Raw genomic sequence first — 55,609 nt, forward strand, 5'->3', positions numbered from 1 at the left:
CTGACCTCGCTGATCGCAAACTGGATTCGCGTTGGCTACTGCCAGGGCAACTTTAACAGCGACAACTGCGCCGCTGGCGGCTACACCCTGGATTACGGCCCCTTTGGGTTCTGCGAAATGTTTGACCCCCACTATCAGCCGTGGACTGGTGGCGGACAACACTTCGCCTTTCTGAATCAGCCGGTGGCGGCGGAGAAAAACTTTGGCAGTTTCATTTCAGCCCTGCAGCCGTTGCTGGCTGATCACCCGAACGAGCTGGCCCGGCTGGAAGAAATTCGAAGAGACTTCCCGAAAGTCATGCACGCGGAAATGGAAAAAATGTGGGCCGCCAAACTGGGGCTTGAGGCCTTTGACGCTGAGCTCTTCAAAGAGCTCATAGCCTTGATGACCCAGACTCCCGTGGATTACACCCTGTTTTTCCGGGCGCTTTCAGACATTCCGGATGACATCGCGCCACTGACAAACAGCTTCTACAGGCCGCTGGCGGAAGCTGGCACCGCTGAATCAGACGGGTTGCTCAAGCGCTGGAAGGAATGGCTGAGCGCCTGGAAGTCACGCATCGGGCCATCAACGGAGGAGGTTTCCCGGCAGATGAAACGGGTCAATCCCAAATACATCATGCGGGAGTGGTTGGTGGTGCCTGCCTATCGGCAAGCGGCTGAGGGTAATTACCGGCCGGTCAGAGAGCTACAGGGCGTACTCAGCCAGCCGTACTCGGAACAGTCTGCAGAGGTTGAGGCGCATTACTACCGGCTGAAGCCGTTGGAACTGTTCAATCTCGGCGGGGTCTCCCACTACAGCTGTTCGTCATAACCCGTCGACCGGGCCCGGGCAGAGGGTGCGCGCTCTGGCTCGGTCCTGCGTTTGCGTTTGTCATCGTAAAGCCGCTGGTCGGCGGCGCGAAGCAGCTTCTCCGGCGAATGTAAGCCTTCCTCGGAACTGGCGGCACCCCAGCTGAAGGTGGCCTGAAGTTGCTTGCCCTTCCAGTCAAAACGCAGATCCTGAAAATGCGCGGTGAAACGCTGGCCGATCCGATGTGCCGATGCCAGATCCTGGTTCGGCAGCAGCACCACAAACTCATCACCGGCAAAGCGGAAGACCGAATCATCCTCCCGCAGTAAAGACTGAAGCTGCTCACCGATAAAGCACAGATAGGCATCGCCGCAATCGTGGCCGTAGGTGTCGTTCACCTGCTTGAAGTCGTCGCAGTCGATAAACAGGATAGACAGCGGAAAGGTGTAACGGCGGGAACGGCTCAACTCCTGGCCCATGGTGTCATCCAGATCCCGGCGGTTGCGCAGACCGGTCAGCGGGTCCCGGGTTGCCAGCTGCCGCAGCTGCTCCCGGGCCCAGACACTGGTCAGCCCGATGGAGGCTTTCACCGCCAGCTGTTCCAGAAAGAAGGATTCCATGCCCGGCTGGTAGCGCTGATCATCCTGGCTACCAAGGCACAGCCCGCCAACCACCCGGTCATCCATAATCAGGGGCAGGGCCGCCATGGAACCGATGTGCTGTCGAATTCCGGGGGGAATCAGCTGGCTGAAGCGCTGGGGCTGGTCAATCAGGGCAGGCATGCGGGTGTTGCCAACCAGCCGCAGAAAATCCACCGTGGGCACCCGGTGAATCATCACCTGTGCGCCCTGTTGGGAAAGCGATGCGCACAGGCGCTGGTTGTTCTCGATGTCCGTCAGCACCAGCCATACACGATCAAGGCCAAAGCGCGTCAGCACCAGGTCCGTCAAATGGTCCAGAAAGGCCGTGCTGTCGCTGAGGTTCATCACCTCAACCTCAATTTCAAACAGGGTACGTGCAATCCGCTCGCTACGGCGGGCGTGATCCATCAGTTCCTGCAGGTCGAGCGAGCGATTGGGCGATGCGGGCATTGGCAACCTTTCGTTTAACGTGCCATCAGGATATCGTCAGTGCGTGCACTATCGTGATTCAATTCAACCACCATTTAATAACGGGAGCTCACGCATGGCCGACGAAGACACTCTCCAGGCGCTGAAAATTGCGTTCACCTTTATGCCGCACCCAATGGAAATCAACCGCTTCGAATACGGTGACGACGCCGATAAGGTCCAGGCCCAGGTGAAATTCGTGCGTGAAATACTGGAACACCACGGCATCGACCCCGAGGAAGTCAGTGGCGATATCAACCCGGATTCCGAGCCTAATTCCTGCTACTGACGTCCGCTCTACGCTGCAATCTGTTCATTAGTAGAGTAGCCAGTCTTCCAGTTTTAGCCAGACGTTACGCAAAACATATCGGGTTCTGAATTACTGCGAACAGGGGCTTCGGCCCCATCGCAACCAATTTCCTGCTATACCTGAACCAGGTTCGACACCCCGAACGGAATATGAACCATCGGAATATCCCCCGCATCCGATTCCAGATGCGACCGCTGGTCATCAAAGAACATGTGCGGCTTGAGCACGTTCAGAATCCGATCCTTCTTCATGCCGCCCAGAAAGAAAACCTCATTCGCGTTCACGCCCCAGTGTTCCAGGGTTGTGATCACCCGCTCATGGGAAGGCGCATTCCGCGCCGTCACGATGGCCGTGCGTAGCACCCGCCGGTAATCCGGATCCTCCGCCAGGGCCTGATCTTCCAGCTTCTGCAGGTGAGACAGCTTCTGGAAAAGATCCGCCAGCGGCCCCGGGCTGTGGGGGATGTGGGAGCGCGATATTTCATGCTCCTGAAAGTCCTTCAGGGACCCGCCCTTGTAAACCTGCTCGGACGCATCGTCCGCAATCACACCGTCAAAATCGAAAGCAATCCGAAGCTCCGGATCGTTCTGATTGTCGATCACCTGGCTGGGTAAAACCGTCCCCGCCGGATGGCCATAGTCGATGGCCTGGGACACATCGGACTCATTGGCAGACAGAAACAGCGACGCATTGAACGCGGGGATATAGGCGTAAGGCGATTTGCCCTCCAGAAACGCCGCACGGGAAATGTCCAGACCGTGGTGGTGGATAGAGTGGAATACCCGCTTGCCGGTGATAGCCGAATTTCTGGAGAGCAGTACCACCTCGACCGGGCACTTCTCCGGGAATTTCTGGTTGATGCTCAGGAAACGGCGCACGAAGGGGAAGGCAACGCCTTTGCCCAGAGGGTTGTGCAGGTTTGCTTCCTGGTATTCCCGGTAGGCCTTCTCTCCCTGCTGGCGGAAAATGCTGTCTGATTCGTCCAGATCGAACAGGGCGCTGGAGGCGACGGCGATGACGAGTTTTTGTTGTATGGGGTAGGGCATGGGGTGGTTGTCACCAGATTGAGCGAACGTGTTTGTACGCCCGAATTCTTTCGTCTGCCGTTACCAGCGGCACGTTGTAGTGCCTGGCCAGAGCGGTAATCATTCGGTCGGCTGGATCTTTGTGGAAGTCGCCTGGCAAACGTGTTGACTCAACGCCTACCATCGCATCAACAGGCACAAACCGGACCCCTTCAATTTCACTGACGGTTTCAAGCCAGTCATCAAGGTTCATTCCGAGAGTGAGTCGGTCACGCCCGACAAGCAGGGCGATCTCCCACGCTGAAATCGCGGATACCAGAATGATTCCGTCCTCATCCTGCTGCTCGTGGTCTATTGCTGTCTTGGCATTCAGAGAAAGTTGACTGTCACCATTCACCCACCAAATGAGGGTGTGCGTATCAAGAACGATCAAGCCAGCGCCTCCCAGTCATCTTCGGCAACCGGCTCGGTCGGATTCTTGAATTCCAGAACGCTCCCACGCAAGCGCTCAAGAGGTGTCCGCTTATCACTCCGGTAGCGTCGAATTTCTACTGTTGGCTGACCGCGATCCGTAACCACCACCGACTCTCCAGAGGTCTCAACCTTTCGGAAATACTCAAGTGCTTTCGCCTTGAATTGGGATTTTGTTATCTGCTGCTGGTTCATACGTACACCATAGTCATTGGGCATAGTCATAACTGTAAACCATTGAAATGACTATCGCAAGTGGTCATTTGTCCTGAGGGGCGTCGAGCCGCGCTTGCTTGGCGCCGCGCCGTCTGCCTGGTAGCCTGACAAATCACCTATCCAATAAGAAGTAGCCGTAGGGAAACAATAAATGAAGGATACGCTGGCCTACTACGACAGCAATGCTAATGCATTTGTAGATTCAACGTTTGAGGTCAGCATGGATGAGTTATATCAGGAGTTCCTTCCGCAAGTTATCGACGGCGGGCACATTCTGGATGCCGGCTGTGGTTCTGGTCGGGACGCCTTGTTTTTTGCGCAGTGCGGCTACCGAGTTTCCGCTTTCGATGGCTCAAAAGCCGTTGCCAATCTCGCCCGCCAAAAGACCGGTTTGAAAGTTCAGCACCGGTCTTTCGAAGATATCAATGAATCCAACACCTACGATGCAGTATGGGCCTGCGCCAGTCTTCTGCATCTGCCTGCAGCCGATGTGCCTGGGGCCATCAGCCGGTTGTGGAAGGCTTTGAAACCGGACGGTCTTCTCTACGTGAGCTTTAAGGTCGGATCAGGTGAGCGAGTGGATAAGGGGCGTCATTTTACAGATGCGAATGAATTGATTGCCAAGGAATGGGTTGAAGGCCTTCCCGAAACTGAAGCATGTCGAATGTGGCGCACGGATGACCAGCGGCCGGAGAGGAAAGAGCAGTGGTTGAATATCCTTCTGAGCAAGTCCTCGGTTGCACATGAAAAGTTGACTACAGGCGGTAAAGAGCATCACTTTCTGCCAAAACTATGTAAGGCGATTAAGGCCGCCGATCACGTGGACATGGCGGTTGCCTTTGTAAAAACTACTGGCCTGAACCTTCTCTTCCCGGATCTGGTGAACGCCCTGCAAAGAGAGCCAGATCCGGCCCGCATTCGCATTCTCACCAGTGATTACCTGGACATCACCGACCCAGAAGCACTTCGAAAGCTTGTCCTGCTGCACGATCATGGCGCCCGAGTAAAAATCTATCAGAGCAAAAGCAGCAGCTTTCACCTGAAGGCCTATCTTTTTGCCGGGTACGCCGAAAATCATCAAATGTGGGGTAGAGCGTTCATTGGCTCCAGCAATATCAGCCGGCAGGCGCTTCAGGATGGTCTGGAATGGAATTACCAGGTGGATTATCCGCCAGATTCTGGCTATCTGGAGGCTGCAGGTCGGTTTGAAGAACTTTTCCAGCATAAAAATGTTGTGGATCTCAATGATCAATGGATTGATGATTACGAGAAACGCCGAAAGCCGCCGGAACAGGCGATAGAACCGGGGAGTGAGGAAAAAGAGGAAGTCCCGACTGCTAATGATGTTCAGGCGGAAGCGCTGGAGGCTTTGGCTCGAACTCGTCAGGATGGTTACCGCAGAGGGCTGGTTGTGCTTGCGACGGGGCTTGGTAAGACTTGGCTGTCAGCCTTTGATGCAGTGCAAATGGGTGCAAGGCGAATACTTTTCGTTGCTCATCGGGAGGAAATTCTCTACCAGGCCGCTGAGACTTACTTGCGAATCAAGCCCAATAGTCGCGTTGGTTTTTATATGGGAAAACAGCGGGACCGAACCGTCGATATCCTCTGCGCCTCCGTTCAGACGCTGGGCAAAGAAACACACCTGGAACGTTTTAGCCCGCAGCATTTCGACTATATTGTGGTTGATGAATTCCATCACGCTGCAGCGCCGGTTTATCATCGGCTTTTAAGTTATTTTGCGCCGCAATTCCTGCTGGGGCTAACTGCTACGCCCGACCGCACAGATCGATCCGATATTCTCTCTTTGTGTGACGACAACCTGGTCTTCGAGTACCCATTATTTGATGGCGTTAAGGGCGACTTTCTGGTGCCGTTTCATTACTACGGCATCTACGATGAGAGTGTTGATTATTCCGAAATCCCCTGGCGCAACGGAAAGTTTGATCCCAACTTACTGGCGAACAAGCTGGCGACCTTTGGGCGAGCCAGGCACGCACTTAAAATTTGGGGCCAGCATAAGCAAAGCCGAACCCTGGCATTCTGTGTGTCACGGCTGCACGCGGACTTCATGGCGGACCAGTTTGCAAAACAAGGAGTCAGTGCTGCCGCTGTGCACGGTGAGTCTGAGATGTCTCGCGGCGAGGCACTGGAACGTTTGCAAAATGGACAGCTGGAAGTGGTTTTTTCTGTCGATCTCTTCAACGAGGGTGTCGACTTACCTGCTATCGATACAGTTCTCTTGTTGCGCCCCACGGAATCAAAGATTTTGTTTCTTCAGCAAATCGGTCGGGGTCTCCGGAAGAGCCCAGTAACTGAAAAGAACAAACTGGTTATTCTGGATTTCGTGGGTAACCACCATAGCTTTCTGCACAAACCCCAGGCGCTGATAGGCCAGGCGATGAACCATCGACAACTGGCTGAATTTGGCCGTAAAGCTGAGAAAAACCAACTGAACTTGCCTGATGGCTGCTTCATCAATTACGACCTGGAAGTCATCGAATTTCTTAAAGGCCTGGACCAAAAAGGCGCTGAAAAAGACTATCAAGCCCTAAAAGATACCTTGGGCCGCCGTCCTACACTGACAGAGTACTTTCACTTTGGTGCAAGTATTAGCAAAACCCGAAAGCAGCACGGTGGCTGGTTCGGACTCGTTCGTGACATGGATGATCTCACTGAACTTGAGGCCGAACTCCTAGCCAGTCAGGACAATTTTTTAATGGAAGTAGAGACCACTTCCATGACCAAGTCATTCAAGATGATTTTGCTGGATGCTTTCCAGCAGTTGGATGGCTGGCGGGAACCTCCCACACTTGCAGAATTAGCACAAACGTCCTGGCAGACATTGAAGCGCAGGCCGAAGCTCTATCAGGAAGTTGCCGATTCGGTAAAGAAGGTTGATGGCTTATCACCCCAGTGGCAGCAATACTGGAAAAAGAACCCCGTCGATCACTGGACCAACAAGTCGCCCGCTGTTTTTCAGATTGAGAATGACAAGTTTAAGCCGACCCTTTCATTGAGATCTGATCAGGTCGAGACGTTTGAGGAGATGGTGCGGGAACTGATTGATTATCGTCTGGCTTCTTATGAGGCCCGCCAGTCTGCCAAAGAACTCTCGGTGCCGTCTGGAGAAAACGTCGCTCCAATCATTCCCTCCGGAACAGAATTACCCTATTTCCCGACCCTGAAAATTGCCTGCGGCCATTTCAGAAACAGCCAGGCGGAGGAGCCGGAATATCGGTCGATCGGGATGGGGCATGGGCGAATCAAGCCGAACCGTCATTTTATTGCTCGAGCTTCTGGTGACTCCATGAACGGTGGCAAAAACCCGGTTCTTGACGGCGACTATCTGTTGCTTGAACAGATCAGCCCTGAACAGGCGGGTTCCATCACAGGCAAAACGCTTGCGATTGAAAGGTTAGACGAGGCTGGTGACACTCAGTATCTTCTCAGGACGGTGCGCAAGTCCGGTGGCGGTGAATACATACTCGAAGCCGCGAATCCTAACTACGACGATATTGTGGTTACTCCGGAACTAAGCGATCAGTTTCGAACGTTTGCTCGTTTGGATGGAATTGTAGATCCATTGGAAATGGCGCTGGGCAAGGATATCCCGAGAGAAGAGATCCCTGAATTATTCGGCGCAACTTTCAATCCCGGCAACTGGCAAAGTGGCCACGTATTTCTGAAGGATGCAGCCGCTCATATTCTTTTGGTAACACTGAACAAACAAGGGAAAAGCGCCGACCATCGTTACGTAGACCATTGGATCGACGACCATACGTTTCATTGGCAGAGTCAGAACTCCACAACACCCCAGAGTAAGCGAGGGAGAGAATTAATTAACCACAAAAACCTTGGGCTCACCGTCCACCTATTTGTGCGTGAGAACAAACTTCGCAACGGTAAGGCTGCTCCATTCACTTACTTCGGCCCGGTTGATTATCAAAGCCACGATGGGAGTGAGCCAATGAGCGTGGTATTCAAGTTAAGTTCAAAGGAATCGGCATTGTAAATGACGCATCTCACCCGCCTGCGGCTGGAAGTTGTTAAGGCGACTGAGTCGTCGGCGGGTGCAAAGTTCCCGATGGCAGTCAAGCTTACCTCGGATGATTTCCGCAAGGTCGGATTCACCCTGGAAAAGTTTGTTCGTGTGGTTTCCTGGTTTATGCCTAGAAGACTCGCCAAGTCTGCTCCCTATGTTTGGAGAAGAGTTCGCGAGCAAATGAATGCATAGTTCTCAACCCTAATGGCGACCTTTATTTTAAAAGCGCTCGTTGCACAGAGTGGGGCATGAACCGTGTAACAAACGCGGCCATGTAAGTCTGTGGCGTGACCAGATACCGTGGCTTGGGCCGCGCCGCTTCGGCAGCCCGGTAGATCTTTTTGGCGACGTCCGATGCACTGGCTGTAAACGGCTTTATTCTGGCGCCAGGCGCCATTGCCGCTTCCATGGCTTTGTATTTTTCCTGATGGGCCGCGCTTCCCCGGTTAATGACGGGCTGCAAAGCGGCCAGGGCATGTTCCCTGAACTTTGTTGCTACCGGCCCCGGCAGCACCAGCGAGACACTTTCCAGGCTTCGGCTGCCCTGCTCATCAAACCAGAAGCTGTCATGAGCCGCGTTCATTGCGGACTTTGTGGCACAGTAAGCGCCTTTCATTGCCTGCGGCACCATGGATAACACCGAGCTTACCGCAATGATTCGCAACGGCACGCCCTTTTCTTCGCATAGCTGCAAACAGACCGAGGCCAGCTTGATGGGGCCGAATACGTGGGTACTGAACTGCGTTTGCCACATGGGTTCGGACAGGTCCCGTAGTGCCCCGAACTGGCCGTAACCGGAGTTGTTGACCAGCACCACCCGTTCAGCCCCGGCGAACTCGGCTTCCAGTTTGCTCGCAAGCCCTTCGATCTGTTCAAACGATTCCAGATCCAGGGCCAGTTCAAGCACGGCGGAGTCAATCCCGCTGGGTTGCCGGGAAAGGGCGATTACCCGGTAGCCTTCACGGGCAAACAGGGCGCAGGTTTCCAGGCCAATGCCAGCGCTGGCGCCGGTGATCAGGGCGAGTTTTGTCATGCTTAGCTGGCCTCAGAGTTGAATAACGGCGCCGTCCGATTCCGCCGATTCGAAAAGCGCTGACATCACACGATGACACGCCAGGCTGCGCTTCGGCCATTGGGCGTCCAGCTTGCCGGTGAGGATGATGTTTGAGAATTTTTCCACCAGCTTTACCACGTGGTCACAGGGCTCGACTTCCTGTTCTGTGTCTTTGCCGTCGGCATCCCCCAGTATGTAGCGGGAGCTGCCGGTGAAGCGTTCGCCGTAGGCGGCGAAGTTGCCGCTTCGCCCCTGGCCACCCACCAGGTCGTCAATCTTGATAAGGCCGGCGTCGCCAACCGTTTCTACCTGCGAGCGGTGGGCCAGTTCGCAGCCGGCATCAAAGGTCGCCATGCGGCCGCCGGAGAACCAGAGGGTGCCCCCGCAGGCGGTGATGGTATCGATGGAGTTTTTGGAGACGGACGTCATCTGGACTTTTTCGGGCAGTTCGTAGCCGAAGCTCCAGAGGATGGCGTTGATGGGGTACCAGCCCTGATCACCAAAGCAGCCCATGGGTTCCCGGGATTTGTCGGTACGGCCGTTGCCGCCTTCGTACCACTCTTTGGAAGGCGCCTTGAAGGTAAATGCGCTGGTGACGCGCCTGACCTGGCCAATATCACCGTTGGCGATGCGCTTTTCAATGTCTTGGGTGCGCGTGCTGTGTACCCACATGGTGCCATCCATAAACTGGACGCCGTTTTCGTTGCAGACTTCAACGGCCTCTTCAATGCCGTCGGCCAGAGGTTTCTCGGCGTAGACATGCTTGCCTGCGCGGGCCGCCTTCTTGATCCATTCGTTACGCAACGCGGTGGGCACGGGCAGGTAGACTGCATCGATGCTGTCATCCGCCAGAAGTTCCTCGTAAGAGCCAAACGCCTGGGGCACCCTGTGTTCTTTTGCCCAGGCCTCGGCCTTGTCGAGGGAGCGGCTGGCGACGGCGGCGGCTTCTGCGTTTTCCGCATCGTGCATTCCGGCCACAACCTTGGTGGCGATTTCCGCGGTGCCGATAATGCCCCAGCGAACTTTGCGATTTTCCATGGTGGCTGTCCTCTCGTTCAATGAGCGTTTGATAGCGATCCGATAATGTAGATTGCCTGAACCTACCATTGAAAGTGTTAGAATTGGTGCATGACACAAAGAGTCGCCGTCTATGGCACCCTCAAACAAGGCCAGTCCAACCACCATATCCTGGCCGACTCGCCCCTGGTTGGCCGCTGCCAGTTAAAGCAGATAACCCTTTACGATATCGGCCCTTATCCGGGTGCGAAGCTGCGTTCCAGCGGCGGCATTGATATCGAAGTCTATGACGTGACAGATGAAATCTTCGCCGCTCTGGATGAGCTTGAGGGCTATATTCCCCACGCGCCGAAGACCGGTCATTATGATCGTTGTCGGCTTGAAACGCCTTTCGGGCTGGTCTGGGTGTATGTGTACAACTTGGATGTGTCCGGGCTTCGGGAGATTCGTTGTGGTGGATGGGTGGCTCGCTAAGCCGGGAGGCGGAAGGCGGGTGCCATGATCGTTTGTTCACTGCGGCTGATTCCCAGTTCGCGTGCCAGTTCTTCCCACCCCGCAATGCTCTCCCGAACTTCGCCCAGAATGGCCTCGGCTTCAGTTTGCTCTAATTGGAAAAAATCTATTACGGAAAGGGCTAGGTCAAAGTCGAGACTGTTGTCATCATCCGTTATGTTCAGGTGTAGCCCCTGAGCCGGTGTTACCGGATTGATGTCGTAGGCGGGGGACAGAACCCAGCCTCCATCCTGGAACAGGAACCCGTGATTGCGCAGGTGGTCGTCAGTATTCGATACGGCAATGTTGAACACTAGCCTACGCCAGAGCTGTGCCAGATCACTCTTGGTGTTGGCACCATGATCCGTCAGGAACTGGGCGAGCTCAAGGTAACTGGCATCGTAGTCGCCATCGTAATAGCCCAGTTGCGTTAATGCGGAGGTGAAATGCAGGCGACGCTGTGTTGCCCGATCAAAACGCTTGGTCAGAAAGGTATGATGATGGCCATTGAATCGTTCCACCCGGCATTGGGCCATCTCGATGCCAGCATTCCGGGCCAGCTGATAAGCCAGGTATTCCCAGGCTGCGATGTTGTAATCATCGTAGCGGCTCGGGAACTTGGCGATCCAAAGCTCGTTATTGTCGTCGACAACGCTGGCCTTGGGCCGAGCGCCACCTAATGACGACCCTGGCGACATCAACATCGTCAGCCATTTCAGGTAATCCGGGTCTTCACTTTGGTTGGCCTCTATCTGCTGGGCTGCAAATTCGAGCTCTCTCAATGATGCCATGGGTGGGGCAGCGAGGCGGTCGTCATTGTCCAGAAACTCACCGTCTTGGGATTCTTTGAAACGCAGAGCTCCCTGGCGATATAAATCGTGGACACCGAGTAAATAATCGATCTCATTCAATACTCTCGGGCGCCTGTCTTCCTGGCGAGCCACAACCGCCTCACGACGCTTCATCAGAAGCCTGCCCCAGCGGTCCGGACATGAGTCGAGGAAGATGCGGAAGTTCCGGGAATCGGCATTGTGTTGTTCACCGGAAAATAGCTCCAGGTCAGGATCTATCTTTTGAGCGTAGGGCGATTGCAGCCAGTCGTTATCGTAGGTGAAACTGAAGTGTTCCCGGTTTTTTGCCATGGCGGAGCGTAGGACACCGACAAGCGTCGGTTGTTCGAGTGGTGGCCAATCTGCATAAACGTAGATTTCTTTGTTCATCCCTGTTTGCTCATCAGTTTGATGTCCTGAAGTTTCCTGCCGAGTTGATCGTCATTGGCTACTTTTGTGAGATCATCGACTAATCCCAGAACGCTCAGAACGGCAACGTAATGACCAATAGAGACAGTGCCGTCACCCCGTTCAATTTTGCGGATGGTCAGCCGGCTTAAACCTGTGCGCTCTGATATCAGAGTCTGGGTGTAATTGCGGCGTTTGCGCGCAAGTTTGATGTTTTCGCCGAGCTGGGTGAGCGCTTTCTGGTTCTTCGGAAAGATCACCGGGCTTCGTTTGGATTTCTGAGCTGAATTGGTCACTATGGTTGCCATAATTTATCTAATTGGTAAATATAGTGATCAATAAATGGCAGTAACGCAACCCAAAAATCAACAACCATCAGGATAACCCCATGCCCCAATCGCCCCTGGCTCAATCCCTGAAACTCCCCTGTGGTGCCGTTTTGCCAAACCGGATTGCCAAGGCCGCCATGACGGAAGGACTTTCTGATGATCATCTGCATGCGACGAAGCGGCACGGAACGCTTTACGGGCGCTGGTCCGATGGCGGGGCGGGGCTGCTGATTACGGGCAATGTGATGATCGATCACCGGGTGCTAGAGCGGCCGGGAAATGTGGCTATTGATCCTGCCCCGGCTGAGGGCGAGCCGGAGGCGATGGACCGGTTGCGGGAATGGGCTGAAGCGGGCACCCGCAACGGCAACCATTTGTGGATGCAGATTTCCCATGCTGGCCGCCAGTCGCCGCGTTATGTGACGACGCGGCCGATGGGGCCGTCAGCGGTTCAGCTGTCGTTGATGGGTAACTATGCCCGCCCGCGTGCGCTGACGGAGCCAGAGATTCTGGATTTCATCCAACGATTTGCCAATGTGGCCCGGATTGCGAAGGATGCAGGCTTTACCGGCGTTCAGGTGCACGGCGCTCATGGTTATCTGCTGTCATCGTTTCTGTCGCCGGTGACCAACCAGCGCACGGATCGCTGGGGCGGGTCCCTGGAGAATCGCGCCCGCTTCTTGCTGGAAGTAGTCAAGGCGACCCGGGCAGCCGTGGGGCCGGAGTTTCCGGTGGCGGTGAAGCTCAATTCCGACGATTTTCGCAAAGGCGGGTTCACTCTGGACGAGTCTGTGCAGGTGGTGTCCTGGCTGAATCAGGAGGGGATTGATCTGCTGGAAGTGTCTGGCGGCACCTACGAACAGCCCCGGCTGCTTGGGTATAGCGGGGATGCAGACACAGCCAGCGACGGGCCGGCGATGCGGGAAAGCACCCGCAAGCGGGAGGCCTATTTCCTGGATTATGCCCAGAAGATTCGCGAAGTCTGCGAATGCCCGTTGATGGTCACAGGCGGGTTTCGCACCCGGGCGTTTATGGAAGAGGTGATCTCCAGTGGAGAAACCGATGTGATCGGCCTGGGCCGTCCGCTTTGCACGGATCCGGATACGCCAAGGGATCTGATCGAGGGGCGAATCGAGGAAACCGTTTGCCATGAAGATCACATCAAGCTTGCCCAGCGCGGATTTTTCTCCCCGGCGAGCCCACTAGTGCCGATGAAAGTGCTCAATGTGCTGGGTGGCCAGGCCTGGTATTACCAGCAGATTTTTCGGTTGGCGGATGATGAGCCGGTAGATCCGGAGCTGGGTCTGCTGAAAGCTGTGGGTGCGTTTGTGAAGGATGAGCTTACGCGGGCGCGGCGGGTGAAAAAGTCGGTTTCAAGGACGGGTGTTTAGTTATATCTCGCAGAGTCCATGATCCGCTGGCGGACCCAGGAGCGAGCCTGGTCGGCCGGTAATGATTCCATGGCAAAGCTCAAAGCGGCCCAGACCAATGCCAGCAGCAACGTCTGAAGTTGAACGCTGCCGTCTGCCGGCACGATCTTGTCATCGGCCAGGATAGAGCTCACTTCCTGGATAAGCGCCTGCGACGGTTGGTGATTGTCGAGTGGTCCCGAATCGGGGCAGTCATCTGGAAACGCGGATTCAATGAAGAAGGTGTTGGCCGCGCGAGCACACTCTTTGCGCAGGGCCTCGTTTTCAGCGGTGTCGATGATTTCGCAGACGGTGTCGCACAGCACCCGCATAACGGCGAAACCGGAGCAGTGATTCGCAGAGTCCCTTCGCTGGGTACTTCGTTGGCGAAACTGTTCTATGCGTTTGGAGATTGACGTGCCGTATCGGGCAATGTCATCAACCATCTCTACGCCGCTGTCATCAAAGGGTTTCGATATCAGGCTCATGGGTCGGTGCTCGTCACTCTGTATCGAGATCTTACGAGCAAAAAGACATCTGGTTCTCACCAGGTGCTTTCGTTGGTAACGCAGCAGCTTGCTAGCGTTTATGAATTTCCGCAGCCCGCTCAGAGGGCGCTTTGGATTCAGCGGCAGCAGATCCGGACGGATCGGGATTCAGGGACACCATCACAATCGTCAGAATAGCCAGCAGCAGAGGCACAATAAGCCCGGCCAGTTCAACGGCGTCAAAGTATTTTGGCTCCCGCTCAACGGCGCTGATGTCTGTTACGTGTTCCATTGATAGCGCCTTTTAATGCCGGGATTGCTGATTGAAATTCACCGAGTGTCTCGGTAGATGAATGAGTCCGGGAATGTTATTGGCTGGCGGGGGCGCTGGCAATCAAATAAAACGTAATACCTAGGGCTATAGCGGTATTTCCCTACCCAATTAGATGCATTCGTAACATTCTGTTTTTGAATAATTTATCCTGTAACTGAAAATGCCCAGCCAGGCTGTTTTAGAACAGAACCCAGTTCTGCATTCTGAGGTGGAAGTCGCCCGCCTGACGCCCGGAAACAAACAGGCTCACACTGGCCAGGTTCTGGACATTGAGTGGTTCGGCATCGGTCACGGTTTTGCCGCGCCAGGTGGGGATGAAGTCGCTGAATGGCAGTTGCACCCGGCTCCAGTCTTCGGTGTCTGGGGTAAAGCTGTGCTGATAGACAATGCTGCGACGGTCGATGCTGGTTCTAAGCCCGACCTTGTAGGTTTTACCATCGCCGCGGGCCAGCAGCTTAATTCCGGTCATGCCGGATGCGTCCAGAGGTTGGGGCAGGTCGGCCTTGACCGAGGCAAAGCCGCCGCCGTTATCGAGCCTTACCGTGCCGGCAAACAGCCCATGCCCGTCTTCGGTAGTGACCACCGTGCCGTCGGATTGCCCACCCATTACGCTGTCGCCAAGGGGTTGCCATTGAAGCGCCTCGTCCGGGTTATCGAATGCGATCAGTATCGGTGGCATGTTCTCTCTGTTATTCGCGGACTCAGGCGGAATGGTGCTGAGTCGATGACGGGGCTTTTGGGCGTGGCATCTCCGCAGGGTGTATTTGCGAGAACTGCTCGCGAACCATTTCCCCCAGTTTCTGGAAGTTATAGGCCTCCAGGTCACAGCGGATAATGCGAATGCTGGAGGTTTCCTCATCCATCGCGATAACGGTCTGCTGGCCATCCTCACAGACGGGCCCACCAATTTTCAGTTGGATTGTCCGGTCCCGGAAGAAAAACCGGCCGTTGAACTGTCGAATGCTCATTCTGGTGCCTCAATCGTTTCCAATCATCTGGTTATCGAATTCAGTTTCGATATGCCATTAAGTACGTGGCGGAAACCGAATCGGTGCACTTCACAGAACCGTCACATCCCATTCATCCCACTGAAGTATTTCTGTCTCATTCTCACCCTATCCACACAAGAACAGAAAGGGTGAGAGCATGGCGAAGCTTGGTTTTCTGAAAGCATCGACACGATGGATTCGCAAACCGGCACAGAACACGGGGCCGGAGCTGCAAGCGCGCTGGCTGACCAGTCGGCGGGATATCCTGAGGGCGCAGCGGCTTCGGTGCCGCACCTTTTCCGAGGAGTTTGGTATTCGCATCAGCCCCTTCGGGCTTGACCGGGACCGTTTTGATCGGCACTGCCTGCACCTGGGGGTTGAGGACAAAAGCACCGGTGCCTTGATTGGCTATACCCGCCTGTTGCCCGGCGAGGCGGCCCGCAAACTCGGTGGCTTCTATTCCCGCAATGAGTTTGACCTGGATAACCTGGCGGGTCTGCCCGGGCATGTTGTGGAAGTGGGACGCACCTGTGTGCACCCGGATTACCGCAGCGGCGGCACGATCGCGGTGCTCTGGGCGGCTTTGGCCCAGTACCTGTTTACCGCCCGGGTGGATTTCCTGATTGGTTGCGCCAGTATTTCCATGGCGGACGGCGGTGCCGGAGTTGCCGGCATTATGCCCGGCCTGCGCGAGCGCTTCCTGACTGATGAAAACCTGCGGGTGACCCCGCGGCTGGCGGTGCCAGCCGTTACGCCCAGTGACAAGGGTGGCGCCATGCCGCCGCTGCTGAAAGCCTACACACGGATGGGCGCGAAGATTGCCGGTGAGCCCTGCTGGGACCCAGATTTCAACTGCGCCGATGTGTTTATTCTGCTGGAAGTCAGCAAGATGTCCCGCCGGTATCGGGACCATTTCATGGCCAAGGCAGGCTAGGTTGACGGAACTTACCGACCTGACCCACGTTGCCGCTATTCGCCAGGAAAAGAAGGCCCGCAGCAGCGCAGACCAATCGCGGATTCGCCGCGACCTTCCAGAGCTGGAAAACCTCGAGCGCATCGTTGCTGAGGCACCGACTGGCGTCACCGCCCAGGTGATTAGCCAGGTCTCCGCCAGCGATCTGACCCTGCCGGTATACCGGGTAGACGTTGGCAAGGCGCCGGCGGACGCACCCGCGCTTCTGCTGGTTGGCGGCGTGCACGGGCTTGAGCGTATCGGCACACAGGTCCTGCTGGCCTGGCTGGACAGCCTGCTTCAGCGGCTGCACTGGGATCAGCACCTGGCCGAACTTGTGAACCGCGTTCGCCTGGTGTTTGTGCCTTTGCTTAACCCCGGTGGAATGCTGCTGAACCGGCGCAGCAATCCCGGCGGTGTGGACCTGATGCGCAATGCGCCTTTAATGGCCCAGTCCCGAAGTACCTGGTTGTTGGGCGGGCAGCGCCTGTCACCGCGTTTGCCCTGGTATGTGGGCCAGCCAGAAGAGGGCATGGAAGCGGAAAGCTTGGCCCTGGAAGCCGTGGTTCATGAGCTGGTCACCGGCCGCCCGTTCAGTATTTCCCTGGATTGCCATTCCGGTTTTGGTTTACGGGATCAGATCTGGTTTCCCTATGCCTATCGACGTCGACCGATGCGGCGGATTGCCGATGTTATGGCCCTGAAGCTGTTGTGGGAGCAGGCCTATCCCCACCACGATTATGTGTTTGAGCCACAGTCCACCAATTATCTGACCCACGGGGACCTGTGGGATTATTTCTACAAACAGGTGAACCGCGAGAGCGACGGGCGATTCCTGCCGCTGACCCTGGAGATGGGGTCCTGGCGCTGGGTGCGCAAGCGCCCCCGTCAGCTTCTGCGCCTGGATGGTCTGTTCAATCCGCTGATGCCCCATCGCCACCAGCGGGTTCTGCGCAGCCATCTGGTCTGGCTGGACTTTCTGTTGAGTTCTACCGCCCATTATCACCAGTGGTTGCCGGATGCGGCTCAGGAGCGAACCCTGCGCCAGGCGGCCCTGCAACACTGGTACCGGTGACCGGATGAACTGGCTGCTATTGCGGGGGTTGGCCCGCCAGAGTGAACACTGGGGGGATTTCCCGGCATTATTGGCGGATGCGATCCCCGGTGACCGGGTCCACTTGCTGGACCTTCCCGGTACCGGTGCCCGCAGCCATGAGGCGAGCCCCGATACCATTCCGGCCATCCGCGAATGCGTTCAGGCTTATGCCAGGGATTTGCCAACGCCGATGATACTGGTAGGGCTCTCGCTGGGCGGTATGGTTGCCCTGGATTGGGCCTGTCGCGAGCCCCAGGATATTGCCGGAGTCGTTGCCATCAATAGCAGCAGCGGCTGGAGCCCATTCTGGCATCGTCTGAAGCCGGACCGGTGGGCGACTGTTTTGGGGCTTCTGGCCGATTCAAGCGTTGACCGGCGTGAGGCTGCCATACTGTCACTGACCAGCAACTCAGAGCACCCGCCCCAGCTCCTGGAACATTGGTGTGAACTGCACCATCGATTACCGGTTACGCGCCAGACCGCCATTCGCCAGATTCGTGCAGCTGCTCGCTACCGGCCACCTCCACAACCACCGAACATGCCCGCACTCATAATGGCCAGCCGGGCGGACCGCCTGGTCAACAGCCGTTGTTCCGAAAAACTGGCAACACTCTGGGGATGCGAACTGGCCGACCATTCATGGGCAGGCCATGACCTGCCGCTGGATGATCCGCAGTGGGTTGTGGCCAGGCTGGCGGAGTTCCGGCATCGGATGGCTAGGACCTGACGGCGGTTAGTCGCTTCAGAATCACCTCTTCCAAGGCCTGCGCGGAAGGCGACAATGACCGATTGGCCAGCTTGATAATGCCAATCTGCCGCACCAGTTTGGGCTCGCTCAGAGGCACAAAACACAGTTTCCGGTTATCCACCGGAAAGGCCAGCCGGGGCAGGGTGGTAATGCCGCTGCCGGCTTCGAGCATGGCGATCAGTGAAATCATGTTGGAAATGTAGAAGTCGTTGTTGTCGACCAGGCTGGCAGCGGCGGTTTTTTCCAGCAGCCTGGACGTGCCGTTGGCAATGAAGCGTTCCTCTTTCAACTCCTGCCACTGCAGGCTTTTGCGGTTGGCCAGCGGATGGTCCCGGTGCAGCACTACGCCTATGTTGTCTTCGAACAGGTGGGTGTAGCTCAGGCGCTCGTCCTGGGCCCAGACGCTGCTGATGCCCAGGTCCACCTCGCCGTTGGCGACCATGCGGCAGACGAATTTGGCATTTTCGTCGTGCAGGTTGATATTGATATGAGGGTACTCGGCGATGAACGCCGCCAGGAATTCCGGCATCAGCCGGCTGGCGACCGATGGAACGGTGGCCAGGGTGACGCGGCCCTGTTGGCCCAGGGCAACGTGCTGCAGGTCCGCGGCAAGCCGGTCATGTTGCTTGATGAGTTCCCGGAAACGCGGCAGGCAATATTCACCGTAAGGCGTCAGCTGGCCTTTCTGGCTTTTCTCGAACAGCGGTTGCCCCAGGCGTTCCTCCAGATCCCGTATGGCCATGGAAAGCGCCGGCTGGCTGCGATGCAGCTGTTTCGCCGCACCGTGGAAGCTGCCTTCCTCAACCACTGCCAGCACGTAGCGTAACGGCTGAATTTTCAGTTCCAGTGTCATGCTTTATTCGTCCCGATCTGTCTCTGATCTATTTTCGATTTCAACATAAGCATAGCTTATCAAAACTGCGATATTTTTGATTATCCTTATTGGTGCCTGGCGTCTAGGCTTAGGGGAATCTTTATAGGAGGAACCCATGTCACAGTCGCACGCACTTTATATCGGTGGGGAGTGGGTCAAGGGCGAACAGCCTGCCCAGCCTAACCAGAACCCGTCAGACCTGAGCGATATCATCGGCCACTATGATCAGGCCAGCGCCGGGCAGGTAAGGCATGCGATTGATGCAGCACGGGCAGGCCAGAAGGTCTGGGCGGACACCGGGCTTGAGGCCCGTTATGGCGTGCTGATGGCCATTGGCAACGAGCTGATTGCGCGCAAGGACGAGTTGGGTGAACTGTTGGCGCGGGAAGAAGGCAAGCCGTTGGCGGAGGGCAAGGGCGAAGTCTATCGCTCCGGCCAGTTTTTCCATTACTACGCCGCCGAAGTGCTGCGCCAGATTGATGACCGGGTGGCGTCTGTGCGCCCCGGTGTTGAGATTGAAACCCGCCGGGAGCCTTTGGGGGTGATCGGCGTGATCAGCCCCTGGAATTTCCCCATGGCCACCGCCGTCTGGAAAATCGCGCCAGCGCTGGCATTTGGCAATGCGGTGGTGTTCAAACCCGCCAACCTGGTGCCGGCCAGTGCCTGGGCATTGACTGAAATCATCAGCCGCCAGGACCTACCTGCGGGCACCTTCAATCTGGTGACCGGCAGCGGCCGTGAGGCCGGTGAAGCCCTGATTACCAGCCCCCACGTTCAGGCCATCACCTTTACCGGTTCGCTGGAAGTGGGTCGCCGGGTGGCCGCTGCAACGGCGGCCAACCTGGTGAAGTGCCAGCTGGAGATGGGGTCAAAGAACGCTTTGATTGTGCTGGACGATGCCGATCTGGATCTGGCGGTTGATGCGGCCTTCGCCGGCGCCTATTCCGGTTCCGGCCAGAAATGTACCGCGTCTTCCCGGCTGATTGTGACGGATGCGGTGCACGATGAATTTGTGGCAAAACTGACGGCGAAAATGGCCAGCGCAAAGGTCGGTCCGGCACTGGCAGACGGTACCATGATCGGCCCCATTGCCAGCGAAAGCCAGCTTGCAGCCAATCAGCGCTGGGTGGATGTGGCTCTGAAAGACGGCGCCACACTGGCCTTTGGCGGTGAGGATGTCAGTGCAGGCAGCGATGGCTACTACATGCAGCCGGTGCTGTTCACGGACACCACCAACGATATGGCCATCAACCGTGATGAAGTCTTTGGCCCTGTCGCGTGTGTAATTCGCGTGCCGGATTACGAAACGGCGTTGGCCACCCTGAACGACACCAACTACGGCCTGACCGCCGGCCTGATTACCCGGTCTCTGCACTGGGCCAGCGATTTCAAGGCCCGCGCCGAGACCGGCTGTGTGATGGTGAACCTGGCCACCGCCGGTACTGATTACCATGTGCCTTTTGGCGGCCGCAAGGAATCCAGTTTCGGCCCGCGGGAGCAGGGCCAATACGCCCGGGAGTTCTATACCGTGGTGAAAACCTGCTACATCAAGGCCTGAGGACGCAGAGATGTCACAGTCTGTACTGACAATCGATGGCCTGCAGTACTCGAACTGGTCCCGGGCCATTTTCGAGGAAATGCGCGAGGGCGGTGTGGACGCGGTTCACGCCACCCTGGTGTATCACGAGAATTGCCGCGAGACCCTGCTGCGCTTCGGCGAATGGCAGCGCCGGTTTGAAGAGCATGCGGACCTGATCATGCCGGTGTATCACCCGGATGATATTGAACGGGCCCGGGAAACCAACCGGGTGGGCATCTTTTTCGGCGCCCAGAATTGCTCACCCATTGAAGATGATGTGGACCTGGTGGCGATCATGCGGCGGCTGGGGCTGATGATCATGCAGCTGACCTACAACAACCAGAGCCTGCTGGCCTGCGGCTGCTATGAATCTGAAGACAGCGGCGTTACCCGTTTTGGCAAGCAGGTGATCCGCGAAATGAACCGGGTGGGCATGTTGATTGACATGTCCCACAGCTCCGAGCGCTCCACTCTGGACGCCATTGAGCTATCGGAAAGGCCGGTGATTATTTCACACGCCAATCCGGCCAGCTTTCATGCGGCCAAACGCAACAAATCCGATAAGGTTCTGCGGGCAATCGCCGAGAGTGGCGGCATCCTGGGTTTTTCGGTTTACCCCTTTCATCTGAAAAACGGGCCCGACTGCACCCTTGATGAGTTTTGCGGGATGGTCGCCGACACGGCGGAGCTGATGGGTATCGATCATATCGGAATGGGCACGGACCTGTGCCAGGGCCAGCCGGAATCCGTGCTGACCTGGATGCGCAACGGCCGCTGGACCAAGGCCATGGACTATGGCGAGGGCAGCCAGTCGAACGCGGGCTGGCCGTCGCCGCTGGCCTGGTTCAGCGATAACCGGCATTTCGGCAATATCGCCGAGGGGTTGCGCCAGAGAGGATTCAACCAAGAAGAAGTCGAGAAAATCATGGGGCGCAACTGGCTCCGGCAATTAACCGAAGGCACTCAGCCCCAGCCGGGCGCTGTGTTCTGAGCATTCAACCAAGCACCAACAACAAAAACAGGTAAACGCCATGACAACATCAGCCAGTTCCACGGCGGCTTCTAACGCGACCAGGGAAACGGGAGCAAGGCGCTTCGGCGACCCCATCGTGCTGGGCCTTAGCATCGGTTTCATTCTGCTGTTTCTTGGCCTGTCACTCTATGATATTGAGTGGACGGCCGGGTTGATTTCCAGCGGTTTTGCCTGGACGGCATCAACCCTGGGCTCTTTCTTTCAGTTGCTACTCCTGCTGACTTTCCTGATCGGCATGGGGGTTGCCATTTCCCCGGCCGGCAGTGCCAAGGTGGGCAATCTGAACACGCCGGAGCTCAGCACGTTTAAATGGCTGTCTATCATCATGTGTACGCTTCTGGCGGGCGGCGGCGTTTTCTTTGCGGCCGGCGAGCCGGTGTATCACTTTGTGGTGACGCCGCCGGTGTTCAGTACCGAAGCCGGCACAGCGGAAGCGGTTGCACCGGCGCTGGCGCAGTCGTTCATGCACTGGGGCTTTCTGGCCTGGGCCATTCTGGGTACGCTTTCTGCCATTGTTCTGGCCCACGCCCACTATGTCAAAGGCCAGCCGCTGCAGCCCCGTACCCTGCTGTATCCGGTGTTTGGTGAGCGGATCATGCAAGGCTGGTTTGGTGGCGTTGTGGATGCGGCCTGTGTGATTGCGGTGGTGGCCGGTACCGTCGGTCCTATCGGGTTCCTGGCCACCCAGGTCAGCTTTGGCCTGCATGAATTGTTCGGCTTTCCCGAAGGCTATGGCACCCAGCTGGTGATACTGGCGGTGCTGGCGGGGGTTTACGTCACATCGGCGATGACCGGCATTCACCGGGGCATCCAGATACTGAGCCGCTTCAATGTGTTTCTGGCTCTGGCGATTGCGGCCGTTATTTTCATCTTCGGCCCCACGCTGTTCTTGACCAACGCCTACACCCAGGGCTTTGGTGAATACATCAACTCATTCTTTGCCATGGCAACGGTGACCTCGGTGACGGCGGAAGGCTGGTGGATGCAGTGGTGGACCATTTTCTTCTTCGCCTGGTTCCTTGGCTACGGCCCGCTGATGGCGCTTTTCGTGGCGCGCATTTCCCGGGGCCGCACCATTCGCCAGATGATTCTTGCGGTGGGTGTGATGGCGCCGGTAGCCACCACCGTCTGGTTTACCCTGCTGGGCGGTTCCGGCATTTTCTATCAGCTGACGGGGGTGATCGACCTGTCTGAAGCGCTGAACAATTTCCAGTTTGACGTCGCCACCCTGACCATTGCCCAGGCGCTGCCCGGGGGCTCCCTGATGGCACTGGCGATACTGATGCTGACCACGATTTTTGTGGCCACCACCGGCGACTCAATGAGCTATGCCATTGCCGTGGTCAGTGCCGGTCACGACGACCCTGAGCCGATTGTTCGCGCCTTCTGGGGGGTGGCCATGGCGTTGATGGCAGCAGTGCTGCTATACATGGGGGCAGGGCAGATTAGCGCACTTCAGCAGTTCATTGTCATCACCGCCATACCCGTGTCGCTTGTGTTGCTTCCGTCACTCTACATGGGCCCGAAGTCGGCCTATGCCATGGCCCGGGAACAGGGCATTGTGCCGCCCAAGGGTGAAGTGGCCCTGGTGGGTGAAACCACAGGTTCGCCTCAATCCTTGTCGGGGAAATGAGAAATGGCTACCCAGCTGGATGTTCAGACACCACTGAAACTGCGCCCTGCCGACCGGGTGATGAACCTGGTGCGGCTGGGTAGCCTGCACGCCAGCCGCCTGAGTTTTGCCCGCAGCCTGGTGCGCCAGATGGCGCGGGAAGACTGGACCGTGACCAATGTCCGTAATGACCTGGATGATCAGGGGCACGGTGTGGTTGTCTATCGGCTGCAGACGCCCCACCACGTCTACCATGGCGTGGTGTTTTCCCAGCATCTGGAGCCGGAGCGCCGGTCTGACCGGGTGATTGCCGAAGCCTGGGACGTCACCTTTGCTCTGGTAGAAGGCGCGGTGGAAGACAGCCTGCTGGAGCAGATGGCCGCCAACGTGCCGCTGCAGGAAGCCGGGAGGCAGCACCCCAGATTGCTGGTGTTATCCCGTGCTAACAAAAGCCTGCGTAACTTTGATCACTTTGTGACGGCGCTTGCCACAGGTCATCAGCCGGACCCCGCCTGGCTTACCCGGGTGGGCTATCTCTATCGCACAACCGCCGTGTATGGGAACGGTAAATTTGGCATCGCAGACTACGCCCGTCTGCAGAAAAATCCTGACTTTTACCGGCCCTTTTCCGCGCAGATGTTTGCTGTTTATCTTCTGCGCCATTTTTCTATTCAGCAGGTCGAACACCTGGCCCGATGCCGTGCGCCGGGCCGGGCGGTTGGGCTTGCACCGGCTTTGCAGCGTTACCTGGGTATCGGCAATTCCACCGGCCTGGGCATGGCGCCTTTCCTGATTAACCATCCGCAGTTGATTCAGCAGTGGGTGTATTGTCGCGAACGGGCTCTGGCCTGGGCGCGGGAGCAACCACCGACAGAAAGCTCGCGGGTGCATCTGATGACCCTGCTGCGCCGGGCGCACCAGCATTTTGTCGAGACCGTCACCGAGGATAACGAGCAGACACGGCGCAACCAGGCGACTGTGGCCTCCATCGACGCCATCATCCGTTGGCTGGATGGCATGCAGGCCACGCCGGACCTGTGGGATGAACTGCTGGACTGGGCCGACGACAACTGCTCGCTGGAAGGCCAGGAACTGATCAACACGCTGTTGATTGAGCTCTACCCGGACCTGATTGATGCCGCCGAAGACGAGCTTGGCTGCGAGGAGATACTGGAGCTGCAGCCGGAAATGCGGGCAGTCGCGCTCAAGCAGTTGATCGAAACCCGATTTGCCTGGGCACTGGAATACGACCCCAAGAATCCCGACCACAAGTACTGGTTCTGGTATCGCTCGGTTGAAAAAGAGGAGCCCCGGCTGGGTGTACGTGCCGAGGAACCGGGGGCAGAGAAAGAATTGCCGCTGGGCATAGGGCCGCGAATTCATCGCACTTACCAACTGCTGGATGCCTTTCTGGATCGCAGCCCCCGGGGTTCGGTGGTGGAATTCCTGATGGCGCACCCCGGGCAGAAGGAATGCGTGCGACGCATCCAGACCATGGGTGCGACGTCTTATGGTGAGATTCAGGCCAACCTCTGGCACCGGGACATGAAACCCATGCACCTGTTGCGCACCAAGCTGTCGTTTTTTGGCGCCAGCCGGTTTGACCCCAAGTCAGACCGCTGGGTGCGGGTGACTCTGTTTCAGGGGGCACCCCTGTTCTGCGAGCTGTTCAGCGACCACGGCACTGACAAGGCGCGGCTGGCGGAACTGGATGACTGGAGCTTCCCGGTGGAGCCGGATGCGGGCTCTCTGACTTCAGGCGTCCTATGAAAGTATCGTTCAATGAACTGCAGGGCATGGGCCGCAAGGCCTTTATCGGGATTGGCTTTGCCGAGGGTGATGCCATTGATGCCGCGGAAATGGTCGCCTGGATGGAAGCTCATGGCCTGGGGGGTGTGGCGGCCCTGAAAAAAGGCCTGGACTACCTGCTGACCGAAGACCCGTCTGAAACCCCGACTCTGGTATACCAGGATGCTGATTTCAGCGTGCTGGACGCCCACAACCACAGCATTCTGGGCAACGCCAGCCTGGCAGTGGAACTGGGCTATGCCCGGGCCCGGGCACGGGGCCTGTCGATCACCAAGATCCGCCGCTGCCATAACCGGGTGCTGGTGATTGGCTATCTGTCCCGGCTTGCGCGCCGGGGCATGAATGTGACCGCCTTCTGGCGTAACTCCCACGAACCATTGATAGAGCAGGTGGTTGGCTTCAAGGCCGGTCATCCGGTGCCGGAAATCTGCGTGTACAGCCTGGAAGACGTGCCCGATGACACGGAAAAGAACGACGGCATCACCCTGATCATGGCTAACCATGTGGACCTGCTGCCCAGCCTGCGCTCGGATTACGACCTGACCAACCTGATGCGCCAGACCGAGGAAGACCTGGAACGGCAGCGTGACCAGGCCCTGGTGGAAGGTCTGGAAGTGGACGATCAGCTCTGGAAAACCCTTAAAACCCTGGCTGACCGGCTTCTGGTTGAGGCCTCTGAGGCCTCACGCAGTGGCGCCGGGGCTGGCAAAAGTGATAACGACTGACCGGAGAACCAACGGATGACAACTGCGCCACCAATCAAGCCTGTCGCCACCGAACTGCCGCGCTCTAAAGCGCCTCTGGAATGGGCGGTCAGTGCTAACGGCATCCTGTTCACGGCGCAGATTCCGATTGACGCCAGCGGCCAGGTCGTCGACGGCGGTATCGAAGCCCAGGCCCGGCAGACCATGGCCAACCTCAAACACACTCTGGACTGCGCTGGGGTAGGGATGGCGGGGCTGACCCAGGCGCTGATCTATGTCACTGACCGGGAACACCTGGCCGCTGTTAATCAGGTTTACGGGGAATACGTGTCAGAACCCTATCCCAATCGCGCCGCCATCATCGTGTCCGGTTTTGCCCGGGCGGAGATGTTGGTCGAGATTGTGGCCTACGCGGCGGTTCCTGACGGATAAGCGGGGACAGGCGGCTTCACTGAAACTGGGTATAACACTGTTGTCGTTTCTCAGCCAGGGCTTTTGATTCTCTTGTGTCAGTAGCCAAGTCGTAGCGGTCGATCACAGCGACAAACCTGCTCATGTAATCGCACTGGTCCATTGGCGGAAGCCATTCCAGGGGGCCGCGGCCACCGCGTTGTTCGATGGCCGCGTCGCTCAGAACCATCTGATTTTTCGGGTCCTGCAAGAAGGCATTTACCCTGTCCTGGTTCCAGTCGAGCGCCCCTCTTTCCCTGACATAGTCGAGAGGTACCACCTGTGTGTTGCGGACACTGGTGCCCGAGGAGATGACGCCGATTACAACCACCGCGCCTATCATCGCTATCAATGCGGCAGATACCACCTTGGTGACCGGTGACGTTTTCATTCCGGAGGCTCAAACCCGGCCAACCCCTGTTTTTCCAGAAGCTCGGCGAAGCGGATGGTGGTCAGGTCCATTCCCGGCGCGCCGATTACCTGAATGTTATAGGGCAGGCCATTTTTTGTCCGGCCAATGGGCACTGATGTGGCCGGCAGGCCCAGCAGTGTGGCCAGGGCAATCCAGCAGAACTGGTCCATGTAGGCGCGGGGTTTGTCGGCGACGGTGATGGTGCGCTTGAACACAGGCTTGCTGTGATCATGGGGAATGGCAGCGGTCGGGGTGATGGGGGTCAGCAGCACATCGAACTCTTCAAACAGCTCGGTGATCTGCTTGCGCATTTTCTCCCGGGTTTCGTTCCAGGGCATCCATTCGTAGACCGGCTGGTTGGCGCCGCGCCCGTATTCGCCGATGTGGGCGGTCACCGGGCCGAACAGGTGAAGCCACTTTTCCAGGCGGGCGATCCATTTCATCTGGCGGCGTTGGGCGCTGTTCAGGGAAGTGCTCAGCAGGCTGCCCAGCAGGTTGAAGTAGGGCGGCAGAATGTGGGTCAGGTTGAGCAGGTTGTGCCTGGCCTCGGAGACCAGGGCACCATGGCTTTCCAGTGTGCGAGCCAGTTGCCGGTAGCCGTCGGTCAGTTCCTGATCAATGGGGCAAAGCAGGTCAGATAGCCACAGACCGACTCTTGCCTGTTCCAGGGAGTCGAATGTCGCTGGCGCCATGGCGAGCTTCCAGCTGGTCTGTTCCCGCTCTCCCGGTCCTGCGATCACGCTCAGAAGCAGCGCCAGGTCGCCGGCGGTTCTGGCCATGGGGCCGCCTTCGGCCAGGTCGGGCTGGGATTCGGTGCCGGGCGGCCCTGGCACGTGGCCGCGGAATGACACCAGTGTGCGGGACGGCTTGTGGCCGAACACGCCACAGAAATGTGCGGGAATGCGGATAGAGCCTGCCAGGTCACTGCCGACTTCCAGTGGCGTCATGCCAGAAGCCAGCGCCGCAGCTGCGCCACCCGATGACCCGCCGGGCGTGTGGTCCGGGTTGTAGGGGTTGCGGGTTACGCCAAACAGTTTGTTGTAACTTTGCAGGTCGGTGGCGTAGATGGGCACGTTGGTTTTGCCGATGACGATGGCGCCGGCGTCTTCCAGCCTTTTAACGACGTCGGCATGGCGTTTCGGCCGGTGATCTTTCAGGGCGGGCGCCCCGGCGGTGCAGGTCATGCCGGCCACTTCCCAGGTGTCTTTCAGGGTCAGCGGCAGGCCATGCAGCGGGCCGATCGCTTCACCCCGGGCCAAAGCCGCATCGGCTTCGCCGGCACGGGCCATTGCCTGGTCCTCGTCCAGAGTGATAACAGCATTGATCTGCGGGTTTTGCTCCCGGATTCTCGCCAGCATGGCCCGGGTCAGTTCAGTGCTGGTCAGGCTGCCGTTCTGCAGCGCAGCAACCAGTTCGGTGGCAGACTGATAGTACAACGGGGACTGCGACACACTCTGCGACACACTCATGGAAACCTCGTCTAGATGGAAACCCTGTCCGACCAGTTGCCTGCTCAGGGCAGATTCTCACGCCAGTGCTTCACCTTCACCTGGGCTTTAACGGCCTCCAGTATTTCGGTCAGCAGGTTGATCAACGCTTCGTTCTGTACGTGTTCCTCACTGCCATCCGGCTCAGGGAGGAAAACATTCACGATATCTTCAATAAACGCGTGGTTCGATGACAGCGCCAGGTCTTCAAGAATCTGGTGAATCACGTGGGCAACAATATCGCCAACGCACTCTTCCAGGGTTTCCTGAATGGTCGGGCCGACCACCGGCAGATACTTTAACCTGGACAGCTCCAGGTTCTGCTTTAACGCGTTATCTACCCGGGTCTCCAGGTAACTGCGCAGAGCTCCCCTGTTGGGTACGTAGCCTTCTCTGGCGGCTTCTGCCACGCGCAGGGATAACCAGTCGGTCAGCATCGCCCGGCGGGGGTATAGGATGTCGTTCTGTATGCGATCAAACAATGGCGAGCCACGCCGGATTTCATCCTGTGCCCCGGACAGCACTTTGATCACAATCCTGTCGGACAGCTCTTCCAGAAACGCTTCGTAGTAGAAATTGAAGAACTGGAAGATCTTGGTCTGGGTAACATCAATTACCTTGTACTGATGCAGGCGGTAGATGATCGATATGACCCGGAGTATCCGTAAGAACCTGAAGCTGCCCACCGGAATGCAGCCAATAATGTCGTACCAATGTATGAAGGGATAAAAGTACCAGCGCGCGTAGACTTTGGCCTTGACCGCATAGCCCCAGCGCACAATAAATTCGGTCAGGAACACCGCGACAAACGCCAGGTCGTACACAATGAAGTTGTTGTGGATTGGCCGGTAGAACTCATTGATGGCCGGTGAAATGGCACTCAGGCCGTTCTGGACGATTTCGAACCCGTACACCGAATCAAAAATAATAAAGGCCAGGTTGATGATCAGTAGCCCCAGCATCAGGAAATCGATCGCAAACCAGATCAGCTGGTGGCTCTTCTTCAGGTTGTCTGTGTTAATTTTAAGCATTCAGGCGTCTGTTTTTGATGATGTTCAGTGAGATTAGCCTACCATGGATTAACTTGACCTGGTTCCGGGAAACTCCCAGTGTAATTCGACCAGACGCTTACATTTCAACGAGACCTTCAAGAAGCAGGATGCGCCACCCCCGATTTTTTACACGTCGCACTTTCAGCTGTCGGGCCCTGCCCGGACTTTTAGTGCTCTTCCTGGTTGCCCCGATCTGTATGGCAAGCCAGGTGTCGGTTGAGGTTGAAGGCGACTACCCGGCACTGCAGGAAAACGCCGAGGCCTTTATCCAGGGGGTAGAGGGGCGTTCCGCCGATGGTCTGCGCCGTTACGTCAGTACCGCCAGGGAACAGATACGCAACGCCCTTAAGGCGCTGGGCTATTATCAGCCCGAAATTGACTGGGAAATCAGCCAGCCCGACGAAGATGAAACCCCGGCACAGCTGCTGATGCGGGTAAAACCGGGCGAGCCGGTGCTGGTTCGGTCCCGCACGGTGACCATCAAGGGCCCGGCCGCGGAAGACAGTGAATTCAACCTGAACCTGCCGCCCCGGCCTGCAGAAGGCGATGTGCTGAACCACGGCCAGTACAATGCCCTGCGTGAGACCATCCGCAACACGGCCAGCCGGCTGGGGTATTTTGATGGCCAGTTCGAAACCCGAAGACTTGAAGTGAACCCGGAGGCAAGAACCGCAGACATCACCCTGATTTTTGCAAGTGGGCAGCGGTTTCGCCTCGGGGATGTGCAGTTCCGGGACGGGCACGGCTTTGATAACAGCCTTCTTGAACAGTTCGTGACCTTCGAAAAGGGCACCGAGTACCACTCGGACAAGGTTGCGAAGCTGAGCAATGATCTATCGAACAGTGGCTACTTTGCCAACGTGGATGTGGATGCTGATCCGGCGACCGCAAACGACGGCGTTATACCGGTCGATGTCACCTTGCGCACCCGTGACCCACGGTCGGTTGCCGCCGGCGTCGGCTTTTCCACGGATGTGGGGCCCCGGCTGAAGGGCAACTGGCGCGAACACTGGATCAATTCCATGGGCCACCGCCGGGGCGCGGAAACCGAGTTGTCCCAGCCGCGCCAGAACATTTCCGCCTGGTACGAGTTGCCTCTGGACCCGCCGATGACGGATTCGATCCGGCTTTCAGCGGGTTACCAGCGGGAAGACATCGAGGACGTGGAGTCCGAGCTTTATACGCTGGGGCAGCAATGGAAGCACCAGCTGGATTCCGGCTGGATGCAAACGGCTTCCATCCGCCTGGAAGAAGAGCGATTCCGTTTTGGTGACGGCTCCGAAGACCGAAGCCGTCTGTTGTTGCCGGGTATCGGCTATTCCCGCCTTGAAGCCAATTCAGCCTTTGATCCTTCCCGGGGCTACCGCATTTCGGCGGAAGTGACCGGGGCGCACCGGGCGGTGGTGTCCGACGCCGACATTCTTCACGTGTTCCTGTTGGCAAAGGGCCTTTATACCCTGGCGGACGATCATCGGTTGCTGTCTCGCGTTCGATTGGGCGGGGTGGCGACCAACCGGTTCGAGGATGTGCCGCCATCGCTGCGTTTCTTTGCCGGCGGTGACCAGACCGTTCGTGGTTATGGCTATGAAACCCTGTCGCCTGAGGACAGTGAAGGGGTTGGTGTGGGTGGCCGCTACCTGATGGTGGGCAGCGTGGAGTATCAGTACGAATTCGTCGACAACTGGCGAGCGGCGGTGTTTGTGGATAAGGGCAATGCCGTCGACAATCTTTCCGATTCACTGGCAACCGGCGCAGGGGTTGGCATTCGCTGGATCAGCCCGGTTGGGCCAATACGGTTTGATATCGCCAAGGGGTTGGACCCGGAGTTCGGCGGTGAATGGCGGGTTCACTTTTCCATGGGGCCGGAGCTATGACCGAAACCCGGAAACCAGAAACCGATACTGAAAACGAAGCACCGGTGGCGAAACCCCGGCGGCTCCGGTTCTGGCTGTTGATCGTTCTTGGGGTGCTGGTTCTGCTGCCGGTTGTGCTGATTGGCGCCATTCTGCTGGCCCTGAGATCGGAAACCGGCACTGCCTGGGTGATTGAGCAGGTACCCGGGCTTGAGGTCACCCAGGGACAGGGGTCTCTGTTGGGGCAGTGGCAGGCAGACACTCTGAACTGGCGCGGGTTTGGCGTTGGGGTTGATGTTCAGGCGCCCGTTGTCAGCTGGTCTCCCGGATGTCTGATTGAAAAGGAGCTGTGCCTCGACCGGCTGGAAGCCCGTGCCGTTGACGTAAGCCTGTTTGGTTCCGCATCAGACGACTCGGCACCGGAGCCCATCAGTCTGCCGCAGTTGAACCTGCCATTGGCAGTGACCGTGGGTGCCGTTGATATTGGCCCGCTGACGGTGAACGACGGCGTTATCTGGGACCGGTTCCGGTTTGGGGCCAGTGGCTCCGGTGCGGACTGGTCGGTGTCCCGTCTCAGTGTCCAGCGTGATGATATGTCCCTGGATGTATCAGGCAGGCTCGAAACCCGGGGCGACTGGCCCCTGGACCTTTCAGTGCAGGCACAGATCCCGCCCCCCGAGGGCGATCAATGGCTGCTGGACCTGAACCTGACCGGCAGCGTGGTTGAACTGCTGTTGCGTGGCACCAGCGAAGGCTACCTGAACGCCGATGTGTCAGGTCGGCTGCAACCTCTCGAACCTGCTCTTCCGGCAAGGCTGAGACTTCGTACCGCCCGCTTCACGGCGCTGAGTACCTTGCCGGAGACCCTGACCCTGCTGGACACAGAAATAAACGTGAATGGCAGCCTTGAAAACGGATTCAGGGTCGACAGTACCGGCCAGTTGCCAGGCAAAGACGGAAATATTGGCCTGGCCCTGGACGGCCTGGTAACCACCACCGGCGCCCGCGACCTGGATCTGCGCCTGACCGGGCAGGGCACCGGCGATGCCGACACCGGCAGCGTCGCGGTGAATGGCAAGGTCAGTTGGGAAGAGGCGCTGGCCCTTGATGCGACGGTGGCGTTGGACGCCTTTGCCTGGTTCAACCTGCTGCCTGATGTGGAGCCGCCACCGGTGGTTCTGAACAGCCTGAACGGCGAGATTGCCTACCGGGATGGCCAGTACCAGGCCAGTCTGGAGGCCGTCGTCGATGGCCCTCAGGGCAGGGCGAATCTGGCCTCGGATATCGATGGTGACCTGGAATCTGTGAAGCTTTCTCAACTAAGGGTAGAAACGGGCGCGGGTTTCCTGAATGGCCAGGCGGACATTAGATTTGCGGGCCCGGTAACCTGGCAGACAAGCCTGGCGCTGAGCGAATTCAATCCCGGCTACTGGGTACCCGCCCTGGAGGCAAGCCTGAATGGCGATGTGACCAGCGAAGGCCGGATACCACCCGAAGGAAACCCGGAAATCCAGGCAGCCTGGGACCTGACCGGAAACTGGCGGGCCAGTGAAGCCAATATACGCGGCAGCCTGAACCAGGCCGGCGATACCTTGGTTCTGTCGGATCTGGAATTGCGGGTTGATGAGAACCGGATTGCCGGCCAGGGGCAGTGGGGTCCGGAACTGGCGGGTGATTTCCAGCTGAATCTGCCACAACCTCAGCTTCTGCTGCCGCAGCTTGAGGGCTCACTTACCGGCCAGGTGACGGCCAGCGGAACCCCCGATGACCCCAGGGCATCGGTTTCCGTGTCTGGCAGCGATCTGGCCTGGGACGATCAGGTAGCGGTCGGCCAGGTTGATCTGTCCGCAAGCCTGACTGAGGGCCAGACCCTGGCAGGCGACCTGAAAGCCTCATCCCTGGAGGCAGCCGGGCAGGCGCTTGAAAGCCTGTCCCTGAGCCTGGCAGGCACCCGGGATGACCATCGCCTGAGTATCGGTGCAAGCCATTCCGAAGCAGACCTGCTGTTCCGGTTTGCCGGCGGCTTCGGCGAAGCCTGGACGGCCTGGCAGGGACAGCTGGCCGCGGGCGAGATTGATGTGACCAGCCAGGATCAGTTCTGGCGGCTGAACCGGCCTGCGGACCTGGCTTACAGCGAGGCCGGAAAGCTGACCTTTGGCCAACACTGCTGGACCTGGGAACAGGCTTCGGTATGCGCCGGCCAGCAGACCCTGCTTCCGGACCCGGCGCTGGATTATCAGATACGGAACTTCCCCACGACCGCATTGGCGCCGCTGATGCCTGAAGCCCTTCGCTGGGACACCCTGCTGGATGCCGACCTGACCTTCAGAACAGCCGATTCAGGCCCGGAAGGCAGCCTGTCTGTGGATGCCGGCGACGGCGAGTTTTCCGTTCTGAACGACGATGAGTGGGAGGTATTTCAATACAACGCGCTGACCACACAGGTTGAGCTGCTGCCGGACCGGGCCAATCTGGTGTTCAACCTCCAGGGCCCGCGCCTGGGCACTCTGTCTGCGGATGTCAGCGTTGACCCGCAATCGGAGGCTCGAAACCTGGATGGCAGTTTCCGGATTTCTGAGCTGGATATTGCCCTGGCGGCGGTATTTGCCCGGCTTGAAGAGGTCAAAGGCCAGCTTAATGGCGAGGGTCAGATTTCCGGCCCACTGATGAAACCGGCGGTGAACGGTGAGATTGCCCTGACCGGCGGTGAGATTACCGATCCTTCGCTGCCCTTGCCACTGCAGGACATGGTCGTGAGCGTGACGCTCAAGGGTTACCAGGCGGACCTTTCCGGGCGCTGGAAAAGTAATGAACGGGGCACCGGCGCCCTGGACGGTGAGGCAAGCTGGGAATCAGAACCGCAGGTGGACCTGCGCCTGACCGGCAAACGGCTGCCATTCCTGTATGACCCCTACGCGCAGATCGAGATTGAGCCGGATCTGAGGATCGCCTTTGGTCCAGAGGGGTTGAGTATCAGTGGTCAGCTTGATGTGCCCCGGGGTGAGATCGAGATCACCCAGCTGCCAGCGCAGGCGGTATCGGTGTCCGATGACGAGGTGATCGTGGGCGCCGAACAGGATGAGTCCCAGCCGCTGGCTCTGAATATGGACGTCAAGGTTGTGGTGGGTGAGGACCGGGTGACATTCAACGGTTTCGAGGTGATCGGCAATCTCGATGGCACCCTGCGGATTGGCAACAACATGGATACCCGGGGTTCCCTCCGGCTGCAGGATGGTCGATATGAGGCGTACGGCCAAGAACTGGAGCTCAGGCGCGCCCGTCTGCTGTTCACCGGGCCCCTGGCGCAGCCCTATCTGGATATCGAGGCGATTCGCCGGGTGGATACAGTAGTGGCCGGTATCCGCCTGACGGGCCCGATATCCGCGCCCCAGACAGAGGTGTTTTCAGAACCGAGCATGCCCCAGACCGATGCGCTGTCCTACCTGGTTCTGGGCCGCGCACCGGGTGGCCCGAGCCAGGGCGGTGAAAGTGCGATGCGAAATGCGGCGATTTCCCTGGGCCTGAACCAGGCGGCGGGAGTGACCCGGGGAGTGGGTGAGGAACTGGGCATCCGTGAGCTGACCCTTGAGGCCGAGGGCTCCGGTGACGAAGCTGCCGTGGTCGCCAGCGGCTATCTGACCGAGGACCTGAGCCTGCGTTACGGCGTGGGTATTTTCGAGCCCATTACTACGGTAGCCCTGCGATATGACCTGGGCCGGTATTTCTATCTTGAGGCCGCCAGCGGGCTGGCGGCATCGCTGGATATTTTCTACACCCGGGATTTCTAGGTTGGGAGCTGTGCCGCCGTCGGTTCAGGGCGACGGTTTTTCCAGCCGGGCCAGCTTGCGTTCTTCTGCGGCCTGAATGAAATGGCGGAAGATACGGCGGTGGCCACCGTGATAAAGCAGATATTCAGGGTGCCACTGGATGCCCATCAGCCACTGGCCGGTGGTGTTTTCAATGGCCTGTACGAAGCGGTCCTTGTCTACCGCAACCACTCGCAAATGTCGTCCCAACCGTTTGATGCTCTGGCTGTGAATGCGATTCGCCCCGATCACAGGTTCCTTCATGACCTCGATCAGACGGCTGCCCTGAACCAGGCGAACGGTCTGCAACGGCAGTAATAGCGGCCGGTGCCGGGTCTGTTTGCGTAACGGCGTGACGTTCTGACACAGGGAGCCACCCCGGAAAATATTGATCAGCTGGGCTCCGCGGCAGACACCCAGTACCGGGATGCCCAGATTTTCAGCCTGGGACAGCAGGTGAAAGTCGGTTTCATCCCGCCTTGGGTCATAGTTGGCGGTGACCGCCGGTTGCTGGCCGTACCGGGAGGGGTGAACGTGGGTGCCGCCAGACAGCACCAGGCCGTCCAGCAGGGTCACATCGACTTTCGAGCCGGGCCGGATGGTATGGGTGCGGGCACCCTGTAGCCGCAGTGCGAAACTGAGCAGCCGGTGTGCCAGGGTGCGTCTTGCCGGGCCGCTGATGCCGATAGTCAGGCCCGGATGTTCCGGTTGTTCCTCTGCAATGTCAGACATAATTCCGGTCGCTGAGCCATTGATGGGTGGTGTCTATCCAGCTGTGAGTCAGGTTGCGCAGGCTCAGTTTCCGGCTGTTACGGAAGGCTTCGGTCAGCTCGGCCAGGTCCGGTGCATTCGCCACAATCTGCTCCAGCATGACCCAGTCATTCCATACCGTTGAAAAATGCCAGCGCGGGTTATCAACATCGCAATCTGGCAGGCGGTAATGAAGGGTTGGCCGGCTTTTGATCCGGCTGTCCTCAACGTATTGCCCCAGCAGGTCGCTGTCGATATGGGCAAACAGCGGCAGCAGGTCCAGTGCCTTGTTGCGCGTGGGGTTGTAGTGCAGGTAATCCTTCATCAGCTGGGGCATGTCCGGTGCGTAATCCTCGGCGATCAGCAGATCAATGTAGGCACTGCTCCAGGGCTCAATGTAGGTGGTGAGCTTGCGACTGATGTCCAGCTGATGACGGCTTTTCAGCCATTCGTAAAGAGCAGCGAAACATCTCAGGTATCGCAGCAGGGTTGCTGGCTCAAGATCCGGCAGTTCCGGGTTCAGTTGCAGACCGAAGGCGTAGTAAATGGCCTCCCGGCTTCCCAGCGCGCCCTCATTGTGCAGCTCATCGCACAGCGTCTCGATACGTTCCAGGGCGCTGAACGGCAGCGGTGGTGTGATGATCTCAAGCGGGACGATTTTTTCCGCAGCAGCGTCAATCACGCTCATGGCGTGGCCGCCCAGTTCTCGAACGGATTCGGGAAGCCGCGAATCCTGCAGGTCCAGATCCTTGATGGGGTCTGAGTCGAGTTCTATGGTGAACGCGCCCAGATCTGTTTCCACCTCCGAGACATAGCGCGCAACCTGGGAGCTTTTGCCGCCCAGTAACCGGCTGCAGAGACTGACCAGCTGTTCATAGCCAAGCCCCGAAAGTTCAATTTCAACACCGACCTTCCTTTCGGAGCCTTCTCTGGTGTTCAGGATGTCGGGCATTCTGCATCTGTCGCTCATGACTCTGCCTTTTTGGAAACCTGCAAGGACCTTAACACACCCATGGTTACAGGAGTTGGAACACCCCTGGACCCTTGCCGATAAAAAATTCCAGACCCTGGCTTTACACTGGATGAAACACTGTATATAGTCAATTTACTGTATATAAAAACAGGCACGTTTTGGGGCTTACCAATGAAACTGACAGCAAGGCAACAACAGGTACTGGACATCATCCGCCGTTCCGTGGATGAGACCGGCTATCCGCCTACCCGCGCTGAAATCGCGACAGAGCTGGGCTTCCGTTCTGCAAACGCGGCGGAAGAGCATCTGCGGGCTCTGGCGCGTAAAGGCGCGATTGAGATGGTGCCTGGCGCCAGCCGCGGGATACGGCTGCCAGAAGCGGAAGAAGACCTTGGCCTGCCGGTGATTGGCCAGGTGGCCGCCGGTAGCCCGATACTTGCCCAGGAGCATATAGAGGACCATTGCACCGTGCGGCCGGAATTTTTCTCGCCTTCGGCAGATTACCTGCTGCGGGTAAGAGGCATGAGCATGAAAGACATCGGCATTCTGGATGGTGATCTGCTGGCGGTTCACCGCACCCAGGACGTCCAGAATGGTCAGGTCGTGGTTGCCCGCGTGGGTGAAGACGAGGTTACGGTCAAACGCTTTCGTAAGCAGGGTAACAAGGTGCTGCTGATTGCAGAAAACGAAGAATTTGACCCCATCGAAGTGGATCTGACTGAACAGGAACTGTTCATTGAAGGTCTGGGTGTGGGCGTGATCCGGCGTTCGGATTTCCATTGACCCGGCAATAACACTTCAGTTTCCGGTTTCGGTTGAAAGGCAGGTGAGGCATATCATGGAACAACTCAGTTTTAATCAGAATCTGGCGTATGCAAACAGGGTAGGGCTTTCACTGAGCGCGGCCAGCGCCCGGCCGGAGCCTGAGCCGGCAACCGGAAACGTCACGGAAATCATCATGCCCCAGGGGCAGGTGGAAAATTTCCAGTTGCTGCTGCCAATGCTGACCCAGCTGAATCAGGAAAAGCGCTGGTTGGCATGGATCGATCCGCCCCAGAGTCTGGTGAGCAAGTGGCAGAAAATGCGGGGTATCGTGGCGGGAGAACTGCTGGTGTTGCGGTCGACGCCTGAGCATCCGGCACGTGACCTTGCGGAGCGCGCCCTGAGTGCAGGCACCTGCCATGCCGTTGTAATGTGGACCCAGAAGCTGGGCAGGCAATCATTGGCGGCACTGGAACAGGCGTCCGCGAAAGGCAACAGCCACGGCGTGGTGTTGCGTCAGCGCTAAGCTCAGTGAAGCGTGTAGGAGGGCCGGGCGGCTGTGTTGTCCAGCTCTTCCTCTTCAAATTCCATATCGTGGCTGATATCACCAGCCGCCTCGATACCCGCAGCGATCATGGCTTTGGCCACTGCCATATCACGGTCTTCCATCATTTCTCTGGCTTCAGAGGAAAATGAAATCTTTACCAGTGGTGCGCTGTCGTCGTCTACCCGGCGCAGAGCGTAATCGCCGTTACTCAGTTGCACAATTTCATAGAAGGATGGTGACATTTCAAAAGCCTTTCAGTTCATTGCCCTTCAAGCGTGGAGGCACACAAGCGAAGAATTCACCATTCGCTGTGGCGTTCCTCAAGGGCGTCGATAAAGTGTTTGAGGTCTGCAAGCGCCTGCTCGAGGGCTTTCGATGACCGGTCAGGCCCGGTATCTGCAGCAACCGCAATGATGTTTTCGTCGCTGACGGTTTTTTTGGCCGCCGGTGGACGAGTCTGGTAATGCTCAAGCTGGTTCAGGTAAACCCACCAGTTCGAGGCGCCTGCATCGAGCGCTTCGAGCTCCGTAATTTCCGGAATATTCTCCCCAAGTAATGCCCTCAAGGCATCAAGGCTGCCAGGTTCCGCGCGTTTTTCCTGGTAGAGCCGCGCGACCATGACCATAAGCAGTTGGCGCGACCGTAAGGCAAGCTCTACCGCGCCTTGCCACATGGCTTCCTGGCCATGCACCGAATCCACTCTGTCACGCTGCGACAGCAGGGTTCTGGCAAGAAAGACTTTCTGCGATACCAGCGAATGCCACTGCGATGCCATCAGATACCTGCCGGGAACGGTAAGGGGAATAGTCAGGAATTACAGATATAGCGCACATCCTACCATTTCCTGAACAAAAATTCTTCTATCCGGTTGCTTGCGTTCTTTTGACAATAAAAAACAAACGACCACTTGAAACGGGCGTTTGAATTTGGCAAAAAGGCCGCTGTAATTTGAGCATTTGCGACCAGTAGCCTTCCACAAAAGGAGATAAGTGATGCGGAACCAGCTGTTAACAGGGTTCATGGCGGTGTTAATGGGGCTTTCAGGTGCTGCACAGGCAAAGGTGTCTGCAGAGGAAGCGGAGCGACTGGGCAATGAATTGACGCCGGTCGGGGCGGTAAAAAGTGGTAACGCCTCGGGTGTTATTCCGGCCTGGAGTGGCGGTCTCTCAGAGCCACCCGCGAATTGGCGACCTGGCGAAATTGAGGTGGATCCCTACCCGCAGGATGAGCCGCTGTTCGTGATTTCGAAGGCTAACCTGCATCTGTACCGGGACAGACTGACCGACGGTCATATCCGGATGCTCGAACAGTACTCGCCAGAGTTTGTGATGCCGGTCTATCAGACCCGTCGTTCAGCGGCGTTTCCAGATCATGTCTATGACAAGTACAAGGAAAACGCGGTGAGTGCTGAGCTGCTTTCCAACGGTAACGGCGTGCGTGACACCATCATGACGAGCCCGTTTCCAATTCCGCGGACTGGCCTGGAGGTCATCTGGAACCATATCCTGCGTTATCGGGGAGAGGAGATCGCGTTTCGAAGTGCTTCAGCGACACCCCAGACCAACGGCGCGTACAACGAAGTGGTGAACAACTATGACTATTTCATTGCGTACAGCCGCCAGGGTGCGAATCTCGCTGAAATAGATAACAAGATCTTCTACCTCAAGACGGATACCGTTGCCCCATCCAGTCTTGCGGGTACGATTACGCTGGTCCATGAGACCCTTGATCAGGTCCGTTCTCCCAGGCTTGCCTGGCGGTACGATGCTGGTTCCCGGCGCCTGCGCCGGTCGCCGAACCTGGCCTACGAAACTGATCTACCGAACTCCTCGTCACTGCGTGCGGTGGACCAGAAAGATATGTACAACGGTGCACCGAACCAGTACGAATGGGAATTGAAAGGCCGCCGCGAAATTTACGTGCCTTACAATGCCTATCAGCTGCATGACGGCGACGTTCGCCCGGATGATATTATCCGCCCGCAGCACATCAATCAGGAGCTTGCCCGTTACGAGCTGCACCGGGTCTGGGTGGTTGAAGCCACGCGCCGGGTGGGAATCAGCCATATCTATGACCGCCGGGTTTTCTATGTAGATGAAGATAGCTGGCAGGTACTGGCCACCGAGGAGTACGATGAGAACGGCGAATTGTGGCGCGTGTCTGAAGCCCACAATATAAATTTCTACAGTGAGCCGGTTTTCTGGACCACCATGGAAATGACTTACGACCTGAAGGCCGAGCGGTATTACATCGACGGCCTGGACAATGGCTACCCGGCCTACGATTTCAACCCGGGCTTCCGCGGCGATCAGTTTTCGGCTTCCGCTGCGCGAAGGGACGCCCGCCGCTAAATCTGGAGAAGCTGCAATGACTGATGACCGGTTCGATGCAATTGATACGTTGATAGATCATCTTGAAACGGCCCTGTCCGAAAAAGACTGGGATGAGCTATCGCGGCTGAACCAGCTTGTTCGGCCCACGATCGAGCCGGTGATGGCTGCCCTGGAGGCGGGTGAGCTGGATGCCGAACCGGTTCGCGAGCGCCTCGCCGGCCTTCAGACCTTCTGTGACCGTGCCAATAATTCGGCGATGGATGCCAAGGCCGAGGCGCGCAAGGCGCTGGAGGGTATCAACCAGAATCGAAGTGCCGCCAGGGCTTATCAGAATGTCTCAGGAAGCCCGCAAAAATAGCGTCATAAAATTGACTCCTGCAGAGGTTCAGTCTTAAATACGGCACAAATATGCCCGCAAGAGATTCGTTTTAATGTCCAAGAATAATAAAGTGCTGGTTCTCAGCGAAGACGATGCCAGAAGACGTGACATTTTTACTATCCTCGAATTCATCGGTGAAGAAGAAATAGCCGCCGGCTCGGAGGCTCTGGCACTTCTGGCAGAGCCAGCCGCTCTTGAGGAGGCATCCGTAGTTATCCTGGATGGCAGCGATCCCTCAGCCGAACAGACCGTGGCTACCATCAGCCAGTCTACCCGTGGCGTCCCCATCCTGATGGTGGGCGACCCCGACCTGAACCGGTTATCCGATGACGAAACCGGTCGAATCATTGCCCGCATGGAATGGCCCCTTAATTACACCAAGTTTGTGGATTCTCTCTATCGCGCCCAGATTTTCAGGGACCAGTTTGCCCGTCATCAGGAGCGTGGCCAGCAACGGGGCCTTCAGCTGTTCCGTAGCCTTGTTGGCACCAGTCGCCGGGTTCAGTCGGTGCGCCAGTTGATGGAGCAGGTGGCGGATAAAGACGTCAGCGTGCTGATCACCGGCGAGTCCGGCACCGGTAAGGAAGTGGTCGCCCGTAACCTGCATTACCATTCCAGTCGCCGTGACCGGCCTTTTGTGCCGGTCAATTGTGGCGCCATTCCTGCTGAATTGCTGGAAAGCGAACTGTTTGGCCACGAGAAAGGCGCTTTTACCGGCGCGATTACCGCCCGGGTAGGGCGTTTTGAACTGGCTGAAGGCGGCACCCTGTTTCTCGATGAAATTGGTGACATGCCCCTGAACATGCAGGTGAAAATTCTGCGGGTTCTGCAGGAACGGACGTTTGAAAAGGTGGGCAGTAACCGCACCCAGACCGCCGATGTGCGGATTATTGCCGCGACTCACAAGCATCTTGAAGACATGATTGAAAGTGGCAACTTCCGCGAGGACCTGTATTACCGATTGAACGTGTTTCCCATCGAGATGCCGGCCCTGAGGGAGCGGGTTGAAGATATACCGCTGCTGATCAATGAGCTGATCTCCCGCATGGAGAAGGAAAAGCGTGGTTCCCTGCGGATGAACTCGGCAGCGATAATGAGCCTGTGCCGGCACGAATGGCCCGGTAACGTGCGTGAGCTCGCGAACCTGGTTGAGCGGCTTGCCATCATGCATCCCTACGGGGTGATCGGGGTGCAGGAACTGCCGAAGAAGTTCCGGTACGTGGACGACTTCGATGAAAACCGGCCGGTTGAAGATTCCGGTATGCCCTCCGGTATTCCGGGACTGGTGGGGCTGGATGCCCCCGCCTTGTTGCCGGTCAACGGCATTGATCTGAAAGAATATCTGTCCAACCTGGAAAAACAGCTGATCCAGCAGGCGCTGGATGAGTCCAGCGGTGTGGTTGCTCGGGCTGCAGAGAAGCTGCGTATCCGGCGGACGACACTGGTTGAAAAAGTCCGCAAGTATGGCCTGCGGGATGAAGAATCCGAGGAAACCTGAGCCTTTCAGGTAACTTCTGGCGGCGTCAAAGGTTTGTAACCTTCGGCGCCGTTCTGCATTAAGGGTGACAGAAAACCGTCATTTTACCCGTTTCTGATATTCCTACCCTCTGAAAAATAAAGAAAAAGTAATCCTGGCACAGTCCTCGCTTTGAATCCTCAAACGATCCATCCGATTGTTGCCGGCCCGCTTTCAGGCCTGGTCAGAGGACGAGTTTATGAGCCAGCTACAATACAACGCCGCGGCTGACGTTAACGACAAAGTGACCGCATTGTTCCCGGAACAGGACGATGAGGCCGTGGGCACGGCGCTGGAACTGTTCAACCAGATGTCCCGGCAGATCACCGATTCCTATCGCACCCTTGAATCCCGGGTCAATCAGCTTTCCGGTGAGCTGACGGCAGAATCGCGCCAGCGCCAGGCTGAGCTGGAACAGAAGGAAGAGCTGGCAGACCGTCTTTCTACCCTCCTTCAGGCCCTGCCGGCCGGTGTGGTGGTGCTCGACAGCCAGGGTGTGATTACCCAGACCAACCCGGCGGCCATTACCCTGCTGGGTGAGCCTTTGGACGGTGCCCGCTGGGTTGATGTTATTCGCCGTTGCTTTGCCCCCCGCCGGGACGACGGCCACGAAGTGTCGCTGAAAGACGGCCGTCGGGTGAGCATTGAAATCCGTACTATGGAAAACCAGCCCGGCCAGCTGATTCTGCTGACTGACCTGACCGAAACCCGGCAGCTTCAGGGCCAGCTTGCCCATGCCCAGCGGTTGTCCGCCATGGGCAAGATGGTGGCATCCCTGGCTCACCAGATTCGCACACCGCTGTCTGCCGCCATTCTCTACGGTGGCCATTTGGGCCAGCCCGACCTTGATGAAGAACTGCGGCAGCGCTGCGCATCCCGGCTGATGTCTCGGCTGACCCATCTGGAACAGCAGGTGCGGGACATGCTGATTTTCGCCCGTGGGGAAACCCGCCTGGCGGAAGAATTATCCACTGAAAGCCTGGCTCAGGCGCTGAAAGCAGCGATTGAAGGCTTGCGGCATCCAGCAGATGCACAGATAGAGATGCACAGCGAGGTGGCCGATCAGCCCATGCTCTGCAACCGGGATGCCCTGGTGGGTGCCTGTACCAATCTTGTGAACAACAGTATCGAGGCGGGGGCGAAGCGCATCAGCGTTACGCTTAAGCAGCAGCAGAACGAACTGACGATCCGGGTAACAGACGACGGCCCCGGATTCTCCGCCGACCAGACACAGCAGATGCTTGAAGCCTTCTACACCACCAAGTCCCACGGCACCGGGTTGGGACTGGCCGTGGTTCAGGCAGTGGTGAAAGCACATCAGGGTCACTTTGCCATTGAATCGCCTGCCAGCGGCGGCGCCACAGCGACTCTTTCCCTGCCGTTACTGCGCGCCGCATCCGGCGAGCGGCAGCCGAATAACAAGCAGAATACCAGTAAGTAATCGGAGACCATTATGGCCAAGGCGCACATTCTGATTGTTGAAGACGACCACGACCTGCGCGAAGCGCTGGTCACGACGCTGGAACTGGCAAAGTTCCGGGTACGGGAGGCTGAAAATGCCGAACAGGCCCTGAAGTGTCTGGCGGAAGGCTCAGTGGATATGGTGGTCAGCGACGTCAATATGCCGGGGATGTCAGGCCACGAGTTACTGTTTGAGGTGCAGCGACTGCACCCGGGCCTGCCGATGATGCTGATTACCGCCTACGGCCAGATTAGCCACGCGGTATCGGCGATGCAGGCGGGCGCAATCGATTATCTGGTTAAACCTTTCGAGCCTTCGGTGCTGGTGGAAGCGGTCAGCCGCATTGTCGGAGGCAGCCGCCAGAAGGGCAGCGATGCGCCGGTGGCCGAGGACCCGATCAGCAAACGGATGTTCCAGTTGGCTGCCAAGGTAGCCGCCAGTGATTCAACGGTGATGATCTCGGGCGAAAGCGGCACCGGCAAGGAAGTGCTGGCCCGTTATATTCACAATCAGTCGCCCCGTTCAGAACAGCCGTTTATTGCCATCAACTGTGCCGCCATCCCCGAAAATATGCTGGAAGCCATTCTGTTCGGCCACGAGAAAGGCGCCTTTACCGGAGCCGTCGCGTCATCGCCCGGCAAGTTTGAGCAGGCCAATGGTGGCACCATTCTGTTGGACGAAATCTCAGAAATGGATCTGGGCCTGCAGTCCAAACTGTTGCGGGTGCTTCAGGAGCGGGAGGTTGAACGCGTGGGCGGTCGCAAGACCATCCATCTGGATGTCCGGGTGATTGCGACCACCAACCGCGATCTGGGGCATTACGTCCGCGAGGGCCAGTTCCGTGAAGATCTGTATTACCGCCTGACGGTTTTCCCCATGCACTGGCAACCACTGCGCGAGCGGCCCATGGACATCATGCCGCTGGCCGTCTCATTGCTGAAGGCCCACTGCCGTAAAATGAAGCTGACCGGCATCACCTTTGCCCCGGATGCCAAGCAGGCGTTAACCGCCCACCGCTGGCCCGGCAACGTGCGCGAGCTGGACAACGCCCTGCAGCGAGCCCTGGTGCTGCACCAGGGCAATGTGATTCACGCCGACGATCTTTGCCTGGAACTGGGAATCAGCGGGCGCATGGAGGCGGAAGCGCCTTCTGCAATCCGCCCGGATCTGACGCCTGATGTCGCTTTTCAGGCCAGTGGACAGACCGACCAGATGACCATCGCGGAGATCAGCGGCGAACAAACAGGCTCGCTGGGCGACGAAGTTCGCCAGCGGGAGTTCAGAATCATTATTGAGACGCTGCGCAGAGAGCGTGGCCGCCGTAACCGCGCAGCCGAGCAACTGGGCATCAGCCCACGGACCCTGAGGTATAAACTGGCACAGATGCGGGATGCCGGTATTGACCTGGATTCGGAGCTCGCAGCCGTTTGATGCATTGAACCGTCTCCTTCGATTGGCACCCTCGGGTGCCTTTTTTATTTGTCAAAAGATTGTCACGGCTCAGGAGTGGATTTCAGGATTAATTGCCAAAATACTGAAATGTATAGTTTTAATGCGGTTGGCCTGCTATTTGCTGAACAAAAAGTAATTCGTGAACAGCGGTAAGAGCAGGCCCGATGCAGGGCTGCCCGGGAGAGAGAATCATGGTTCAGCGTGCCGACATCAACAGTGTCCTTTCTGAAATCCGCAACATGCGCGCCCAGATGATGGACAACCAGCGTGTTCAGCAGGACAACGCCATTCGTGGCCAGGTCGACCGGCCGTCCGGCGTTCAGGAAACCCAGCAGACGCCAAAATTCAGCGACATGCTGAGCCAGGCCGTGGGATCGGTGAACGAACTGCAGCAGACCTCCAACAGTATGAAAACCGCCTACGAAATGGGCGACCCCAACGTTGATATTACACGGGTGATGATCGCTTCTGAAAAAGCTTCCATCTCGTTCGAGGCGCTGACCCAGGTGAGAAACCGCGTGGTGCAGTCCTACGAAGACATCATGAACATGCCGATCTGATAGCGGAGCACACCCATGGCCAGCGTACCTGCCCAGACTTCCAGCGCCAATATGCCCGCCGCCCGGGGCGCCGGGGCTTCTGACGGATCGGATGGCATCGACAGCCGAAGCGATCTGATGTTCGGATTCAACCGGTTGAACCTGCTGCGCCAGATTGGCCTGATGGTGGGGCTGGCTGCCAGTGTCGCCCTGGGCGTGTCCGTGGTGCTCTGGGCCCAGGAACCCAACTACCAGCCAGTCGTGGGCGATATGTCCGGCTACAACCCCCAGGACGTCACCGGCATCCTCAGCAGCAACAATATTGAATACCGCATGGACCCGCGCACGGGCGCGCTTCTGGTGCCCGCAGACCAGGTTTACGATGCCCGGCTCAAGCTGGCCGCCGAGGGCGTCACCGACGAGCAGACCATTGGCTATGAGCTGCTGGATCAGGACCGTGGCCTTGGCACTTCCCAGTTCATGGAAACCATCAGCTATCGCCGCGGCCTTGAGGGCGAACTGGCGCGCACCATCAGCAGTATGCGTACCGTTCGCTCTGCCCGGGTACACCTGGCGATGCCCGAGCGTTCAGTGTTTATTCGCGATGCCCGCGAGCCCACGGCTTCGGTGTTCCTCGAAGTGTTTGCTGGCCGCAAGCTTGATCAGGAGCAGATTGCTTCAATTACCAATCTTGTGGCGGGCAGCGTTCCGCAAATGAGCAAAGCCAACGTGACGGTGGTTGATCAGAGCGGCAACCTGCTGACCGGCCAGGACGAGGGCGGCGACACACAGCAGATGGAAGACCAGTACGATTACACAAGTCGGGTTGAGCAAAGGCTGGCCAACCGGGTGGCTTCGCTGGTTCGACCTGTTGTCGGTGATGGGCGCTTCCGTGCAGAAGTGACCGCCGATCTTGATTTCTCATCGGTAGAGCAGGCGGAAGAACTGTTCAATCCGCAACAACAGGCGGTCCGCAGTGAACGCTCGATGACCGAGCAGCGTTCCTCGGCCGGAGCCCGGGGCATTCCGGGCGCGCTGTCCAACCAGCCTCCGGCGGATGCTACCGTGCCGGAGCAGGCAAACGCCGGTAACGATGAGGAAGGCGCGCCACCTGCGCCGGTGAACATTCGCGAGGAATCCACTCGCAATTACGAGATGGACCGCACCGTTAGCTACATCCGCCAGGAATACGGCCGTATCAACCGCCTGAACGTCGCCCTGGCGGTAGATGATATGCGGGTGGTTAACCCGGAAACCGGCGAAGTCACCTTCGAGCCCTGGCCCGAGGCCGAGTTGCAGCGCCTGACCATGCTGGTTCGTGATGCGGTTGGCTACTCCGCAGCGCGGGGCGACAGCGTGACGGTCATGAATACCGCCTTCGCCTCGGAGGAAGAAATTGAATTTACGCCGCCGAGCTTCTGGGAGCAGCCCTGGTTCTGGGACCTGATGAAGCAGGTGCTTGCCGGGTTGGTGATTCTGGTGCTGGTGCTGGGGCTGTTGCGCCCGACTCTGAAATCGCTGTCCGGCGGCGGCAGGTCACAGCGTGGCGAAGGCCGCGGGGATGACTACGACGGACTGGACGGCATTGAAGGCAGCGACGAGCTTCGCGAAGCCATGAAGAGCCAGGACGATCTGCTTTTGCCCGGTGCGACAGACAGCTATGATAGGCAATTGAACGCCCTGAAAGGCCTGGTTGCTGAAGACCCGGCCCGGGTGTCCCAGGTGATGCGCCAGTGGGTGAATGTCGATGACTGAAGAAAATACTCGCGAAGGCAACGCGCCGCAAAAATCACAGCGGAAAATTCCGCGGGTAGAGCAGGCCGCGATTCTGCTGATGTCTCTGGGTGAAAGTGATGCCGCGCAGATACTCAAGCACATGGGCCCGAAAGAGGTTCAGCGGGTGGGCGTGGCCATGGCACAGATGAAGGAGGTCAGCAAGGACGACGTCACTTTTGTGCTGAACAATTTTGTTGAGGCCGTTGGCGGCCAGACCGGTCTTGGCGTTGGCAACGATGACTATATCCGTACCATGCTCACCCAGGCCCTGGGCGACGACAAGGCGTCCAGCCTGATCGACCGCATTCTGATCGGCGGCAACACCACCGGCCTGGACACTCTGAAATGGATGGAGCCCCGCGCCGTGGGCGACATCATCCGCTATGAGCACCCGCAGATTCAGGCCATTGTCATCTCTTACCTGGACCCGGACCAGGCCGCTGAAATTCTTGGCACGCTGGACGACAAGGTGCGCCTGGATGTGATGATGCGGGTTGCCTCGCTGGAAAGTATCCAGCCCCAGGCCCTGCAGGAACTGAACGATATTCTCGAGAAGCAGTTCTCCGGCGGATCCGCCGCCCAGACCAGTCGCATTGGCGGTGTGAAACGGGCGGCGGACATCATGAACTTCATGGAGCGCAGTGCCGAGGGCACCCTGATGGACTCCATCAAGGATATGGACCCGGACCTGGCATCCACCATCGAAGACCTGATGTTTGTGTTCGACAATCTTGCGGAAATCGATGATCGCGGCATCCAGGCGTTGCTGCGTGAGGTGTCCTCTGAAGTTCTGGTTGTTGCCCTGAAGGGCGCCGACGATGCCGTTCAGGAGAAGATCTTCAAGAACATGTCCAAGCGGGCTTCCGAGCTTCTGCAGGATGACCTTGAGGCCAAGGGGCCGGTCAAGGTCAGCGAAGTGGAATCTGCCCAGAAAGACATTATCACCATCGCACGCCGTATGGCCGAGGCCGGTGAAATCACCCTCGGTGGTGCTGGCGAAGAAATGATGTGATGCTGACGTGATGAAAGACCCGCGCCGCAACCTCGACCGCATTCCAAAAGAGAATCTCACCGCCTATGAGCGCTGGGAATTGCCTCTGCTGGATGCCAAAGGCAACGAGGTTCCGCGACAAGAAGAGCGCAACGTTAAACCGCTGACCGCCGCCGACCTTGAGGACATTCGCCAGGCCGCCTACACCGACGGGCTCGAAGAGGGCCGCAAGGAAGGGTTTGAAGCCGGACACAGGGAAGGCCGTGAAGCCGGGCACAAGGAGGGCTATGCCGCCGGCGAACAGGAAGGAACGCGGACCGGCACAGACACCGCCCTGGCAGAAACCCGCAAAGACGTTGAAGCCAAGCTCGAGCGCCTGGAAGTGCTGATGGGCGAGTTACTGGTGCCGATCCAGCGCCATGAAGACGAGCTTGAAACCGCCCTGGTGAACCTCACCACGGTACTGTCCCGGGCTGTGCTCTACCGCGAACTGTCCCTGGATTCTTCCCAGATTGCCGCAGTGGTGCGAAAGGCCATGGCGTCGCTGCCGTCCACCAGCGACAACGTTCGCATTCATATCCACCCCGATGATTACCAGTTTGTGGGCGAAGTCGCCGAGCGATTTGAGGCCCGGACGTCTGTGGTTGAAGATGCCTCCGTTATGCGCGGAGGGTGCAGGCTTGAGACCCGTCACAGCCTGGTGGATTTCACCATTGAGAAACGATTCCAGAAGGCCGTACAGGACATGCTCAGCGTCGAGCTTGACAGCGACACACCGGGCGATGGCGAAGAGCTGGATGCCATCATGGACGACCTGACTGATTTCCGTCGCGACGTGCTTGGCAAGGAGGATGGGGATGACGGCAAATCTGGCTGAGCGCCTGGAAAGGCTGCAGAAAGGCCTTTCCAGTGAACCGGAGCCGGAGCTGTCTGGCCGCCTGACCCGGATGGTGGGGCTGACCCTGGAATGCGTAGGATGCCCGATGGTGGTGGGTGACCGCTGTGTGATTACCGGCCAGGGTGCCGGTACCGTCGAAGCCGAAGTGGTGGGCTTTGAAGATGAAAAAGTCTACCTGATGCCGCTGACCGCCATCGAAGGCCTGCGCCCCGGAGCCCGCGTGGTTCCCATGGCAGTTGCCAGCCGCGTTCCCGTTGGTCCTGAATTGCTGGGCCGAGTGGTCAACGGCAATGGCGAACCGCTGGACGGCAAAGGCCCCTTGCAGACCGAGAAGCGGGTGTCACTTGCCGGTGACATCATTAACCCGCTGGACCGGGCACCGGTTCGACAGTCCATGGATGTTGGTATTCGCGCCATCAACTCGCTGATGACCGTTGGGCAGGGCCAGCGCCTTGGCCTGTTTGCCGGCAGTGGTGTCGGTAAAAGCGTTCTACTGGGCATGATGACCCGTTTTACCGATGCCGACATTACCGTGGTCGGCCTGATTGGCGAGCGGGGACGGGAAGTAAAAGAATTCATTGAAGACATTCTGGGCGACGAAGGCCTGAGCCGGTCTGTGGTGGTCGCATCCCCGGCGGATGACTCACCGCTGATGCGCCTGCGGGCGGCCATGCTTACGACCCGGATCGCCGAGTATTACCGGGACCAGGGCAAGCGCGTACTACTGCTGATGGACTCGTTGACCCGTTACGCCCAGGCCCAGCGGGAGATAGCGCTGGCCGTGGGTGAGCCACCGGCCACCAAGGGCTATCCGCCCTCCGTATTTGCCAAACTGCCGCAACTTGTTGAGCGAACCGGTAACGGTCGCCCGGGTGGCGGTTCCATTACCGCCTTCTACACCGTTCTGACAGAAGGCGACGACCAGCAGGACCCCATTGCCGATGCGGCCCGAGCCATCCTTGATGGCCACATCGTGCTGTCCCGTCGCCTTGCGGAGGAAGGCCACTATCCGGCCATCGACGTGGAAGCCTCCATCAGCCGGGTGATGCCTCAGGTGACAGAGCCCGCGCATTTTGCCCGGGGGCAGCGTTTCAAGCAGGTGTATTCCCGCTATCAGCAGGCACGGGACCTGATCAGTGTCGGCGCTTACGTCAAGGGCTCTGACCCGGAAACCGATTTTGCCATTGCCCACATTGCCAATATGCGTCAGTTCCTGCAGCAGGGCCTGAATGAGCGCTCGACCCTGAAACAGAGTGTCGACGAGCTGATGGCCGTGGTGCCGGAGCGGCGTTCGCCGGACCGGGCCAAATCGCCGCCGCAGAGCGGCCCGGCTGAGGCAGGCTGATGCTGCGCTCGCAACGGCTGCTAGTGGTGCTCAGGCTGGAGGAGCAAAAAGAGCAACGGGCCCTCGAGAAAATGGCAGAGGCGCAAAAAGCCCATGAGGCCCAGCGCCAGCAGATTGCCAACCTGGAAGGCTACCAGCAGGAATACCGGAATCAGATCCGCGCCAACCAGCAGGGCGTGGTGCCGGTCTCCCGCCTACAGGCTTGGCAGGCGTTTATCGCCCAGCTCGATCAAGTGATTGTGCAGCAGCGCACGGTGCTTGAGCAGGCACAGGCGAAGCTGGATGCCCGCCGCGAAGACTGGCAGAAGGCCTGGGAGCGTCGACGGGGTATGGAAAAATACATCGAAACCTGTCGCCGCCAGGAACAGCAGGAGCTGGACGCCCGGGAGCAGAAGCTGGCCGACGAGGCAGCAAGCCGGGCCTACCAACGCCGCCGCTAGGTCCATTTCAGCGACAGATGCAAATTCAAACCATTCGACTATCCTTAGGGCGCGGTAACGATCTTTTCCAGCACCTTACGGAGACTCCTGAATGCCGATCAACACACATCGCAGCGACGATGGTCACACCCTGACCATACGGATTGAAGGGCGATTTGATTTCAGCACTCATCAGGCCTTCCGCAATGCTTACGAGCAGGACAATCAGGAGGTCAAGGAGTTCGTGGTGGATCTTTCCCAAACCACCTACCTCGACAGTTCGGCTCTCGGCATGCTGCTGTTGCTGCGCGACTATGCCGGTGGCGACGGCGCCAGAATCGAGCTCAAAAACTGCAATAACGATGTTCGCCGGATTCTGACGATCTCCAATTTCGAGCAGCTTTTTTCCATTAAATGACGGACAGCAAGCCCCTGCGAATCCTGATCGCCGATGACAGCGACAGCGACCGTCTGATCCTGAAAACCCTGATGAAGCGCCTGGGCCACCAGGTCCGGGCGACGGCCAACGGCAGCGAAGCCGTAGCCATTTTTCCGGAATACCTGCCCGACGTTGTTCTACTGGACGTGATGATGCCGGTGATGGACGGCATCACCGCAGCCCGGGAAATCAAGGCCATGGCCGGGGAGGAGCTGGTCCCGGTTATCTTCCTGACCTCCCTGACTGACGCCGGCGCTCTGGCCCGCTGCCTGGATGCCGGTGGCGACGATTTTCTGACCAAGCCCTACAACAAAATCATCATCCAGGCCAAGCTGGGCGCGTTCAACCGGATGCGTCAGATGCACAAAACCCTGAGCCAGCAGCGGGATCTGATACGGGAGCGCAACCGCCAGCTGCTTGAGGAACAGCAACTGGCCAAGCGGGTGTTCGATAACATTGCCCACACCGGCTGCCTGAATGCCGATAATATCCGGCATCATGTATCGCCCATGTCCATTTTCAACGGCGATATCCTGTTTGCCTGCCCGCGACCTGCGGGCGGAATGCATATCCTGATTGGCGATTTCACCGGCCACGGCCTGCCGGCCGCCATTGGGGCGTTGCCCATCGCTGAGATTTTCTATGGTATGACCAGCATGGGGTTCAGCGGTAACGACGTGTTGCGGGAGGTGAACGACAAGCTCGGGCGAATTCTTCCCACCGGCATGTTCTGTTGTGCGGCAATGATCCAGGCAGATTTCCATCTCAATCAGCTGCGGATATGGAACGGAGGCCTGCCGGACGTCGTGTTATTAAGAAAGGGTGGCCCGCGCGAGCTGGTTCCGTCGCGTCATCTTCCCCTTGGGGTGCTCGATTCAGCCAGGTTTGATGCCACCATGGAACTGTTCCATACCAGCGCCGGCGACACCTTGCTGATGATGACTGACGGCGTGCTGGAAGCCGAAAACGAGCAGGCTGAGCGATATGGGGAAGGGCGCCTGAAGCAGGCACTGGACACAGCACCCGCCGGCGAGCCACCCATTGACACGGTGCTGGGTGCAATCCGGTCATTTACCGGCGAACAGTCGGGCCATGATGACCTGACACTGGTGTCGCTGGACATGGTGGTGGCGTCAGATTTCCATGAGTCGGCTGAGCGCCTGCCCCAGTCTGCCCTGAAAGGCCCGGCCCAGTGGCATTGCGTTTACGAGGTGAGGGATGACACCCTGGCCCAGTTCAGTCCCTTGCCGCTGCTGCTGCACATCTGCATGGAAGTGCCGGGCCTGCGGCGCAAAAGTGCCGACATTTATACCCTGTTATCAGAGCTGTACACCAATGCACTGGAACACGGGGTACTCGGTCTGTCATCGGATCTTAAAACCTCGCCGGACGGGTTCAGCTATTATTATTCGGAACGCGAGCGGCGGCTGGAGCAGGTTTCCGGGCATTATATAAGGTTTACCCTGACGCACTCGATGACCAGAAAAGGCGGCAAGCTGATCATTACCTGCGAGGACAGCGGCCAGGGGTTCGATCACAGCAGCCAGATCACCACCGGGGCAGCGGACGAATCTGGCAATGCGAACATCAAATATAGCGGCCGAGGATTGTTACTTATGCAGAAGCTGGGGCATTCCCTGCGCTATTCGGAGTATGGCAGCCGGGCTGAAATTGTTTATGATTGGGAGTTAGCCATCAAACAACCAGGGGGTTGGTCATGAACGACAAACCGCACCTTGATGAAGAAGCACTGACAGAACTTCAGGACGTTATGGAAGACGAGTTCGATGTTCTGATTGAAACCTACCTGAAAGACTCTTCTGACCGGATAAGCCACCTTCGCAGTGCGATTGGAAGTGCGGATCCCGACGCGTTTGCCAGAACCGCGCACAGCTTTAAAGGCAGTTCTATCAATATTGGTGCGCCGATGCTCGGAGAACTCTGCCTGAGGGCTGAGGAAGCCGGCAAGGATAACCGCCTTGACGAGGCATCAGACGTTGTCGATGCCATTGAAGTGGAATTCCAGCGCATCGAACAGACCCTCAAGCGTTTTCTGGCCTGAATCGCCGCCGGTCTCTTGCCCCATGCGTAATGGCATTGCTTTTGCTGTGATACTGGAAAGCTGATTTATTTCTGAAAATCAGCGCTTTTTCCCAGTAAAGCGGCAAGAGGTTGCCATGTCACAAATGGTTCTCCCACAAAATCTTTCCCGGAGCCCGTCGCCGGAGGCTGGTAGAGCGCCAGCGTCATCCGGGCCAGGCAATGAAAAATCCGGCGATAGCGCATTTGATACGGTGTCCCGGTCAGAGCAGCAGCGCATTCAGGCGAAAGAGGCAAAGGAAGCGAGGGAAGCCCGCCAGGCTGAACGCGCTGACGATAGCCGGAAGGCCGAAAAGTCTCAGGCTGCGGATGATAAAGCGGTCAGGTCAGACGCCGAAGCGGACGCCCCCGAAAAGACCGATGATACCCAAAGCGCTGACGCCAGTTCCCCCCAAAGCGATTCTGCTGGCGATGACCAGGGGCAGAAGCTTGCCGCTGATAATGCCGGCGAACCCGTATCCGGGACAAACCCCTTGCCACAGCAGGCGTCCGCCAGTTCCGTAGCTGCCGCAGCGTTGGACCTGAAAGCCGCGGAAACGTCAATCAATGCTGAGGTTGACAGCATCCCCGTGACCTTCGCCGGGTTACAGACCTTGGCGGCGTCAGCGCAGACTCAGGGAGCCGGTGCTGCAACCGGCGCTCAGTCCAATGGCCAGGCCTTGCCATTCCTCCAGGGGGCAATGATGACCGTAGCCGGCCTGAATGGTGCTGGCAGGCCGGGAACCATGGCGCTCCAGACCTCTGGCCAGAATGGACCGGTATCCGGTATTGCGCTGTCCGAATCACTGCTGGCCGGGGTCACAGCGGATGGCGGCAAAGCCGCAGACAGCCCGATGCTGCAGAATGCGATCCGGTTCCAGGGCGCCCTGGAATCCGCCGGCGCCCAGGCTAATGCCGTGAATACCCCAAAAATGGCACCGGATGCGCCGATACTGCGCGGCTACACGACTTCCATTGATGTGCCGGTCAGCCACGCTGAGTGGGGTGACAAAATGGCAGGAAAACTGACCTGGCTAACCGCGAGAAATATGTCCGTCGCCGAGATTCACCTGACACCACCGGATATGGGCCCCATGGAGGTCCGCGTTCAGGTGCAGCAGGACCAGGCCAATATTTCCGTCCACTCTGCCAACCCGGTAGTGCGCGAGCAGCTGGAACTTCACAGCCACCGGTTGAGGGATATGCTCAACGAGCAGGGGTTTTCACTCGAGCAGTTTGATGTGTCGGATTCCGGCCGTGACCAGACCGGAGACGGCGAGACCGGCGGCGAACAGACCCAGGGCCAGGGCGTGATTGCCGACTCTGAACTGGACGACTCCGGCGCTGAACTACAGTCCCTTGATCTGACCTGGAGAGGCGAGGTCGACATCTTCGCCTGATCACCTTCCTGCAACAGTCTTTGCCGATCCCCCTTACCAGCGCTAAACTGCTGTTCTGATAAGGGGGATTTGTCATTCTGGCCCGCCCTTTGCTTCACATCTCTTAAACCTGACCGTTACGACGGAATTCTGGCAGACGAAATCTATGGCTGAAGATAACGCACCGGCACCGGCGCCGAAGAAAAAAGGCAAGCTGAAGCTGATTCTGATCCTGACACTGCTGGTGGTGCTGGCAATCGGGCTGTCAGTGGTCGGTACACTCTGGTTCATGGGTGCGGACATTCCCGGACTCAGTGGCGGTGATACGCCAACCGAGGAAGTGGAAGAAGCCTTTGTGCCCAGTGGTTACACGGTTCTGGAAAAAGCACTGGTGACAACCGTGCAGGCCGAAGGGCGGCAGCGTTATGCTCAGGTCTACCTGGCACTGGAAGCGAAAGACCAGGCTGCACTGGATGCTGCGAAGCTGCACATGCCGTTGCTGCGCAGCCAGTTGATCGGTGTGTTGGCGGGCAGCGATTTCATGGCACTGCAGACGCCAGACGGGCGCAAGGCACTGGCAGATCAGATGCTGGTCGCCGCCAACGGCGTGCTGGAGCAGGAAGGCGAACCGCCGCTGTCGCGGGTGTTGTTCAGGAATTTCGTAGTTCAATAGAGAATTCAGTAGAGAGTTCAGTAGCGGGTCCAGTAAAGACGGACCGATCTTAAACAGAGCGCAAGACAGGCCAGGGGCCTGGCTCAGAGGCTGAGAAACCTATGCAGGATTTACT

Annotated in this window: 56 protein-coding genes (2 of these 56 running past the window's edge); 36 read left to right on the plus strand and 20 right to left on the minus strand. The window is 58.0% G+C overall.

From position 1 onward, the window contains the following. Window positions 1-813: the 3' end of a protein adenylyltransferase SelO gene (locus tag E5Q11_RS01090; RefSeq protein WP_135801563.1), read on the plus strand. 906 nt of this gene lie to the left of the window's left edge; the window shows 813 of its 1,719 coding nt (coding positions 907-1,719); its start codon lies off the left edge, out of view; its stop codon occupies window positions 811-813. Here E5Q11_RS01090 and E5Q11_RS01095 read toward each other — a convergent pair. Then, the gene (locus E5Q11_RS01095) at window positions 795-1,883 is read right to left on the minus strand and encodes a sensor domain-containing diguanylate cyclase (protein ID WP_135801564.1); all 1,089 of its coding nucleotides are present in this window, start codon (window positions 1,881-1,883) and stop codon (window positions 795-797) included. The two genes, E5Q11_RS01090 and E5Q11_RS01095, sit on opposite strands and share 19 nt — an antisense overlap. A gap of 94 nt (window positions 1,884-1,977) precedes the next feature. On the opposite strand from E5Q11_RS01095, the gene E5Q11_RS01100 reads away from it, so the two are divergent. After that, the gene (locus tag E5Q11_RS01100) at window positions 1,978-2,190 is read left to right on the plus strand and encodes a penicillin-binding protein (protein WP_135801565.1); all 213 of its coding nucleotides are present in this window, start codon (window positions 1,978-1,980) and stop codon (window positions 2,188-2,190) included. Between the two features lie 134 nt (window positions 2,191-2,324). Here the strand turns inward: E5Q11_RS01100 and E5Q11_RS01105 are convergent, their stop codons facing one another. From E5Q11_RS01105 to E5Q11_RS01115, 3 genes are read right to left on the minus strand one after another with little or no spacing between them, the layout of a single operon-like run. Next, window positions 2,325-3,257: a 5'-nucleotidase gene (locus tag E5Q11_RS01105; RefSeq protein ID WP_135801566.1), complete on the minus strand. Its 933-nt coding sequence runs from the start codon at window positions 3,255-3,257 to the stop codon at window positions 2,325-2,327. Window positions 3,258-3,267: 10 nt separating this feature from the next. After that, window positions 3,268-3,669 carry a type II toxin-antitoxin system VapC family toxin gene (locus E5Q11_RS01110; RefSeq protein WP_135801567.1) on the minus strand — a complete coding sequence of 134 codons (402 nt, stop codon included), beginning with the start codon at window positions 3,667-3,669 and terminating at the stop codon, window positions 3,268-3,270. Then, entirely contained in the window at window positions 3,666-3,902 is a 237-nt protein-coding gene (locus E5Q11_RS01115; RefSeq protein WP_135801568.1) for a type II toxin-antitoxin system Phd/YefM family antitoxin, read from the minus strand. The genes E5Q11_RS01110 and E5Q11_RS01115 overlap by 4 nt, the downstream gene beginning before the upstream one ends. 172 nt (window positions 3,903-4,074) lie before the next feature. Here E5Q11_RS01115 and E5Q11_RS01120 point away from each other — a divergent pair, with 172 nt between their 5' ends. Continuing rightward, window positions 4,075-7,935, plus strand: coding sequence for a DUF3427 domain-containing protein (locus tag E5Q11_RS01120; RefSeq protein WP_135801569.1), 3,861 nt, complete (start codon window positions 4,075-4,077; stop codon window positions 7,933-7,935). After that, window positions 7,936-8,157: a hypothetical protein gene (locus E5Q11_RS01125; RefSeq protein ID WP_135801570.1), complete on the plus strand. Its 222-nt coding sequence runs from the start codon at window positions 7,936-7,938 to the stop codon at window positions 8,155-8,157. A gap of 22 nt (window positions 8,158-8,179) precedes the next feature. Here the strand turns inward: E5Q11_RS01125 and E5Q11_RS01130 are convergent, their stop codons facing one another. Together E5Q11_RS01130 and E5Q11_RS01135 are read right to left on the minus strand one after the other, a co-directional pair. Further along, window positions 8,180-8,998, minus strand: a complete 819-nt coding sequence (locus tag E5Q11_RS01130; protein WP_135801571.1) for an SDR family NAD(P)-dependent oxidoreductase — start codon at window positions 8,996-8,998, stop codon at window positions 8,180-8,182. Between the two features lie 12 nt (window positions 8,999-9,010). Continuing rightward, window positions 9,011-10,057, minus strand: coding sequence for a Gfo/Idh/MocA family protein (locus tag E5Q11_RS01135; RefSeq protein ID WP_168215586.1), 1,047 nt, complete (start codon window positions 10,055-10,057; stop codon window positions 9,011-9,013). 90 nt (window positions 10,058-10,147) lie between these two features. On the opposite strand from E5Q11_RS01135, the gene E5Q11_RS01140 reads away from it, so the two are divergent. Then, window positions 10,148-10,510 carry a gamma-glutamylcyclotransferase family protein gene (locus tag E5Q11_RS01140; RefSeq protein ID WP_135801573.1) on the plus strand — a complete coding sequence of 121 codons (363 nt, stop codon included), beginning with the start codon at window positions 10,148-10,150 and terminating at the stop codon, window positions 10,508-10,510. Here E5Q11_RS01140 and E5Q11_RS01145 read toward each other — a convergent pair. Then, the gene (locus tag E5Q11_RS01145) at window positions 10,507-11,748 is read right to left on the minus strand and encodes a type II toxin-antitoxin system HipA family toxin (RefSeq protein WP_135801574.1); all 1,242 of its coding nucleotides are present in this window, start codon (window positions 11,746-11,748) and stop codon (window positions 10,507-10,509) included. The two genes, E5Q11_RS01140 and E5Q11_RS01145, sit on opposite strands and share 4 nt — an antisense overlap. Beyond that, complete coding sequence (locus E5Q11_RS01150) at window positions 11,745-12,062, minus strand: helix-turn-helix domain-containing protein (protein WP_225314984.1); 318 nt, start codon at window positions 12,060-12,062, stop codon at window positions 11,745-11,747. Before E5Q11_RS01150 ends, E5Q11_RS01145 begins: the two co-directional genes overlap by 4 nt. A 92-nt stretch (window positions 12,063-12,154) precedes the next feature. Here E5Q11_RS01150 and E5Q11_RS01155 point away from each other — a divergent pair, with 92 nt between their 5' ends. Beyond that, window positions 12,155-13,486 carry an NADH:flavin oxidoreductase/NADH oxidase family protein gene (locus E5Q11_RS01155; RefSeq protein WP_135801576.1) on the plus strand — a complete coding sequence of 444 codons (1,332 nt, stop codon included), beginning with the start codon at window positions 12,155-12,157 and terminating at the stop codon, window positions 13,484-13,486. Here the strand turns inward: E5Q11_RS01155 and E5Q11_RS01160 are convergent. The 4 genes from E5Q11_RS01160 to E5Q11_RS01175 all read right to left on the minus strand — a co-directional run bounded on the left by E5Q11_RS01160 (window position 13,483) and on the right by E5Q11_RS01175 (window position 15,294). Then, the gene (locus tag E5Q11_RS01160) at window positions 13,483-13,992 is read right to left on the minus strand and encodes a hypothetical protein (protein ID WP_135801577.1); all 510 of its coding nucleotides are present in this window, start codon (window positions 13,990-13,992) and stop codon (window positions 13,483-13,485) included. The two genes, E5Q11_RS01155 and E5Q11_RS01160, sit on opposite strands and share 4 nt — an antisense overlap. A gap of 91 nt (window positions 13,993-14,083) precedes the next feature. Continuing rightward, complete coding sequence (locus tag E5Q11_RS01165; protein ID WP_135801578.1) at window positions 14,084-14,284, minus strand: hypothetical protein; 201 nt, start codon at window positions 14,282-14,284, stop codon at window positions 14,084-14,086. A gap of 220 nt (window positions 14,285-14,504) precedes the next feature. Next, a complete protein-coding gene (locus E5Q11_RS01170) occupies window positions 14,505-15,005 on the minus strand; it encodes a CIA30 family protein (RefSeq protein WP_135801579.1) in 501 nt (166 codons plus the stop codon). Between the two features lie 22 nt (window positions 15,006-15,027). Next, complete coding sequence (locus E5Q11_RS01175; protein ID WP_135801580.1) at window positions 15,028-15,294, minus strand: hypothetical protein; 267 nt, start codon at window positions 15,292-15,294, stop codon at window positions 15,028-15,030. A 178-nt stretch (window positions 15,295-15,472) separates the two neighbouring features. On the opposite strand from E5Q11_RS01175, the gene E5Q11_RS01180 reads away from it, so the two are divergent. The 3 genes from E5Q11_RS01180 to E5Q11_RS01190 are packed head-to-tail and all read left to right on the plus strand — an operon-like array spanning window position 15,473 to window position 18,090. Beyond that, window positions 15,473-16,249, plus strand: coding sequence for a GNAT family N-acetyltransferase (locus E5Q11_RS01180; RefSeq protein WP_135801581.1), 777 nt, complete (start codon window positions 15,473-15,475; stop codon window positions 16,247-16,249). Window position 16,250: 1 nt separating this feature from the next. Continuing rightward, complete coding sequence (locus E5Q11_RS01185; protein ID WP_135801582.1) at window positions 16,251-17,342, plus strand: M14 family zinc carboxypeptidase; 1,092 nt, start codon at window positions 16,251-16,253, stop codon at window positions 17,340-17,342. Window positions 17,343-17,346: 4 nt separating this feature from the next. After that, window positions 17,347-18,090 carry an alpha/beta fold hydrolase gene (locus tag E5Q11_RS01190; protein WP_168215587.1) on the plus strand — a complete coding sequence of 248 codons (744 nt, stop codon included), beginning with the start codon at window positions 17,347-17,349 and terminating at the stop codon, window positions 18,088-18,090. Here the strand turns inward: E5Q11_RS01190 and E5Q11_RS01195 are convergent. Next, complete coding sequence (locus E5Q11_RS01195; protein ID WP_135801584.1) at window positions 18,080-18,964, minus strand: LysR family transcriptional regulator; 885 nt, start codon at window positions 18,962-18,964, stop codon at window positions 18,080-18,082. The genes E5Q11_RS01190 and E5Q11_RS01195 overlap by 11 nt on opposite strands. A gap of 136 nt (window positions 18,965-19,100) precedes the next feature. Here E5Q11_RS01195 and E5Q11_RS01200 point away from each other — a divergent pair, with 136 nt between their 5' ends. The 6 genes from E5Q11_RS01200 to E5Q11_RS01225 are packed head-to-tail and all read left to right on the plus strand — an operon-like array spanning window position 19,101 to window position 26,154. Next, window positions 19,101-20,543 (plus strand): aldehyde dehydrogenase family protein, encoded by a 1,443-nt coding sequence (locus tag E5Q11_RS01200; RefSeq protein ID WP_135801585.1) that lies wholly within the window; start codon window positions 19,101-19,103, stop codon window positions 20,541-20,543. A gap of 10 nt (window positions 20,544-20,553) precedes the next feature. Next, complete coding sequence (locus E5Q11_RS01205) at window positions 20,554-21,555, plus strand: dipeptidase (protein WP_135801586.1); 1,002 nt, start codon at window positions 20,554-20,556, stop codon at window positions 21,553-21,555. A 40-nt stretch (window positions 21,556-21,595) separates the two neighbouring features. Then, complete coding sequence (locus tag E5Q11_RS01210; protein ID WP_135801587.1) at window positions 21,596-23,230, plus strand: BCCT family transporter; 1,635 nt, start codon at window positions 21,596-21,598, stop codon at window positions 23,228-23,230. Window positions 23,231-23,233: 3 nt separating this feature from the next. Further along, window positions 23,234-24,979, plus strand: a complete 1,746-nt coding sequence (locus E5Q11_RS01215) for a hypothetical protein (protein WP_135801588.1) — start codon at window positions 23,234-23,236, stop codon at window positions 24,977-24,979. Next, window positions 24,976-25,743 carry a DUF3726 domain-containing protein gene (locus E5Q11_RS01220; RefSeq protein WP_135801589.1) on the plus strand — a complete coding sequence of 256 codons (768 nt, stop codon included), beginning with the start codon at window positions 24,976-24,978 and terminating at the stop codon, window positions 25,741-25,743. Before E5Q11_RS01215 ends, E5Q11_RS01220 begins: the two co-directional genes overlap by 4 nt. 15 nt (window positions 25,744-25,758) lie before the next feature. Continuing rightward, the gene (locus tag E5Q11_RS01225) at window positions 25,759-26,154 is read left to right on the plus strand and encodes a RidA family protein (protein ID WP_135801590.1); all 396 of its coding nucleotides are present in this window, start codon (window positions 25,759-25,761) and stop codon (window positions 26,152-26,154) included. 16 nt (window positions 26,155-26,170) lie between these two features. On the opposite strand, the gene E5Q11_RS01230 is transcribed toward E5Q11_RS01225, so the two are convergent. The 3 genes from E5Q11_RS01230 to E5Q11_RS01240 are packed head-to-tail and all read right to left on the minus strand — an operon-like array spanning window position 26,171 to window position 29,102. Next, entirely contained in the window at window positions 26,171-26,563 is a 393-nt protein-coding gene (locus E5Q11_RS01230; protein WP_135801591.1) for a hypothetical protein, read from the minus strand. Further along, window positions 26,560-28,053: an amidase gene (locus E5Q11_RS01235; protein WP_135801592.1), complete on the minus strand. Its 1,494-nt coding sequence runs from the start codon at window positions 28,051-28,053 to the stop codon at window positions 26,560-26,562. Before E5Q11_RS01235 ends, E5Q11_RS01230 begins: the two co-directional genes overlap by 4 nt. 44 nt (window positions 28,054-28,097) lie before the next feature. Then, window positions 28,098-29,102, minus strand: a complete 1,005-nt coding sequence (locus E5Q11_RS01240) for a hypothetical protein (RefSeq protein WP_135801593.1) — start codon at window positions 29,100-29,102, stop codon at window positions 28,098-28,100. A 191-nt stretch (window positions 29,103-29,293) separates the two neighbouring features. Between E5Q11_RS01240 and E5Q11_RS01245 the strand changes: the two genes are divergently transcribed. Together E5Q11_RS01245 and E5Q11_RS01250 are read left to right on the plus strand one after the other, a co-directional pair. After that, entirely contained in the window at window positions 29,294-30,997 is a 1,704-nt protein-coding gene (locus tag E5Q11_RS01245; protein WP_449806447.1) for an autotransporter assembly complex protein TamA, read from the plus strand. Continuing rightward, window positions 30,994-34,764: a translocation/assembly module TamB domain-containing protein gene (locus E5Q11_RS01250; protein WP_225314983.1), complete on the plus strand. Its 3,771-nt coding sequence runs from the start codon at window positions 30,994-30,996 to the stop codon at window positions 34,762-34,764. Before E5Q11_RS01245 ends, E5Q11_RS01250 begins: the two co-directional genes overlap by 4 nt. A 24-nt stretch (window positions 34,765-34,788) precedes the next feature. Here the strand turns inward: E5Q11_RS01250 and E5Q11_RS01255 are convergent, their stop codons facing one another. Both E5Q11_RS01255 and E5Q11_RS01260 read right to left on the minus strand, forming a co-directional pair. Continuing rightward, entirely contained in the window at window positions 34,789-35,514 is a 726-nt protein-coding gene (locus E5Q11_RS01255; protein ID WP_135801594.1) for a gamma-glutamyl-gamma-aminobutyrate hydrolase family protein, read from the minus strand. Then, complete coding sequence (locus E5Q11_RS01260) at window positions 35,507-36,502, minus strand: amidoligase family protein (RefSeq protein WP_135801595.1); 996 nt, start codon at window positions 36,500-36,502, stop codon at window positions 35,507-35,509. The genes E5Q11_RS01255 and E5Q11_RS01260 overlap by 8 nt, the downstream gene beginning before the upstream one ends. Window positions 36,503-36,676: 174 nt before the next feature. Here E5Q11_RS01260 and lexA point away from each other — a divergent pair, with 174 nt between their 5' ends. Together lexA and E5Q11_RS01270 are read left to right on the plus strand one after the other, a co-directional pair. Beyond that, on the plus strand, window positions 36,677-37,288 hold the full coding sequence (gene lexA, locus E5Q11_RS01265) for a transcriptional repressor LexA (RefSeq protein ID WP_135801596.1): 612 nt from the start codon (window positions 36,677-36,679) through the stop codon (window positions 37,286-37,288). A 55-nt stretch (window positions 37,289-37,343) separates the two neighbouring features. Then, a complete protein-coding gene (locus E5Q11_RS01270) occupies window positions 37,344-37,793 on the plus strand; it encodes a cell division inhibitor SulA (RefSeq protein ID WP_135801597.1) in 450 nt (149 codons plus the stop codon). A gap of 2 nt (window positions 37,794-37,795) precedes the next feature. On the opposite strand, the gene E5Q11_RS01275 is transcribed toward E5Q11_RS01270, so the two are convergent. Together E5Q11_RS01275 and E5Q11_RS01280 are read right to left on the minus strand one after the other, a co-directional pair. Next, entirely contained in the window at window positions 37,796-38,056 is a 261-nt protein-coding gene (locus tag E5Q11_RS01275) for a hypothetical protein (protein ID WP_135801598.1), read from the minus strand. A gap of 56 nt (window positions 38,057-38,112) precedes the next feature. Then, a complete protein-coding gene (locus E5Q11_RS01280; RefSeq protein ID WP_135801599.1) occupies window positions 38,113-38,589 on the minus strand; it encodes a DUF6586 family protein in 477 nt (158 codons plus the stop codon). Window positions 38,590-38,806: 217 nt separating this feature from the next. On the opposite strand from E5Q11_RS01280, the gene E5Q11_RS01285 reads away from it, so the two are divergent. The 17 genes from E5Q11_RS01285 to fliM form a co-directional block, all read left to right on the plus strand. Beyond that, entirely contained in the window at window positions 38,807-40,165 is a 1,359-nt protein-coding gene (locus E5Q11_RS01285) for a DUF1329 domain-containing protein (protein WP_135801600.1), read from the plus strand. A gap of 16 nt (window positions 40,166-40,181) precedes the next feature. Continuing rightward, window positions 40,182-40,505, plus strand: coding sequence for an SOS cell division inhibitor (locus E5Q11_RS01290; RefSeq protein WP_135801601.1), 324 nt, complete (start codon window positions 40,182-40,184; stop codon window positions 40,503-40,505). A gap of 73 nt (window positions 40,506-40,578) precedes the next feature. Further along, complete coding sequence (locus tag E5Q11_RS01295) at window positions 40,579-42,024, plus strand: sigma-54 dependent transcriptional regulator (RefSeq protein WP_135801602.1); 1,446 nt, start codon at window positions 40,579-40,581, stop codon at window positions 42,022-42,024. Window positions 42,025-42,241: 217 nt separating this feature from the next. After that, window positions 42,242-43,483: a sensor histidine kinase gene (locus E5Q11_RS01300; RefSeq protein WP_135801603.1), complete on the plus strand. Its 1,242-nt coding sequence runs from the start codon at window positions 42,242-42,244 to the stop codon at window positions 43,481-43,483. A gap of 12 nt (window positions 43,484-43,495) precedes the next feature. Continuing rightward, a complete protein-coding gene (locus tag E5Q11_RS01305; RefSeq protein ID WP_135801604.1) occupies window positions 43,496-44,935 on the plus strand; it encodes a sigma-54-dependent transcriptional regulator in 1,440 nt (479 codons plus the stop codon). 212 nt (window positions 44,936-45,147) lie between these two features. Beyond that, window positions 45,148-45,516 (plus strand): flagellar hook-basal body complex protein FliE, encoded by a 369-nt coding sequence (gene fliE, locus E5Q11_RS01310; RefSeq protein ID WP_135801605.1) that lies wholly within the window; start codon window positions 45,148-45,150, stop codon window positions 45,514-45,516. 15 nt (window positions 45,517-45,531) lie between these two features. Beyond that, on the plus strand, window positions 45,532-47,250 hold the full coding sequence (gene fliF / locus E5Q11_RS01315; RefSeq protein WP_135801606.1) for a flagellar basal-body MS-ring/collar protein FliF: 1,719 nt from the start codon (window positions 45,532-45,534) through the stop codon (window positions 47,248-47,250). Beyond that, entirely contained in the window at window positions 47,243-48,283 is a 1,041-nt protein-coding gene (fliG, locus tag E5Q11_RS01320) for a flagellar motor switch protein FliG (protein WP_135801607.1), read from the plus strand. Before fliF ends, fliG begins: the two co-directional genes overlap by 8 nt. 10 nt (window positions 48,284-48,293) lie before the next feature. Further along, window positions 48,294-49,139, plus strand: a complete 846-nt coding sequence (locus E5Q11_RS01325; RefSeq protein ID WP_135801608.1) for a flagellar assembly protein FliH — start codon at window positions 48,294-48,296, stop codon at window positions 49,137-49,139. Next, window positions 49,120-50,505, plus strand: coding sequence for a flagellar protein export ATPase FliI (gene fliI / locus E5Q11_RS01330; RefSeq protein ID WP_135801609.1), 1,386 nt, complete (start codon window positions 49,120-49,122; stop codon window positions 50,503-50,505). The genes E5Q11_RS01325 and fliI overlap by 20 nt, the downstream gene beginning before the upstream one ends. Further along, complete coding sequence (gene fliJ, locus E5Q11_RS01335; protein ID WP_135801610.1) at window positions 50,505-50,945, plus strand: flagellar export protein FliJ; 441 nt, start codon at window positions 50,505-50,507, stop codon at window positions 50,943-50,945. Before fliI ends, fliJ begins: the two co-directional genes overlap by 1 nt. Window positions 50,946-51,036: 91 nt before the next feature. Next, on the plus strand, window positions 51,037-51,342 hold the full coding sequence (locus E5Q11_RS01340) for an STAS domain-containing protein (RefSeq protein ID WP_135801611.1): 306 nt from the start codon (window positions 51,037-51,039) through the stop codon (window positions 51,340-51,342). Then, window positions 51,339-53,084 (plus strand): SpoIIE family protein phosphatase, encoded by a 1,746-nt coding sequence (locus E5Q11_RS01345; protein WP_135801612.1) that lies wholly within the window; start codon window positions 51,339-51,341, stop codon window positions 53,082-53,084. The genes E5Q11_RS01340 and E5Q11_RS01345 overlap by 4 nt, the downstream gene beginning before the upstream one ends. Beyond that, a complete protein-coding gene (locus E5Q11_RS01350) occupies window positions 53,081-53,425 on the plus strand; it encodes an Hpt domain-containing protein (protein WP_135801613.1) in 345 nt (114 codons plus the stop codon). Before E5Q11_RS01345 ends, E5Q11_RS01350 begins: the two co-directional genes overlap by 4 nt. Before the next feature lie 115 nt (window positions 53,426-53,540). Then, on the plus strand, window positions 53,541-54,842 hold the full coding sequence (locus E5Q11_RS01355; RefSeq protein WP_135801614.1) for a flagellar hook-length control protein FliK: 1,302 nt from the start codon (window positions 53,541-53,543) through the stop codon (window positions 54,840-54,842). A gap of 145 nt (window positions 54,843-54,987) precedes the next feature. Next, the gene (locus E5Q11_RS01360) at window positions 54,988-55,494 is read left to right on the plus strand and encodes a flagellar basal body-associated FliL family protein (RefSeq protein ID WP_135801615.1); all 507 of its coding nucleotides are present in this window, start codon (window positions 54,988-54,990) and stop codon (window positions 55,492-55,494) included. Between the two features lie 101 nt (window positions 55,495-55,595). Continuing rightward, window positions 55,596-55,609, plus strand: the start of a protein-coding gene (gene fliM, locus E5Q11_RS01365) for a flagellar motor switch protein FliM (protein ID WP_135801616.1). 985 nt of this gene lie beyond the right edge of the window; 14 of the gene's 999 nt are visible here — the first part of the coding sequence; its start codon is at window positions 55,596-55,598; its stop codon lies off the right edge, out of view.

Source organism: Marinobacter confluentis (assembly GCF_004785685.1).
In the GTDB taxonomy this organism is placed as follows: Bacteria; Pseudomonadota; Gammaproteobacteria; order Pseudomonadales; family Oleiphilaceae; genus Marinobacter; species Marinobacter confluentis.

What these genes read in the sequence shown, in the direction of transcription:
- fliE (WP_135801605.1), top strand. Translation starts at nt 45,148, where the DNA reads ATGGTTCAGCGTGCCGACATCAACAGTGTCCTTTCTGAAATCCGCAAC.
- E5Q11_RS01160 (WP_135801577.1), bottom strand. Translation starts at nt 13,992, where the DNA reads ATGAGCCTGATATCGAAACCCTTTGATGACAGCGGCGTAGAGATGGTT.
- E5Q11_RS01350 (WP_135801613.1), top strand. Translation starts at nt 53,081, where the DNA reads ATGAACGACAAACCGCACCTTGATGAAGAAGCACTGACAGAACTTCAG.
- E5Q11_RS01210 (WP_135801587.1), top strand. Translation starts at nt 21,596, where the DNA reads ATGACAACATCAGCCAGTTCCACGGCGGCTTCTAACGCGACCAGGGAA.
- E5Q11_RS01175 (WP_135801580.1), bottom strand. Translation starts at nt 15,294, where the DNA reads ATGAGCATTCGACAGTTCAACGGCCGGTTTTTCTTCCGGGACCGGACA.
- E5Q11_RS01340 (WP_135801611.1), top strand. Translation starts at nt 51,037, where the DNA reads ATGCCGATCAACACACATCGCAGCGACGATGGTCACACCCTGACCATA.
- E5Q11_RS01125 (WP_135801570.1), top strand. Translation starts at nt 7,936, where the DNA reads ATGACGCATCTCACCCGCCTGCGGCTGGAAGTTGTTAAGGCGACTGAG.
- E5Q11_RS01105 (WP_135801566.1), bottom strand. Translation starts at nt 3,257, where the DNA reads ATGCCCTACCCCATACAACAAAAACTCGTCATCGCCGTCGCCTCCAGC.
- E5Q11_RS01190 (WP_168215587.1), top strand. Translation starts at nt 17,347, where the DNA reads ATGAACTGGCTGCTATTGCGGGGGTTGGCCCGCCAGAGTGAACACTGG.
- E5Q11_RS01325 (WP_135801608.1), top strand. Translation starts at nt 48,294, where the DNA reads ATGAAAGACCCGCGCCGCAACCTCGACCGCATTCCAAAAGAGAATCTC.
- E5Q11_RS01100 (WP_135801565.1), top strand. Translation starts at nt 1,978, where the DNA reads ATGGCCGACGAAGACACTCTCCAGGCGCTGAAAATTGCGTTCACCTTT.
- fliI (WP_135801609.1), top strand. Translation starts at nt 49,120, where the DNA reads ATGACGGCAAATCTGGCTGAGCGCCTGGAAAGGCTGCAGAAAGGCCTT.
- E5Q11_RS01250 (WP_225314983.1), top strand. Translation starts at nt 30,994, where the DNA reads ATGACCGAAACCCGGAAACCAGAAACCGATACTGAAAACGAAGCACCG.
- E5Q11_RS01195 (WP_135801584.1), bottom strand. Translation starts at nt 18,964, where the DNA reads ATGACACTGGAACTGAAAATTCAGCCGTTACGCTACGTGCTGGCAGTG.
- E5Q11_RS01145 (WP_135801574.1), bottom strand. Translation starts at nt 11,748, where the DNA reads ATGAACAAAGAAATCTACGTTTATGCAGATTGGCCACCACTCGAACAA.
- E5Q11_RS01275 (WP_135801598.1), bottom strand. Translation starts at nt 38,056, where the DNA reads ATGTCACCATCCTTCTATGAAATTGTGCAACTGAGTAACGGCGATTAC.
- E5Q11_RS01345 (WP_135801612.1), top strand. Translation starts at nt 51,339, where the DNA reads ATGACGGACAGCAAGCCCCTGCGAATCCTGATCGCCGATGACAGCGAC.
- lexA (WP_135801596.1), top strand. Translation starts at nt 36,677, where the DNA reads ATGAAACTGACAGCAAGGCAACAACAGGTACTGGACATCATCCGCCGT.
- E5Q11_RS01240 (WP_135801593.1), bottom strand. Translation starts at nt 29,102, where the DNA reads ATGCTTAAAATTAACACAGACAACCTGAAGAAGAGCCACCAGCTGATC.
- E5Q11_RS01095 (WP_135801564.1), bottom strand. Translation starts at nt 1,883, where the DNA reads ATGCCCGCATCGCCCAATCGCTCGCTCGACCTGCAGGAACTGATGGAT.
- E5Q11_RS01215 (WP_135801588.1), top strand. Translation starts at nt 23,234, where the DNA reads ATGGCTACCCAGCTGGATGTTCAGACACCACTGAAACTGCGCCCTGCC.
- E5Q11_RS01135 (WP_168215586.1), bottom strand. Translation starts at nt 10,057, where the DNA reads ATGGAAAATCGCAAAGTTCGCTGGGGCATTATCGGCACCGCGGAAATC.
- E5Q11_RS01305 (WP_135801604.1), top strand. Translation starts at nt 43,496, where the DNA reads ATGGCCAAGGCGCACATTCTGATTGTTGAAGACGACCACGACCTGCGC.
- fliJ (WP_135801610.1), top strand. Translation starts at nt 50,505, where the DNA reads ATGCTGCGCTCGCAACGGCTGCTAGTGGTGCTCAGGCTGGAGGAGCAA.
- E5Q11_RS01360 (WP_135801615.1), top strand. Translation starts at nt 54,988, where the DNA reads ATGGCTGAAGATAACGCACCGGCACCGGCGCCGAAGAAAAAAGGCAAG.
- E5Q11_RS01255 (WP_135801594.1), bottom strand. Translation starts at nt 35,514, where the DNA reads ATGTCTGACATTGCAGAGGAACAACCGGAACATCCGGGCCTGACTATC.
- E5Q11_RS01180 (WP_135801581.1), top strand. Translation starts at nt 15,473, where the DNA reads ATGGCGAAGCTTGGTTTTCTGAAAGCATCGACACGATGGATTCGCAAA.
- E5Q11_RS01200 (WP_135801585.1), top strand. Translation starts at nt 19,101, where the DNA reads ATGTCACAGTCGCACGCACTTTATATCGGTGGGGAGTGGGTCAAGGGC.
- E5Q11_RS01260 (WP_135801595.1), bottom strand. Translation starts at nt 36,502, where the DNA reads ATGAGCGACAGATGCAGAATGCCCGACATCCTGAACACCAGAGAAGGC.
- E5Q11_RS01230 (WP_135801591.1), bottom strand. Translation starts at nt 26,563, where the DNA reads ATGAAAACGTCACCGGTCACCAAGGTGGTATCTGCCGCATTGATAGCG.
- E5Q11_RS01235 (WP_135801592.1), bottom strand. Translation starts at nt 28,053, where the DNA reads ATGAGTGTGTCGCAGAGTGTGTCGCAGTCCCCGTTGTACTATCAGTCT.
- E5Q11_RS01205 (WP_135801586.1), top strand. Translation starts at nt 20,554, where the DNA reads ATGTCACAGTCTGTACTGACAATCGATGGCCTGCAGTACTCGAACTGG.
- E5Q11_RS01120 (WP_135801569.1), top strand. Translation starts at nt 4,075, where the DNA reads ATGAAGGATACGCTGGCCTACTACGACAGCAATGCTAATGCATTTGTA.
- E5Q11_RS01155 (WP_135801576.1), top strand. Translation starts at nt 12,155, where the DNA reads ATGCCCCAATCGCCCCTGGCTCAATCCCTGAAACTCCCCTGTGGTGCC.
- E5Q11_RS01355 (WP_135801614.1), top strand. Translation starts at nt 53,541, where the DNA reads ATGTCACAAATGGTTCTCCCACAAAATCTTTCCCGGAGCCCGTCGCCG.
- E5Q11_RS01225 (WP_135801590.1), top strand. Translation starts at nt 25,759, where the DNA reads ATGACAACTGCGCCACCAATCAAGCCTGTCGCCACCGAACTGCCGCGC.
- fliF (WP_135801606.1), top strand. Translation starts at nt 45,532, where the DNA reads ATGGCCAGCGTACCTGCCCAGACTTCCAGCGCCAATATGCCCGCCGCC.
- E5Q11_RS01280 (WP_135801599.1), bottom strand. Translation starts at nt 38,589, where the DNA reads ATGGCATCGCAGTGGCATTCGCTGGTATCGCAGAAAGTCTTTCTTGCC.
- E5Q11_RS01300 (WP_135801603.1), top strand. Translation starts at nt 42,242, where the DNA reads ATGAGCCAGCTACAATACAACGCCGCGGCTGACGTTAACGACAAAGTG.
- E5Q11_RS01140 (WP_135801573.1), top strand. Translation starts at nt 10,148, where the DNA reads ATGACACAAAGAGTCGCCGTCTATGGCACCCTCAAACAAGGCCAGTCC.
- E5Q11_RS01285 (WP_135801600.1), top strand. Translation starts at nt 38,807, where the DNA reads ATGCGGAACCAGCTGTTAACAGGGTTCATGGCGGTGTTAATGGGGCTT.
- E5Q11_RS01165 (WP_135801578.1), bottom strand. Translation starts at nt 14,284, where the DNA reads ATGGAACACGTAACAGACATCAGCGCCGTTGAGCGGGAGCCAAAATAC.
- E5Q11_RS01130 (WP_135801571.1), bottom strand. Translation starts at nt 8,998, where the DNA reads ATGACAAAACTCGCCCTGATCACCGGCGCCAGCGCTGGCATTGGCCTG.
- E5Q11_RS01170 (WP_135801579.1), bottom strand. Translation starts at nt 15,005, where the DNA reads ATGCCACCGATACTGATCGCATTCGATAACCCGGACGAGGCGCTTCAA.
- E5Q11_RS01290 (WP_135801601.1), top strand. Translation starts at nt 40,182, where the DNA reads ATGACTGATGACCGGTTCGATGCAATTGATACGTTGATAGATCATCTT.
- E5Q11_RS01220 (WP_135801589.1), top strand. Translation starts at nt 24,976, where the DNA reads ATGAAAGTATCGTTCAATGAACTGCAGGGCATGGGCCGCAAGGCCTTT.
- fliG (WP_135801607.1), top strand. Translation starts at nt 47,243, where the DNA reads ATGACTGAAGAAAATACTCGCGAAGGCAACGCGCCGCAAAAATCACAG.
- E5Q11_RS01270 (WP_135801597.1), top strand. Translation starts at nt 37,344, where the DNA reads ATGGAACAACTCAGTTTTAATCAGAATCTGGCGTATGCAAACAGGGTA.
- E5Q11_RS01115 (WP_135801568.1), bottom strand. Translation starts at nt 3,902, where the DNA reads ATGAACCAGCAGCAGATAACAAAATCCCAATTCAAGGCGAAAGCACTT.
- E5Q11_RS01295 (WP_135801602.1), top strand. Translation starts at nt 40,579, where the DNA reads ATGTCCAAGAATAATAAAGTGCTGGTTCTCAGCGAAGACGATGCCAGA.